This window comes from Massilia sp. X63 (assembly GCF_041023745.1).
GTDB lineage: Bacteria > Pseudomonadota > Gammaproteobacteria > Burkholderiales > Burkholderiaceae_D > Telluria.
The window spans coordinates 1-56,412 of sequence record NZ_JBFTEF010000012.1; the positions used below are offsets into that span (position 1 = coordinate 1).

The following is a 56,412-nucleotide window of genomic DNA, read 5'->3' on the forward strand; positions in this document are numbered from 1 at the left end:
CACTTCCGCCCCGAGTTCATCAACCGGATCGACGAGATCGTGGTATTCCATGCGCTCGACGAGAAGAACATCGGCGCGATCGCCAAGATCCAGCTGCACAACCTGGAGCAACGCCTGGCCAAGATGGACATGACGCTCGATATCGACGACGAAGCGCTGCAGAAGATCGCGGAAGCGGGCTACGACCCGGTGTACGGCGCCCGTCCGCTCAAGCGCGCGATCCAGCAGCAGATCGAGAACCCGCTGTCGAAGGCGATCCTGGCCGGCAAGTTCGGGCCGAAAGACACCATCCCGGTGCGGGTGCGCGGCGGCCAGCTGGTGTTCGGCGAGCAGGTCGAGCTGGCCAAGTAAGGCCGGCCGCAGCCCTCAAGCAAAACGGCGCGTTCCCGCAAGGGCACGCGCCGTTGTCCCATTCATGCGGGAGTCAGGCCTGCTTGCGCTTGCTGCGCGCCATGAAGCCCACCAGCCCCAGGCCGCCGAGCATCATCGCGTAGGTCTGCGGTTCCGGCACCGGCGCGATGGTCTGCGACAGCAGGCTGCCGACCTTGCGATCGCCCTCGCCGAAGAAGTTCACCTTGACGTGCGGCGCATCGAGCGACGGGGCACCGCCGCTGAACGCGAACTGGAACACCATGTTGTCCGCCAGCGCCACCCGGTCGCCCGAGAAGCACAGGCCGGTGCCCACGTGCGCGCCGCCGGAACAGCCGTTCGCGTTCAGTTCGTTCGAGGACAGCGCCCAGTTGGCTGCGCCGGCCGGGCGCCGACACCAGCGTCACGTCGGAGAAGCTGCCCAGGTCCTTGAGCCGGAGGGCGCCGATGCTGCTTGCGTCGAGCCAGTCGCCGCTGCGGCCGGCGGCGTCGATTTCCAGGGTCAGCAGCTTGCCGGACCAGGACGAGGTGCAGGTGACGCCCTGGTCGGTGAGGGAACCGGCCTGGGCCGAGAGGGCGACGCCTGCGGTGAGCGCCAGGGCGGCCGTTGCTTTACAGAGTAAGGTCTTCAATTCAATCTCCTCGATGGCATTGAACGACCGGGCCTTCGCGTCGGCGAACGGCCCGGACTTGCGTGCGGATGGGCACGCAAATCCAGACTATTCCGCCCGTAAAGACCTTTCTGTTAGGCGACTAACCAGCGGCTGAGTTAGTTTTTTGGCATGGAAATGCCTTCGAGGAGGCCTACTTGCGGCGGCGGCGCGCCACGCCCAGCATCACCAGGCCGGCCGTCATCAGGCCCAGGGTGCGCGGCTCCGGCACCTCGGACGCATCCTCGTCGTCTTCGGTGGCGACCGGCAGCTGGCCGTTCGCTGCAGGGGGCTCGCTGGCCGGCGGGTTCAGCACCGGCGCCGCGGGGATCAGCTCCGGTGCGGTGCCGGTGTTGCCGGACGGGCTGCCGGCCGGCGCGCTGGCGCCCTGGGCCGGGAAGTCGAGCGACAGCAGGCTGCCGGTCTTGTTGCCGGCGGCGTCGACGAAGTGCACCTTCAGGTGCGGCGCCGACAGGGCTGGGGTGCCGGTGAAGTCGAAGGTAAACAGCATGTTGTCGCCGAGCGCGATGGCGTCGCCGGCGTAGCACAGGCGGGTCATGCTGGGCGCGGTGCCGGCCTTGGCGCGCGGGGCGGCGCAACCGCGTGCGTTCAGCTCGCTTGGCGCCAGCGACCAGGCCGTACCGGCCGAGGAGCGCATCGTCACGCCAGAAAAGCTGCCGATGGTCTTGAGCGACAGCGCATCGATGGCACTTGCGCCGGCCCAGCCGCCGCTGCGGTTTGCCGCATCGATCTCGAGCGTCAGGCTGTTGCCGAACCAGGTCGAGGTAAACACGACGCCATCTTGTGTGATGACACCGGCAGAAGCATTACTTGCGGCAACAATGAAGAGGCAACTGACAGCATGACGAACGAGGGAGCGCATGGTGATTTCGTTAAATAGTTAATGTTTTGACGAATTTGACGATTGCATCATGTCAGTACATGTTCGCTAAGTCAACTTATTAGCTGACTAATTTGATGATGTGGTGCATCTGAGCAACGCCCAGGTATGCACGCATTTTTTACATCGTGAAATTATGCTTTCGCCTGGCGAAATTTGCAGCAAATCTGCGCCGGGCCGGGATTCCCATTCTGAGAAATTTTATGCCACATCATGGAATTCGTATCGTAAGTTATTCATTTTAAAGGCATAAAAAATCTTTTCATGTCTTATATAAGAGTTGTTGTGCTGCGCACAAACTGATCTATGATTTACCCAACGAATTCGCAGTCTTCCAAATGGCTTTTCAATCAGGAGAAACAGCATGGCTACTCGTGAACAGCAGATCAGTGAACTCCAGCAAGACTGGGAAACCAACCCGCGCTGGAAAGGCGTGACGCGCAACTACACGGCGGCCGACGTCGTGCGCCTGCGCGGCTCGGTCCAGATCGAGCACACGCTGGCCAAGCGCGGCGCCGAGAAGCTGTGGGACCTGGTCAACAACGAGCCCTACGTCAACGCCCTCGGCGCCCTGACCGGCAACCAGGCCATGCAGCAGGTGAAGGCCGGACTGAAAGCCATCTACCTGTCGGGCTGGCAGGTGGCGGGCGACGCCAACGTCGCCGGCGAGATGTATCCGGACCAGTCGCTGTACCCGGCCAACTCGGTGCCGCAGGTGGTGCGCCGCATTAACAATACCTTCCAGCGCGCCGACCAGATCCAGTGGTCCGAAGGCAAGGACGACATCGACTATTTCGCCCCGATCGTGGCCGATGCCGAAGCCGGCTTCGGCGGCGTGCTGAATGCCTTCGAGCTGATGAAGGCGATGATCGATGCCGGCGCCGCCGGCGTGCACTTCGAAGACCAGCTGGCTTCGGTGAAGAAATGCGGCCACATGGGCGGCAAGGTGCTGGTGCCCACCCGCGAAGCCGTCGAGAAGCTCAACGCCGCGCGCCTGGCCGCCGACGTGATGGGCACCCCGACCCTGGTGATCGCCCGCACCGATGCTGAAGCGGCCGACCTGCTCACCTCGGACGTCGACCCCAACGACCAGCCGTTCTGCACCGGCGAGCGCACCGTGGAAGGCTTCTTCCGCGTCAAGCCGGGCGTCGAGCAGGCCATCTCGCGCGGCCTGGCCTACGCCCCCTTCGCCGACCTGGTGTGGTGCGAGACCGGCAAGCCGGATCTGGAGTTCGCCAAGCGCTTTGCCGAAGCGATCCACGCCAAGTTCCCGGGCAAGATGCTGGCCTATAACTGCTCGCCTTCGTTTAACTGGAAGAAGAACCTGGACGACGCCACCATCGCCAAGTTCCAGAAGGAGCTGGGCGCGATGGGCTACAAGTTCCAGTTCATCACCCTGGCCGGCTTCCACGCGCTGAACTACAGCATGTTCAACCTGGCCCACGGCTATGCGCGCCGCGGCATGTCGGCCTTCGTGGAGATGCAGGAAGCGGAATTCGCCGCCGCCGACAAGGGCTTCACCGCGGTGAAGCACCAGCGTGAAGTCGGCACCGGCTACTTCGACGCCGTGACCCAGACCATCCAGCAGAACCAGAGCTCGACCACCGCGCTGCACGGCTCGACCGAGGACGAGCAGTTCTTCGACGAGAAAAAGGTCGCCTGATTTTTCGATTACCTCTCTGTACGACTTGCCGCAGCGCCCGCGAGGGCCTGCGGCTTTTTTCTTGGCGCTGTCATCGTTCACTATGGATGAGCTCAATCGCGATGCGTAGCAATTGCGCGGCAGACGTAATCCGGTTCCCATCGAGCGCCCAGTGCCAGCCCAGGTAGTTGGACAGGTAGCGCGAGGCCACGCCGCGAAAGCGGCTCAGCCATTGGCGAAAGCGGCTGTGGTAGGCGTTCACATTCTGGACGTGGATCGCGCCGGCGGCGCTTCGGCGTACCCGTACCCCGGCGCGCAGGTCGATCGCCTGGTGCGCAATGCCGTGCTGGCGGGCGAAGGCCCGGTAAGCGGCATGCCCGTCGCTGACCAGGAGCACTTGCCGGTCGAGCCTGGGCAGCAGGTGGCGCGCCAGGTGCGCCGCCGTCAGCGCGCCGCGTCCGACCACGGCATCGATGGTCTGCCCGCCGCGGTCGCGCGCCACGAGGATGCAGTCGAGCTCGCGCGAGATCCCGCGCCGGCCGGCGCGTCCGCCGCGCTTGCGCGCCGGGCGGTCCAGCTTTTTCGCGCCTTTTTGCGACTCCAGCAGGAACATCTCGTCCGCCTCGGCAATGCCATTGAGCTGTTGCGGACGGTCATGCTTGGCGCGCTCGAGAAAGCGGTGGCGCCAGCGAAAGGCGGTGTTGCGGTGCACGCCGACCTGGCTGGCTGCTGCCCGCACCGACGTCGAGGCCAGGACTGTGCCCAGGTACGCCAGCCACTTGTCGCGCTGTCGCAGGCGCGCCAGCGGTGTGCCGCTCAGGTCGTTGTAGGTGCGCCTGCATGCGCGGCAGCGGTAGCGTGGCAGGCCATTGGCCTGGCCGTGCCGGTGGTACCGTTCGCAGGCGCAAGCGGGACAGCGCCGCTGCGCCGCGCCAAGCTGGCCGATCAGCGCCACCACCTGCGCCAGGCCGGCTGCCGGATGCAGGGCGGCCAGCGTGTGCAGGCGCTGCGGCAGGTTCAGGGCCGGCAGTCTGGCAAACCACTTCTTGAACTGAGGCGCACGCATACTCGTTTCCCGGTGGTGGAGACCGGTGTTCGACCATGAAACAGCTCAGCAGTTCAAACCTCATCCATAGCGAAGGATGACAGCGCTTTTTTCTTTTCGTTTTCTTTTCAGCCTCCGGCTAACGGCCGCGCCGCGTTGTAGTGGATAATGGCGCCCATTACGCCGTTACAAGCACGGCATTGACACTCTTCTCAGGAATTCCAGCTTATGTTGAGCTACCGCCACGCCTTCCACGCGGGTAACCACGCCGATGTCCTCAAACACTTTGTACAAGTGCAGCTGCACCTGTACATGAACCAGAAGGACGCCGCCTATACCTATATCGATACGCACTCGGGCGCCGGCGTGTATGCGCTCGACAGTTTCCAGGCGACCAAGACCGGGGAATACGATACCGGCATCGGCCCGCTGTGGAACGCAACGAATGTCCCGGCGGCGCTGCAGCCCTACCTGGACCTGGTCAAGCGAATGAACCCGAGCGGCAAGATGCGCTACTACCCGGGCTCGCCCTACGTGGCCGACCAGATGTCGCGCCCCGAGGACCGCCTGCGCCTGTTCGAGCTGCATCCGGCCGACGTCAAGATCCTGCACGAGAATGTCCGCAAGGCCGAGGCGCACAAGGCCGAGCAGGGCGAGCGCGCGCGCGGCAAGCGCGTCATCATCGAGCATGGCGACGGCTTCCAGAGCCTGAAGAAACTGCTGCCGCCGCCGTCGCGCCGCGCGCTGGTGCTGGTCGACCCGCCCTATGAGGTGAAGGACGACTACAAGAAGGTGCGCGACGCCCTGGAAGAAGCGCTGGGCCGCTTCCCGAGCGGCATGTACGCGGTCTGGTACCCGGTGCTGCAACGCATGGAGTCGCGCCAGTTCCCCGACAAGCTCAAGCGGCTGCCGGCCAAGGAATGGCTGAACGTCACGCTCACCGTGTCGACCCCGGGGCCGGACGGCATCGGCCTGCACAGCAGCGGCATGTTCATCCTGAATCCGCCGTACACGCTGGAGCCGATGCTGCGCGAGACCATGCCCTGGCTGGTGCAGGTGCTGGGCAAGGACAGCGGCGCCCGCTTCACCATCGAAACCGGCACCCAGCTCACCGGCGCCGCCTCGGCGCGCCTGGCCGGCGAGGGGCCGCGTACGCCGGTCGGCAACGCGCGCCGCGCCAGCCCGCTGTCGGGCAAGGGCAGCCTGCGCCTGCCGGGCCAGAGCATGGTGCGCGAAGGCGACGAGGAGGCGCGCGGCGCCAAGCCGGCGGCAAGCGCCCCGGCGGCCGGCAAGACCGGTGCGCGCCGCGTCTGGCGTCCCGACGGGAATGCCCAGGGCAAGCCGCAGGGCGAGCCGAAGGCAGGCGCTGCAGGCGACGGGCGCGGTCCGGGCAAGCGTCCGGCCACGGCCGGCCCGCGTCAGGCGGCGCCGCGCACTGCCGGCCCGGGTGCGGGCGGGCCACGTTCGGCCGGGCCGCGCTCGGCCGGGCCGCGCTCGGCCGGGCCGAGGTCCGGCGGCCCACGCTCGAGCTCGGGCGGCAAGGGCGGCGGCAATCGCTGATCCGGCGGTTCGATATAAAAATGCTAATAATGTCGAATTTGTAGTATAGTCTCCGAGGCAGGCGTTCGCGCGCCTGCCCGGCTGGCTTATCCGAGCCGCAACAGTTTCCAGGAGTTTTCTTGATGCATGCCGAAGCAACGGCAGCGGCATCCGTGCCGTCCAACGATTTTTTCCTCGCGCGTCAGCCTATCCTCGGCCGTGACCAGCACCTCGTGGCATTCGAGTTGCTGTTCCGGGCCGCCGGCGAAGACGACGATGCGAAGCTGACCGACAATGCCGCCGCAACCGCCGCGGTGATTTCGCACGCGTCGCAGCTGGGCATGGAACAGGTGGTCGGCGAACAGCTGGCCTTCGTGAATGTCGACGAAGTAGTCCTGATGAGCGACTTCGTACGTTTCCTGCCTCCGCATAAAGTTATCCTCGAAATCCTGGAAACCGTCAAGCCGACCCGGCAGTTGGTGGCGCGGGTCGCCGAGCTGAAAGAGCTCGGCTTCAAGTTCGCGGTCGACGACGTCACCGAGCATTCGCCCGAGCTCGACCGGCTGGTCGGCCTGGTCGACGTCATCAAGGTCGACGTCAAGTTGGCCCCGCGCGACGAGTTGCGGGGCCTGGTGGCCTCGCTGAAGGCCACCGGCAAGAAGTTGCTGGCCGAGAAGGTCGAGACGCTCGACGAGTTCAGGCTGTGCATGGACCTCGGCTTCGAATACTTCCAGGGCTATTACTTCGCCCGTCCGGTGATTTTGTCGGGCAAGAAGATCACCCCCTCCGAGATGGCGATCCTGCGCCTGTTGGAGCTGGTGGGTTCGGATGCCGATGCGCAAATGATCGAAACCGCGGTCAAGCGCGACGCGCTGATCAGCCTGAACCTGCTACGCCTGGTCAATAGCCGCGCGGCGCCGGGGCCGCAGATCGAATCGCTGTCGCAGGCGCTGAGCCAGCTGGGACGGCGCCAGCTGCAGCGCTGGCTGCAGATCCTGCTGTACACGACCGCCGGCGGAGTGGAGCTGGCCTCGCCGCTGCTGCAACTGGCCACCACCCGCGGCAAGCTGCTCGAGCTGATGACCCAGGCCAGCCATCCGGGCGACCCGGCCCGGGCCGACCGCGCGTTCACGGTGGGCATCATGTCCCTGGCCGATGCGCTGTTCTCGATTCCGATGAAAGACATTCTCGACAATGTCGAAGTGGCGGACGACGTGCGCGCCGCGCTGCTCGACCGCGAAGGCGAGTTCGGCACCATGCTGCGGATCGCCGAGCTGCTCGAGGCGGCCGAGGGCGGCTGCAAGCTGTACAACGCGCTGCGCAAGCTGGGCCTGAGCGTGGCGCAGATCCGCGAGATCGAGCTGCAGGCCTTCGACTGGGTGCGCGAGCTGACCCACGAAGTGCACTGATGTACCGATGTGGCCGGCTTGCCGGCCACACCAGGGGCTTACTGCGCCAGGAACAGGAACACGGTCGGCTTTTTGTGAAAATCCGGCGCCTTGCCGGCCGCCAGCGCCGCCTTCCATTTTGCCGCCGTCATCGTCCTGACCGACTCGCTGGCCAGCGACAGGTCGGTGGCCACGCACACCAGGGTTCCCGGCTGGCAGGCGGCGACCAGCGCTTCCAGCATCTGGCCGTTGCGGTAGGGCGTTTCGATCAGCAACTGGGTCTGCTTCTCGCTGCGCGAACGCCCCTCCAGTTGCTGGATGCGCTTGCTGCGCTGGACCGCGTCGGTCGGCAGGTAGCCGTTGAAGGCGAAACTCTGGCCGTTCAGGCCGCTCGCCATCACCGCCAGCAGCAGCGAGGACGGTCCCACCAGCGGACGCACGGCAATCCCGTGCTGGTGGGCCAGGCGCACCAGGTCGGCGCCCGGATCGGCCACCGCCGGCACCCCGGCTTCCGACACCAGTCCGGCATCGCGTCCGGCCAGCAGCGGCGCCAGCAGTTGCGCGAGGGCGGCCGGCGGCGTGTTCACGTTCAGCTCGGCGATCTCGATTTCCTGCAGCGGCCTGGCCAGCGGGTGGTCGATGGCGACCAGTTTCAAAAAGGCGCGCGCGGTCTTGGCGTTCTCGGCGACGAAATAGTCGAGCTTCGCGGTCAGCGCCTGCACCTGCGTCGGCAGCAGGGCGGACAGGGCGCCGGGAGCGGCGTCGACGGGACCAAGGGTGTTCGGGATCAGGTAAAGGGTGCCAGGCATCGTGTTGTTGAATATAAGGTGTTACAGGCCGAAGAAGGGCAGGCCGGCGCGGCGCAGCATGCCAGTCAGGGCGATCAGGGGCAGGCCGGTGAGGGCGGTCGGGTCGCTCGATTCGATCCGCTCGAGCAGGGCGATGCCCAGGCCTTCGTTCTTGGCGCTGCCGGCGCAGTCGTAGGGCTGCTCGATGCGCAGGTAGGCATCCAGTTCGGCGTCCGGCAGGTCGCGGAAGTCGACGAAGACCTGCACGTTTTCCACTTGCGCCGCCAGCGCGGCATCGGCCACCCGGCCGTCCCACAGGCACAGGGCCGTATGGAAGACGACGCGGCGCCCGCGCATCAGCTGCAGCTGGGCCAGCGCACGCGCATGGTCGCCCGGCTTGCCGATCTGCATGCCGTCGAGGGTCGCGACCTGGTCCGAGCCGATCACCAGCGCACCCGGCGCCTGGGCGCCCACCGCGGCCGCCTTCTCGCGCGCTAGGCGCAGGGCGGTGTCCTGCGGCGCTTCGCCCGGCTGCGGGGTCTCGTCGATGCTGGGGGCGATCGCTTCGAAGGGGAGTTGCAGGCGCGACAGCAGCTCGCGCCGGTAAGCGGAACTGGATGCGAGAATGAGGCGCGGAAGCGCAGAACTTGGTATCATTACGGTCTGGCGAATAAGTAAAACTATAAGCAAAGCTAATAGATCATATATCTCCGACAAGAGAACGTGATAAATCCGCCCGATACATGCGGCGCATGGAACACGTACAACGCAGGCCGGTCAAAATCGACGTAAGTCTTTGACTCTGCGGGGAGAAGCCTGCTATTATCGCAGGTTTTCCGGGGAAGTTTTCCAAATGAGCGCTTTTGTCATTGACGCCTTCGAGTTTTGCCGGAATAGCGGACACCGCGAGGGCGTGACCCCTGTGGCCGAGATGCCCCGTCTGGCAGCCGATTGCGCCGACAATTCGGGCGAGATCCGTTGGTCGATCGACGGCAGCCTGACCAAGCAGGGCTACCCGGCGATGACCCTGACGGTCGCCGGTCCCGTGAAGCTGGCCTGCCAGCGTTGCCTGGCGCCGTTCGAATACGAGATCGATTCGTCCACCATGCTGGTGCTCGGCAAGGACGACGAGGACGCCGACGGCATCGAGGAAGTCCTCGACGACGAGAGCATCGATGTGATCGTCGGCAGCCGCGAGTGCGATATCCGCCAGCTGCTGGAAGACGAAGCCTTGCTGGCACTGCCGCAGGCACCGAAACACGAGGTATGTCCGGACACCCAGCTCCTGGACGCCCTCAAGACCGAGAAGGTCTCGCCGTTCGCGGCCCTGAAAAATCTCAAGTCCGAATAAGCATTGAAGAATTAGTAGTACCGCAGTACCGAGCAGTACGACTGAAAGAACGTGTCAAACGCGTGCAGTAGTCGAGTATGGCAGTAGGCAGTTGATGTAGCAGCGTTAAAACATGTCGGCGATGGATGAATAAGAAATTGCCGCTGGGATACTCGATCTGCAAGTATTTGCAAATCGAATGTGTTAGAATTTTAGAACTTATGTATTAGGAGTCATCATGGCAGTTCAGCAGAATAAGAAGTCCCCGTCGAAGCGCGGCATGCACCGTTCGCACGATTTCCTGACCGCACCGAACCTGGCAGTCGAGCCGACCACCGGCGAAACCCACCTGCGTCACCACATCAGCCCGAACGGTTTCTACCGTGGTCGTAAAGTCCTGAAGACCAAGAACGACGAGTAATCGACGTCTTGTACTTTAGTACCATGAAAGCGGTGCGACGTATGTTATCTGCGTGGCGCCGCTTTTTCTTTATCCTCGGCTGCAACAACCTTGCACTCCGTCATTTTGAATTGCGCGGACAGCGGCTGGCCACGAGCCACGCCCGATCCCGTCTTGCCGCCCGCACTGCCGCTCGTCTTGCCTGAGCCGGCATCCCCAGACAAATGACAATCACAATTTCCATTGACTGCATGGGCGGCGACCACGGCCCCTCAGTTACCATTCCGGCAGCCATTTCGTTTCTAAAAAAACAAGCTGACGTAGACCTCATCCTGGTGGGCCTTGAAGACGTCCTGCGTGCCGAGCTGAAAAAGCACCACGCCGAAGCGAATCCGCGCATCACGCTCAAGAACGCCACCGAAGTCGTCACCATGGACGACCCGCTCGAAATCGCCCTGCGCAAGAAGAAGGACTCGTCCATGCGCGTGGCGGTCGAGCTGGTCAAGGACGGCACGGCCAACGCCAGCGTCTCGGCCGGCAATACCGGCGCCCTGATGGCCATTTCGCGCTACGTACTCAAGACCATGGCCGGCGTCGACCGTCCCGCGATCTGCTCGATCATGCCGAACCAGAAGGGCGGACCGACCTACATGCTCGACCTCGGCGCCAACGTCGACTGCGAGCCGCATCACCTGCACCAGTTCGCCATCATGGGCTCGGTGCTGTGCTCGGCCATGGAAAAGGTGCCGCGCCCGACCATCGGCCTGCTGAACGTCGGCACCGAGGACATCAAGGGCAATGAAGTGGTCAAGGCCACCGGCCAGTTGCTCAAGGCCGACCACGAGCGCGGCAAGCTGAATTTCTTCGGCAACGTCGAAGGCAACGACATCTTCAAGGGCACGGTGGACGTGGTCGTGTGCGACGGTTTCGTCGGCAACGTCACGCTCAAGGCCGTCGAAGGCCTGTCGCGCTTCGTCAAGTCGGTGTTCAAGGAAAGTTTCCTGTCGATGGCCGGCGCGCTGCTGGCCCGCAAGTCGCTCAAGAAGCTGAATCCGGAGCGCTACAACGGCGCCAGCCTGCTCGGCCTGAAAGGCCTGGTCTTCAAGAGCCACGGCGGCGCCAATGCCTTCGCCTTCGAATGGGCGCTCAAGCGCGCCTACGACGCCGCCAAATACGATGTACAAGAGCAGCTGTCGGCCCTGATCGCCGAACTGATGCCGCCCCCGCCCGACGCCCAGCGCCAGGCTTGAACCGAACCAGCAGGATGGTGAAGAGATGACTGTTTACAGCAAGATCACCGGTACCGGCAGCTACCTGCCGGCCAAGCGCGTCACCAACGAAGCGCTCGCGGCCCAGTTGGCCGAGCGCGGCATCGAGACGTCCGACGAATGGATCGTCACCCGCAGCGGCATTTCGAGCCGCCATTATGCGGCGGCCGACGAGAATGCCTCCGACCTGGCCGTTAACGCGGCGCGCAAGGCCCTGGAAGCGGCCGGCCGGCTGCCTGCCGACATCGACCTGGTGATCGTCGCCAGCTCGACCCCGGACTTCCACGGCAGCTTCCCGAGCACCGCCTGCATCGTGCAGCAGAAGCTCGGCATGAACAACGGCAGCGCCGCCTTCGACGTGCAGGCGGTGTGCAGCGGCTTCGTGTACGCGGTCTCGACCGCCGACGCCTTCATCCGCGCCGGCGTCTACAAGCGCGTGCTGGTAATCGGCGCGGAAGTGTTCTCGCGCATCCTCGATTTCACCGACCGCACCACCTGCGTGCTGTTCGGCGACGGCGCCGGCGCCGTGGTGCTGGAAGCGTCGGAAGAGCCGGGCATCCTGGCCACCAAGCTGCACGCCGACGGCAGCCAGTCGCACATCCTGTCGATCCCGGGCAACCTGGCCGGCGGCGCGGTGGCCGGCAGCGGCTTCCTGTACATGGATGGCCCGGCGGTCTTCAAGCTGGCCGTCACCGTGCTGGAAGAAGTCGCCAAGGAAGCGCTCGAGCACGCCAGGATGCAGCCATCCGACATCGACTGGCTGATCCCGCACCAGGCCAACCTGCGCATCATGAAGGGCACCGCCAAGAAGCTCGACCTGCCGCTGGAAAAGATGGTCGTCACCGTCGACCAGCACGGCAACACCTCGGCCGCCTCGATCCCGCTGGCGCTCGATTGCGCGGTGCGCGACGGCCGCATCAAGCCGGGCCAGAACGTGCTGATGGAAGGCGTCGGCGGCGGCTTCACCTGGGGCGCGGTGCTCGCCCGCATGTAATAGCACAGGCATCGCATTTGTAGGGTGGGCGGCTATGCCGCCCACGCGGTGATAGGTAACAGCAAGATCATCGCGCCCGACATTTCAGCTCGTAACAATCACCGCGTGGGCGGAAGATCCGCCCACCCTACGGAGAACAATAAAATGACGAAATTCGCATTCCTGTTTACGGGCCAGGGCGCCCAGGCCGTCGGCATGCTGAACGGTTTCGCCGGCAACCCGGTGGTCGAGCAGACCGTCGCCGAGGCATCCGAGGCCCTCGGCTTCGACATCGGCAAGCTGATCGCCGAAGGCCCGAAGGAAGACCTCGACCTCACCACCAACACCCAGCCCGTGATGCTGACCGCCGCGGTCGCCGTGTACCGCGCCTGGATCGCCGCCGGCGGCCCGGTGCCGAGCGTGGTGGCCGGCCACAGCCTGGGCGAGTATTCGGCCCTGGTCGCCGCGGGCGTGATCCCGTTCAAGGACGCGGTGCCGCTGGTGCGCTTCCGCGCCCAATCGATGCAGGAAGCGGTGCCGGTGGGGCAGGGCGGCATGGCCGTCGTGCTGGGCCTGCAGGCCGACGAGGTGCGCGCAGTCTGCCTCGAGGCTGCCCAGGGCGAGGTGGTGGAAGCGGTCAACTTCAACGAGCCGACCCAGATCGTGATCGCCGGCCACGCCGCCGCGATCGACCGCGCCTGCGAGATCGCCAAGGCCAAGGGCGCCAAGCGCGCCATGAAGCTGGCGGTGTCGGCGCCGTTCCACTCGTCGCTGCTCAAGCCGGCCGCGGACCGCCTGCGCGACTACATGGAAAACATCGTTTTCTCGGCGCCCCTGATCGACTTGATCAACAACGTGGACGTGGCTATCCTGCACGATCCGGCTGCGATCAAGGACGCGCTGGCACGCCAGGCCGCCGGCCCGGTGCGCTGGGTCGAGACCATGCAGAAGATGGCTGCCGACGGCATCACCCAGGTGATCGAATGCGCGCCGAGCAAGACCCTGATCGGCATGGCCAAGCGCATCGATCCGGTGCTGGTGGGCGAAGCCCTGGTCGACCAGGCCGCGCTGGAGCGCGTGCTGGCCTCGATGCAGTCGGCCTGAAGCAGTCGGCCGAATACGAACAGAAACGAAAAAGGAATAGCATGAATCTGGAGAACCAAGTCGCTCTCGTCACCGGCGCATCGCGCGGTATCGGCAAGGCCATCGCGCTGGAACTGGCGCGCCAGGGCGCGAAAGTGGTCGGCACCGCCACCAGCGGCGCCGGCGCGGAGGCGATCGGCGCCTACCTGGCCGAATTCGGCGGCAAGGGCGTGGTCCTGAACGTCACCGATGCGGCCAACTGCGCCGCCGTGGTCGACGACGTGCAGAAGAGCTTCGGCAGCCTGTCGATCCTGGTCAACAATGCCGGCATCACCCAGGACAACCTGGCCATGCGCATGAAGGACGAGGAGTGGGACAGCGTGATTTCCACCAACCTGACCGCCGTCGGCCGCCTGTCGCGCCTGGTACTGCGCGGCATGATGAAAGCCAAGCACGGCCGCATCATCAACATCACCTCGGTGGTGGGCGCCTCGGGCAACCCGGGCCAGATGAACTACGCCGCCGCCAAGGCCGGCGTGGCCGGCATGACCCGCGCGCTGGCGCGCGAGATCGGCAGCCGCAACATCACCGTCAACTGCGTGGCGCCGGGCTTCATCGACACCGACATGACCAAGGCGCTGGGCGACGATCAGCACGCCGCGCTGCTGGGCCAGATCCCGCTGGGCCGCCTGGGCCAGCCGGAAGACATCGCCCACGCCGTCGCCTTCCTGGCGGGCCCGACGGCGGCCTATATCACGGGCACCGAGCTGCACGTGAATGGCGGCATGTACATGAATTGAAGAGTATAAAGGAGGCGAACTGCCCGGCTTGCGCAATGCTTGCGATAAGAAATCCGGAGCATTCGCCTCTTTTAGCAGTAATTTCGGTGGAAATAGCAGGAGCTGCCGAAAGTAGTTTTTCACCGCGCAAACCTGATAAAATGCGCGCACTTTCCGCAACACATACCTTAATGGAGCCATAACATGTCGGATATCGAACAACGCGTTAAAAAAATCGTCGCTGAGCAACTGGGCGTTGCAGAAGCAGACATCAAGATCGAATCCTCGTTCGTTGACGACCTCGGCGCTGACTCGCTGGACACCGTGGAACTGGTGATGGCACTGGAAGACGAGTTCGAAATGGAAATCCCTGACGAGCAGGCTGAGAAGATCACCACCGTCAAGCAAGCCATCGACTACGCCACCGCGCACGTCAAGGCCTAAGCTGTCGCTGTCGCTTTAAAAGTTTCTGGGAGAATCGCTTGAGCCGTTCACGCAACCGCCGTGTCGTCGTTACCGGCCTGGGCTGCATTTCACCAATCGGCAACACCATTGCCGAGGCGTGGGACGCGGCGCTGGCCGGTAAGTCGGGCATTGCCAACATCACCAAGTTCGACGCGACGCCGTTCACGACGCATTTCGCCGGAGAAGTGAAGAACTTCAAGGTGGAAGACTACCTGCCGGGCAAGGAAGGCCGTAACATGGATAGCTTTATCCATTACGGCATGGCCGCCGGCATCCAGGCCCTGCAGGATTCGGGCATTGTCGTGACCGAGGAAAACGCGGACCGCATCGGTGTGACCATCGGTTCGGGCATCGGCGGCCTGCCGATGATCGAAGCCACCAAGGAAGAGTACATGAATCGCGGCCCGCGCCGCATCTCGCCCTTCTTCGTGCCGGCTTCGATCATCAACATGATCTCGGGCGATCTCTCGATCAAATTCGGCCTGCGCGGCCCGAACCTGGCGATCGTCACCGCCTGCACCACCGGCCTGCACTGCATCGGCGCCGCCGCTCGCCTGATCGAGTACGGCGATGCCGACGTGATGGTCGCCGGCGGCGCGGAATCGACCGTGTCGCCGCTGGGCCTGGGCGGTTTCGCCTCGGCACGCGCGCTGTCCACCCGCAACGACGATCCGGCCACCGCCTCGCGTCCGTGGGACAAGGACCGCGACGGCTTCGTGCTGGGCGAGGGCGCCGGCGTGATGGTGCTCGAAGAGTACGAACACGCGGTCGCACGCGGCGCCAGGATCTACGCCGAAGTCATCGGCTTCGGCATGAGCGCGGACGCCAACCACATCACCTCGCCGGTCGAGGATGGTAGCGGCGCGGCGCGCTGCATGGTGGCGGCGCTGAAGAATGCGGGCCTGAACGCCGGCGAAGTCCAGTACGTGAATGCGCACGGCACCTCGACGCCGCTGGGCGACGTGGCGGAAGTGCGCGGCATCAAGCGCGTCTTCGGCGACCACGCCAAGTCCGGCCTGGTCGTGAACTCGACCAAGTCGATGACCGGTCACCTGCTGGGTGGCGCGGGCGGCCTGGAATCGGTGTTCACCGTGCTGGCGATCCACAACCAGGTGTCGCCGCCGACCATCAACATCTTCAACCAGGATCCGGAATGCGACCTGGACTTCGTGGCCAACACGGCACGGGACATGAAGATCGATTACGCGGTCAAGAACTCCTTCGGCTTCGGCGGTACCAACGGTACCCTCGTCTTCGCAAAAGTCTGACGCAGATCCCTGCTGCGGACCTGAACCAGACCACGCCCATTCCGGTCTAACCGGAATGGGCGCCTGACAGCCTGGGCCGTTCGGTCCAGCGCAACAGCAATACCCCCCGTATCTCCTTCCGCGCGGCTCCGGCCTGCGGGCGCCCCTCTTTTTCCACTCCGACCATGTCGATCGCGCTGACCGTCGTCATTGCGCCGTCGCGCCGCCTGCGCTGCCTGCTCGCCGGCTTCGGCGTTTCCCTGCTTGCGGCCGCCGGCGCCGCGGGCCTGCCTGCGTTCGTGGCCGATCCCGCCGTCGCAAGCTTCGCCGGCGGGCCCGCCGTGGCGGGCGCGCTGCTGTTCGCAGGCGCATGCGTGCTGCATGCCGCGCTGGTTCCTGCAACGGTGCATCGCATTGATATTTCTGGAGTCGGCCAGCTACGCCTGACGGTACAACAGGGGGAGCGGATGGACGCATGCGAGGCCCTGCCGGCGCGGCTTTTGCCGGGCTCGACGCTGTGGCCGCGGCTGATGCTGCTGCGCCTGGAAACGGCGCGCGGCCCGGCCGCGGACGAGGCGCCGAAGCGGCGCCTCGTCCGGTTTTGCGCGCGCATGCGTGTCCGCCGCGACGTCGTCTGCCGCAGCGTCGCCGTCCTGCCCGACAGTCTGCCGCCGGAGGCCTTGCGTGCCCTGGCGGTGGCGCTCGGCGGGGCCGGCGGGGCCGGCGGGGCCGGCGGCGCGACATCGACGACGCACAAAATACGTTGAACTTATTGCAGCGGGCCAACTCTTAAGCAGGAGGGCCGGTGCAGCCGATGGGGCATGGTCCGTGACGACAGAACGCGAAGGAGATCAGGTATTGGTGGAGCGCGTCCAGGCCGGCGACCGGGGCGCGTTCGACCTGCTCGTGGCCAAATACCAGCGCCGCCTGATGCGCCTGGTGTCGCGCCTCGTGCACGATCCGGCCGAAGCCGAAGACGTGGTGCAGGAGACCTTCATCAAGGCCTACCGCGCCCTGCGGCATTTCCGCGGCGATTCCGCCTTTTACACCTGGCTGTACCGCATCGGAATCAACACGGCTAAGAATTATCTGGTAACACAGGGCCGCCGCGCACCGACCTCGACCGAGGCCGATGCCGAGCGGGCAGAAGGATTCGACGACGCGGACAGCTTGCGCGACATAAACACACCCGAATCGGTGTTGGCGAGCAAGCAGATTGCGCACACGGTGAATGCGGCGATGGAAGCGCTGCCGCTGGAATTGCGAACGGCAATTGTTCTGCGAGAAATAGAAGGACTGAGCTACGAAGAAATCTCCGAGGTGATGGCGTGTCCGATAGGAACCGTACGCAGCCGGATTTTCCGCGCACGCGAAGTCATTGCCGAGAAATTGCGCCCATTGCTCGATTTCCCGGTTGACAAACGTCGGTAGGTGGCAGGATCGTACATAGGCAGGACAAATTGAACAGACCGACGGCGACGAGTTACCAGATGGACACGAATAAGAAGATACGCGAATACATATCGGCCTTCGCGGATGGCGAACTGCCCGACGCCGACCTCGAACTCGCGCTGGCAGCCCTGCGCGAGCCGGACGGACGGCAGGCATGGGATCTCTACCACCGGATCGGCGACGCGCTGCGCAGCGAGCCTGGGCAGGCCGAGCTCTCGCCCGGCTTCGCGGCGCGGCTGTCCGACCGGCTCGACGCCGAGCCACTGCCCCTGCGGCGCCATGTGGCGCGGGCGCCTTCTACGGCCGACGCGCTGGCAGCCATCGCGCCCACGGTCGTCGCGGGCGCCGACGCGCTGAACGGCAGCAAGCGGACAGGGCAGGCAGTGGCGCCGCATGACGGACCTGCCCCGGAAGCCGCGCCGGCCGTCGTCAAGCGCGTCTAGGCCGGCGCCGGTACTCCCGGGCGCAGCGCCGAGGGCCGCCATCGTTCGCTTTTCCAATGACGTGATATGCCCTGCATATCGACCTGCCTCATCTGATTCGTCCTGCATATCAGTCTCGCAGCGGGCCTATGCGACATCCGATTTTCCACCCTGCATCGAGCCGCTGTATCCTGTTGGCGGCGCGCGACAAAGCGCGTATTTTGGCTTACCATAAAGTCAATCTCAGCCTTCCGATCCCATGCCCATGACCTGCCAATTTCCCCGCGCATTGTCCCGTCGCTCCATCGGCCTGATCCTGTCGGCCCTGCTGGCCGCTGGCAGCGCCTTCCTCCCGTCTAGCGCCCTGGCGGCCGCGCCCGTCCAGACCCCGGTCGTAACCGGCCTGCCCGATTTTTCCGACCTGATCGACAAGGTCGGCCCGGCCGTGGTCAACATCCGCACCACCGAGCGCGTCACGCGCGGCCAGGGCGTGCCGGGCGACGAGGAGATGCAGGAATTCCTGCGCCGCTTCTTCGGCGGCCAGATCCCGCGCGGCGGCCGCGGCCAGGGTCGGCCGGGCGGGCAGGGCGGCGCGGAAGAGCAGGTCACGCGCGGCGTCGGTTCTGGCTTCATCATCTCGGCGGACGGCTTCGTCCTGACCAATGCCCACGTGGTCGAAGGCGCCGACGAAGTCACCGTCACGCTCACCGACCGCCGCGAGTTCAAGGCCAAGGTGCTGGGCGCCGACCGCCGCTCCGACGTTGCCCTGCTCAAGCTGTCGGCCAGCAACCTGCCTTACCTGCGCACTGGCGACTCGAGCAAGATCCGGGTCGGCGAATGGGTGGTGGCGATCGGCTCGCCCTTCAACCTCGACAACACCGTCACCGCCGGCATCATCTCGGCCAAGTCGCGCGACACCGGCGAATACCTGCCCCTGATCCAGTCCGACGTCGCGGTCAACCCGGGCAACTCGGGCGGTCCGCTGATCAACATGCGCGGCGAAGTCATCGGCATCAACTCGCAGATCGCCACCCTGTCCGGCGCCTACAACGGCATCTCCTTCGCGGTGCCGATCGACGAGGTGATGCGCGTGGCCGATCAGCTCAAGACCACCGGCAAGGTCACGCGCGGCCGCCTGGGCGTGCAGATCGCCGAAGTCACGCGCGACGTCGCCGAATCGCTGGGCCTGGGCAAGGCGCGCGGGGCCGAAGTCTCGATGGTCGAGGCCGGCGGTCCGGCCGAGAAGGGCGGCATCAAGGTCGGCGACATCATCCTGAAATTCAACGGCCAGCCGATCGAGACCACCCGCGACCTGCCGCGCCTGGTCGGCGCCGCCAAGGTCGGCAGCCGCGCCACCGTCACAGTCTGGCGCCGCGGCACCCAGCTCGACGTGCCGGTCACCATCGTCGAGCTGAAGGAAGAAAAAGCCGCGGCGGCCCGCCCGACGCCGAAGAAACCGACCCCGGGCGCCGCGCCGAACGCGCTGGGCCTGGTGGTGTCCGACATCACGCCGGCCCAGCGCGGCGAACTGGGCGTCGACAGCGGCGTGCTGGTCGAGGATGCCGACGGCAGCGCGGCCACGGCCGGCATCCGTCCGGGCGACGTGATCTCGCAGGTCGGCAATACCCCGGTGAGCAGCGCGGCCCAGTTCAATGCACTGGTCGCCAAGCTCGATCCGAAGAAGGCGGTGGCCCTGCTGGTGCGGCGCGAAGACGTGAGCCAGTACGTCGTCGTCAAGCCACGCCAATGAGCACGCCAATGAGCACGCCAATGAGCGCGCCAACGAGCACGCCAATGAGCCGGGTGATCCCGTTCACGCTCTACTCGCGCAGCTACTGCCACCTGTGCGAGGACATGCTGCAGGCCCTGCTGGCCTTGCAGCAGCCCGGCGAGCGCTTCGAGGTCGCGGTGGTCGACGTCGATGCCGAGCCAAGCCTGGTGGCGCGTTTCGACGAGCTGGTGCCGGTGCTGTTCGGCGATCCGGCCGGGGCCGAGCTGTGCCATTACTTCCTCGATCCGGGCGCCGCGCGCGGCTGGGCCGATGCCTTCGTCGTCGATGCTGCGTAGGGCGTCCGGCCCCGCCGGGCACGCTGCGCAAGCCCATATTTACCCGCGCTTAAGCTAAAACCCGGCTTTCTCCCCCTCGGCCAGCCCAAAACCGGGCTTTCCGGCGCGGAATCCGGTAAAATGCCGGGGTCGGAAAAGCGTCCGTCCCCTGCATACCTGAAGATGCCGCTTTCCATTCGCTTGATCGAGCGCTTCGGCCGGGGACCGGCATGCCCCCACGGAGCGCTTTTTTGCATGAGCACTGCGTTTTGCACCCTGTTGCCGTAGCCTGCCGCGCTGTCCGCGGCCTTTTTGGTTTTGAGCTTTGTTAATGAACAACATACGTAACTTCTCCATCATCGCCCACATCGACCACGGCAAATCGACGCTTGCCGACCGCATCATCCAGTTGTGCGGCGGCCTGTCGGAGCGCGAGATGGACGCGCAGGTGCTCGACTCGATGGACCTGGAGCGCGAGCGCGGCATCACCATCAAGGCCCAGACCGCGGCGCTGCAGTACAAGGCGCGCGACGGCCAGGTCTACAACCTGAACCTGATCGACACCCCGGGCCACGTCGACTTTTCCTACGAAGTCTCGCGTTCGCTGTCGGCCTGCGAAGGCGCGCTGCTGGTGGTCGACGCCAGCCAGGGCGTGGAAGCGCAAACGGTCGCCAACTGCTACACCGCGCTCGACCTGGGCGTGGAAGTGGTGCCGATCCTGAACAAGATCGACCTGCCGCACGCCGACCCGGACAACGCCAAGAAGGAAATCGAGGACGTGATCGGCATCGACGCCTCGGACGCGACGGTCTGCTCGGCCAAGACCGGCCTGGGCGTGGAAGACGTGCTGGAAACCCTGATCGCGAAAGTCCCGCCGCCCAAGGGCGACAAGGACGCGCCGCTGCAGGCCCTGATCGTCGACTCCTGGTACGACCCCTATGTGGGCGTCGTGATGCTGGTGCGCGTGGTCAACGGCACCCTGCGTCCGAAAGAAAAGATCCTGCTGATGGCGACCGGTTCGGTGAACCTGGTCGAAAGCATCGGTGTGTTCACGCCGCGTTCGGTCTCGCTGCCGGAACTGTCGGCAGGGCAGGTGGGCTTCATCATCGCCGGCATCAAGGAACTGACCGCCGCCAAGGTGGGCGACACCGTCACCCTGGCCGCCAAGCCGGCGCCGGAACCGCTGCCGGGCTTCAAGGAAGTCCAGCCGCAGGTGTTCGCCGGCCTGTTCCCGGTGGAAGCGAACCAGTACGACGCGCTGCGCGACTCGCTGGAAAAGCTGAAGCTGAACGACGCTGCCCTGATGTACGAGCCGGAAGTCTCGCAGGCGCTGGGCTTCGGCTTCCGCTGCGGCTTCCTGGGCCTGCTGCACATGGAAATCGTGCAGGAACGCCTCGAGCGCGAGTTCGACATGGACCTGATCACCACCGCGCCGACCGTGGTGTACGAGGTCGAGATGCGCGACGGCAGCATGATCCGCGTCGACAACCCGTCGAAGATGCCGGAACCGTCCAAGATCAACGAAGTGCGCGAACCGATCGTTGACGTCAACCTGTACATGCCGCAGGAGTATGTCGGCGCCGTGATGACCCTGTGTAACGGCAAGCGCGGCGTGCAGATGGACATGGCCTACCACGGCCGCCAGGTCAAGCTGCACTACGAGATCCCGATGGCGGAAATCGTGCTGGACTTCTTCGACCGCCTGAAGTCGACCTCGCGCGGCTACGCCTCGATGGACTACGAGTTCAAGGAATACCGCGCCGCCGACGTGGTCAAGGTCGACATGCTGATCAACAGCGAGAAGGTCGACGCGCTGGCGATCATCGTGCACCGCGCCAACGCGCCCTACCGCGGACGCCAGGTGGCGGCCAAGATGCGCGAACTGATCCCGCGCCAGATGTTCGACGTCGCCATCCAGGCCGCGATCGGCGCCACCATCATCTCGCGCGAGAACGTCAAGGCGCTGCGCAAGAACGTGCTGGCCAAGTGCTACGGCGGCGACATCTCGCGTAAGAAGAAGCTGCTGGAGAAACAAAAGGCCGGCAAGAAGCGCATGAAGCAGGTCGGTTCGGTGGAGATCCCGCAGGAAGCCTTCCTGGCCATCCTCCAGGTGGAAGAAAAATAAATGGATATGCAACCGATTCTGAGCAACTTTGCCCTGATCCTGTTTGTCCTGATGGTGGTCACCGGCGTGATCTGGTGCCTCGACGTGTTCGTGTTCGCCAAGCAGCGCCGCCGCGCCGCCGATGCCGCCCTGGCCGAGTACGATACGCGCACCAGCAAGCTGACCGCGGACGGGATCAAGGTCGACAGCGGCGACAGGCGCGCCGCCATCGAGCAGGCGCACCTGCGCCAGCCGACCTGGATCGAGTACTCGGGCAGCTTCTTCCCGGTGATCGCGCTGGTGTTCATCCTGCGCTCCTTCCTGTGGGAGCCGTTCAAGATCCCGTCCTCGTCGATGGTGCCGACCCTGCTGGTGGGCGACTTCATCCTGGTGAACAAGTACGCCTATGGCGTGCGCCTGCCGATCGTCAACAAGAAGGTGATCGAGGTCGCCGACCCGCAGCGCGGCGACGTGATGGTGTTTAAGTATCCGAAGGACATGAGCCAGGATTACATCAAGCGCGTCATCGGCGTCCCGGGCGACAAGATCACCTACGATAACAAGCGCCTGACCGTGAACGGCCAGCCGGTCCAGTACACCCCGCTGGACGACTACCTGGACGACCAGCACCCGGTCTACCACAAGCAGTTCATCGAGAACCTGCCCGGCAAGGACAGCGCGGTCGCACACCGCATCCTGAACACCGACGGCAAGCGTACCTTCGATATCGGCGCCGTGGAGAATTTCCCGCATCGTGAAGCCTGCGACTATTCGTACGACAAATTTACCTGTATCGTACCTCCAGGCAACTATTTCATGATGGGCGATAACCGCGACAACAGTGCCGACAGCCGCTATTGGGGCTTCGTACCGGACAAGAACATTGTTGGCAAGGCGATCGTCGTCTGGATGAACTTCGGCAATCCGAAGCGGATTGGCGGCATCCAGTAAACTGGAGATCCACATGCAGAAGCACACCTTCGCCCGTCAGTCCGGCATCTCGCTGACCGGCCTGATCCTGGTACTCGTCGTGCTCGGCGTCGCCGCCGTGTTCGCGCTCAAGCTGGTGCCGACCTACACCGAATACAGCGCGATCAAGGATGCAATCGTGCGCGCCAAGGAAGCTGGCGGCACGCCGCGCGAAATACAGGTAGCCTTCGACAAGAACGCCGGCATCAACAACGTCACCGCGATCCGCGGCCGCGACCTGACCATTACCCGTGAAGACGGCGAAACCCAGGTCAGCTTTGCCTATGAGAAGCGGGTGCCGCTGATGGGCAATGTCAGCCTGCTGATCGACTACGCGGGCACCACCGATCCGAGCGGCGTGGTGGCGGCCAAGGATGCCGGCCCTAGCCAGTAAGAAACACCGTCCGCTACGTGGGTAGCGGATGCACACAGACAGCACAATGAATCTACAGTTATTGCAAACACGCTTGGCTTACACGTTCCGGGACACCGGCCTGCTCCAGCAAGCCCTGACCCACCGTAGCCATAGCGCGCTGCATAACGAACGCCTGGAATTCCTGGGCGACTCGATCCTGAACTGCGTCGTGGCCTCGATCCTGTACGAGCGCTTCACCGGCCTGGACGAAGGCGACCTGTCGCGCGTGCGCGCCAACCTGGTCAAGCAGCAGACCCTGTTCGAGATCGCCCAGAGGCTCGAGCTGTCGCAGTTCCTGCGCCTGGGGGAGGGCGAACTGAAATCGGGGGGCTTCCGCCGTCCCTCGATCCTGGCCGATACCCTCGAGGCCCTGCTGGGCGCGATCTTCCTCGACAGCGGCTTCGACAGCGCGCGCGACGCGATCCGCGCCTTCTACATCCCGCTGCTCGATACGGTCGACCCGGCCACCCTGGGCAAGGATGCCAAGACCCTGTTGCAGGAATTTTTGCAGAGTAAGAAAATTTCGCTGCCGACCTATAACGTGGTGGCGACCCACGGCGCCGCCCACAGCCAGGAATTCGAGGTCGAGTGCCTGGTGCCCAAGCTGAACGTGCAGGTGTTCGGCCGCGGCGGCAGCCGCCGCGCCGGCGAACAGGCCGCCGCCCGGCTGGCGCTGGAGGCGGCCCAGCAGGCGCTGACCAAGACCCCGGCCGCCCGCAAGAGCAAACCGCGCGCCGCCCAGCTCAAGCTGGCGGGCATCGCCACCATCCAGTCGGATGGGGCCAACCAAGGCGGCCCGGCGCAACCGGAACAGACAGGAAGCAAATCAGCATGAGCACCACCAGCAACAACGACAGCCACGACAGCCACGACAACACCGAGATCGGCAATGCCGGCAGCGCGGACGGTTTCCGCTGCGGCTACATCGCCATCGTCGGCCGCCCGAACGTCGGCAAATCGACCCTGATGAACGTGCTGATCGGCGCGAAAGTGTCGATCACCTCGCGCAAGGCCCAGACCACGCGCCACCGCATCACCGGCATCCAGACCCGCGTTGATGCCCAGTTCATCTACGTCGACACGCCGGGCTTCCAGACCCGCCATGCGAACGCCCTCAACAAGACGCTGAACAAGACCGTCTCGAACACGCTCACCTCCTCGGACGTGATCCTGTTCCTGGTCGAAGCCGGCACCTTCGGCCCGGCCGACCAGCAGGTGCTCGACCTGCTGCCGAAGAACGTTCCGGTGGTGCTGGTCATCAATAAATCGGACCGGATCAAGGACAAGGCGGTCCTGATGCCCTTCGCCCAGAAGATTGCCGCGCTGCGCGACTTTACCGCCATCGTGCCGGTCTCGGCCAAGATGCGCTTCCAGGTCGACGCCCTGGAAAACGAGATCAAGCGCCACCTGCCGGAAAACCCGCCGATCTTCGGACCGGACGACATCACCGACCGCAGCGAGAAGTTCCTGGCCGCCGAGATCGTGCGCGAAAAAGTGTTCCGCCTGCTGGGCGACGAGCTGCCCTACACCAGCACGGTGATCATCGAGCAGTTCCAGCAGGAAGGTAATCTGCGCCGCATCTTCTGCGCCATCCTGGTCGAGCGCGACACCCATAAATCGATGATCATCGGTAACAAGGGTGCGCGCCTGAAAGAGATTTCGACCCAGTCGCGCCTGGACATGGAAAAGCTGTTCGGCGGCCCGGTGTACCTGGAGATCTGGGTCAAGGTCAAGTCCGGCTGGGCCGACAACGAAGCAGGCCTGCGCGCCTACGGCTACGAATAAACCGCCGGAGGCCGTCCCCAGCCGCATGCCCGATCAAGAACAACAAGACGACCTCATCGATACTCCGGAGACCCGGCCTGGCGCCGCGGCTCCGGCGGCGGCGAAGCGTAGCCGGCCGCGGGCAGGCGATACCCGCGTGAGCGGCCAGCCCGGCTTCGTCCTGCATAGCTATCCCTACAAGGAAACCAGCCTGATCGTGGACATGTTCACGCGCGACTTCGGCCGCGTGGGCGTGGTCGCGAAAGGCGCCAAGCGCCCGCTGTCGAAGCTGCGCGGGGTGCTGCAGACCTTCCAGCCGCTGTCGGTCTCGTTCAGCGGCAAATCCGAACTGCGCACCCTGATCGATGCCGAATGGGTGGGCGGCATGCTGCCGCTGGAAAAGACTGCGCTGCTGTGCGGCTTCTACCTGAACGAGCTGCTGGTCAAGCTGATCGCGCGCGACGACAAGCATCCGGCCCTGTTCGACCACTACGTCTCCACCCTCAACCAGCTGGCCCATGGCGAACCGCCGCCGATCGTCTTGCGAAAGTTCGAACGGGCCTTACTTAAGGAAACAGGGGTGGCCGCCGACCTGGGGCGCAGCACCGTTACGCGCGCCCCGGTGGACCCGGCCGGCGACTACGTGGTGGACCCGGAAAAGGGGCCGCGCGAAGCGCTGCCGAGCGACGCCTGGCCGGTGGTGAGCGGCAAGACCCTGCTCGACATGGAGCGCGAGGCCTACGGCGACCCGGTGACGCAGGCGCAGAGCAAGCAGCTGATGCGCTTCCTGCTGGCGCACCACCTGGGCGGCGCGCCGCTCAACACGCGCCAGATTTTGATCGACCTGATGCAGTTATAGATTTTACGAGAGAGTACAGATGAGCTTCCTGCAACCGGCCGGTTCGGTGATCGACCTCGGCGTCAACATCGACCACATCGCCACCGTGCGCAACGCCCGCGGCACCAGCTACCCGGACCCGATCCGCGGCGCGCTGCTGGCCGAGCAGGCCGGCGCCGACCTGATCACCCTGCACCTGCGCGAAGACCGCCGCCACATCAAGGATGCCGACGTGCTGGCGCTGCGCCCGCAACTGGCCACCCGCATGAACCTGGAAGCCGCCGTCACGCGCGAGATGATCGACTTCGCCTGCCGGGTCAAGCCGCAGGACGTCTGCCTGGTGCCGGAGCGGCGCGAGGAAGTCACCACCGAAGGCGGCCTCGACGTGATCCGCTACTACAAGGAAGTGGAAGCGGCGGTGCAGCAGCTCAAGGGCGAAGGCATCCGCGTCTCGCTGTTCATCGACGCCGACGAAGCCCAGATCGAGGCCGCCGCCGCCGTCGGCGCGACCGTGATCGAGCTGCACACCGGGCGCTATGCCGAAGCCGAAGGCGAGGAAGCGCTGCGCGAGATCGAGCGCATCAAGCTCGGCGTGCATGCCGGCGCCAGGCGCGGCCTGCGCGTGAACGCCGGCCACGGCCTGCACTACACCAACGTGCAGCCGATCGCGGCAATCGCCGACATCCACGAGCTGAACATCGGCCACGCGATCGTCGCCCACGCCCTGTTCGTGGGCTGGGAGAACGCGGTGCGCGAAATGAAAGCGATCATGGTGGCGGCGCGCCTCGGTACCCGCTACGGGACTTGAAAAAGGGGAGGGCGGCATGATCTACGGCATCGGCACCGACATCGTCCAGATCTCCCGTGTCGAGGCGGCCCTGCTGCGCAGCGGCCCGCGCTTCGCCGAGAAGATCCTCGGCCCGCAGGAGCTGGCAAAATACCATGCGCGCAGCGCCAAGAACGCGACGCGCGGCCTGCGCTTCCTGGCCACCCGTTTTTCGGCCAAGGAAGCGTTCTCGAAGGCGATCGGGCTGGGCATGCGCATGCCCATGACCTGGCGCTCGATGCAGCTGCTGAACGCTCCGAGCGGCAAGCCGGAGATCGTCTGCAGCGGCGCCCTCCAACAATTCATGCAAGAGCACCGGCTCAGCGCCCAGGTGACGATCAGCGACGAAGCCGACTACGGGGTCGCCTTCGTCATCGTCACCCAGGCGCCGGGCGACACATTGGCAGAGTGATGTCCGAAGCAAAACCCGAAGACCAGCAGGAACCGAAGCAGGATCGCCAGGCGCCCGCGCACGTCGCCGAAGCCCGGGGCGCCTATGCGGCCACCCCCGCGGGCGTGGGCGCGGCCATGCCGGCCCCGGCGCCGGTGTCCGTCCCCGCGGACAAGCCGGCGCGCACCCGCAAGCCCAAGGCCGCCGCCGGGGCCGATGCCTCAGCGGCGCCGCGCCCGCGTCCGGACGGCTGGCAGGCCGTCAAGGAAGAACTCAAGGCGACCCTGCAGGACGACGCGCGCGAGCCGGTCAAGCCCAGCGAGGCGGCGCGCGAGCAGGTCCTGGCCACCGTCGCCAAGCTGCCGGCGCTGCCGGGCGTGTACCGCTATTTCGACGCCAACGGCAACGTGCTCTACGTCGGCAAGGCGCGCAACCTCAAGAACCGGGTGTCGAGCTACTTCCAGAAGACCCTGTCGAGCCCGCGCATCGCGATGATGGTGGGGCAGATCGCCCGGCTGGAAACCACGGTGACCAACAGCGAGGCGGAAGCGCTGATCCTGGAAAACAACCTGATCAAGTCGCTCAAGCCGCGCTACAACATCCTGTTCCGCGACGATAAAAGCTACCCCTACATCAAGATCTCCGGCGGGGAAGCGCCGCGCCTGGGCTATTACCGCGGCGCGCTCGACAAGAAGAACCAGTACTTCGGTCCCTTCCCGTCGGCCTGGGCGGCCAAGGAATCGATCCAGCTGCTGCAGAAGGTGTTCATGCTGCGCACCTGCGAGGACAGCGTGTATGCGAACCGTACGCGCCCCTGCCTGCTGCACCAGATCGGCCGCTGCAGCGCGCCCTGCGTCGACCTGGTGGCGCCGGAGGACTACCAGCGCGACGTCGACAACGCCGCGCGCTTCCTGCGCGGACGCCAGAGCGAGGTGCTTGCCGACCTCGAGCAGAAGATGCAGGCCTATGCGATGGAGCTGAAGTTCGAGCAGGCCGCCAGCGTGCGCAACCAGATCCAGGCCCTGTCGAAAGTGCTGCACGCGCAGAGCATGGAGACCGTGGGCGACGCCGACGTCGACGTGATCGCCGTGGTGGTGCAGGGCGGGCGCGCCTGCGTCAACCTGGCGATGGTGCGCGGCGGGCGCCACCTGGGCGACCGCGCCTACTTCCCGACCCATGTCGGCGAGTCGCTGGGCGAATGCCCGATCGAGGTCGAGGTGCTGTGCGCCTTCCTGGCCCAGCACTACGCGGGCCAGTTCATCCCCGGCACGCTGATCCTGAACATCGAGTTCGACCAGCCGGAGCTGATGGTGGCGCTGGCCGAGCAGTGCGGCCACCGCATCAACCTGATCTTCCAGCCGCAGGGACAGCGCCGCCAATGGCTGGAACTGGCCTGCAAGAACGCCGAGATCTCGCTGGCGCGCCTGCTGTCGGAGCAGGGCTCGCAGCAGGCGCGCACGCGCGCGCTGGCCGAGGTGCTGAACCTGGACGCCGAGACGCTCGACGAGCTGCGCATCGAGTGCTTCGACATCAGCCACACGGCGGGCGAGGCGACCCAGGCCTCGTGCGTGGTGTTCCACCACCACCAGATGCAGAACGGCGAGTACCGCCGCTTCAACATCAACGGCATCACGCCGGGCGACGACTACGCCGCCATGCGCCAGGTGCTGCAGCGGCGCTACGAGAAGGTGGCGGGCGGCGAGGGCGTCATGCCCGACATCGTGCTGGTCGACGGCGGCAAGGGCCAGGTCGAGATGGCGCGCCAGGTGTTCGAAGAACTGGGCCTGGACGTTGCGATGATCGTCGGCGTGGCCAAGGGGGAGGGGCGCCGCGTCGGCCTCGAGACCTTGATCTTCGCCGACGGACGCGCGCCCCAGGAACTGGGCAAGGAGTCGGCGGCCCTGATGCTGGTAGCCATGATCCGCGACGAGGCGCACCGCTTCGCCATCACCGGCATGCGCGCCAAGCGCGCCAAGGCCCGCCAGGCTTCGCGCCTGGAAGAGATCGAGGGCATCGGCGCCAAGCGCCGCCAGCGCCTGCTGGCCCGCTTCGGCGGCCTGCGCGGCGTGATCGACGCCAGCGTGGAAGACCTGATGACGGTGGAGGGTATCTCGAGCACGCTGGCGGAAGAGATCTATCGCCAGCTGCACTGAGCAGCGAACCGGGGCGCATGCCCCGGTTCTGTTTTGGGCGGCGCATACAGACGAGTTGCCTAGTCCAATTTGCAATACCCATGTAGACTGTCGGCGCAAACTTCATTCCCGTCATCAGTGCTTTCTCCATGCCCTTTAACATCCCGATTCTCCTCACCTGGCTACGCGTCGCGCTGATCCCCCTGGTTGTAGGCGTCTTCTACCTTCCGACCCACTGGCTGCCGCTGGCCGACCGCAACCTGGCGGCGACCCTGGTCTTCATCGTCGCCGCCGTGACCGACTGGTTCGACGGTTTCCTGGCGCGCCGCTGGAACCAGACTTCGGCCTTCGGCGCCTTCCTCGATCCGGTCGCCGACAAGCTGATGGTGGCCGGCGCGCTGCTGGTGCTGGTGCAGCTGGACCGCGTGAACGCCATCATCGCCTTCATCATCATCGGCCGCGAGATCACCATTTCGGCGCTGCGCGAATGGATGGCCCAGATCGGCGCCACCAAGTCGGTGGCGGTCAGTTCGCTCGGCAAGATCAAGACCGCGGCCCAGATGACCGCGATCCCGATGCTGCTGTTCCATGACGTGATCCTCGGCATCGACACCCACTACTGGGGCGAGTACTTCCTGTGGGTGGCCGGCGTGCTGACGGTCTGGTCGATGTTCTACTACCTGCGCCGCGCCTGGCCGCTCATCAAGGAGAAGGCGGGAAGCTTGTAACCGCTTTGGCATGGAACTTGTAAGAAATGTTCAGTGTCATCCTTGACGTACGGAATAGAATCTCTATAATGCCTGCCTGTTGCGACAACAACGCAGCAGAATGAAGACAAAGCGGGAGTAGCTCAGTTGGTAGAGCGCAACCTTGCCAAGGTTGAGGTCGAGAGTTCGAGACTCTTCTCCCGCTCCAGGTTCTTCAAGGTGTCGAATCGAAACACGATTCAGCAATCTTGAAAAACTGTCAAAGTTCTGACATAATCGTTGTTCTGTACGCGGGAGTAGCTCAGTTGGTAGAGCGCAACCTTGCCAAGGTTGAGGTCGAGAGTTCGAGACTCTTCTCCCGCTCCAGTTTGCCTTGCGGCGGATTGGTCGACAGGCGGTGTAAGTAGTAAAACTCCATGCGGGAGTAGCTCAGTTGGTAGAGCGCAACCTTGCCAAGGTTGAGGTCGAGAGTTCGAGACTCTTCTCCCGCTCCAAAGGTTTTACGATCGTTGTACTCCATATGCGGGAGTAGCTCAGTTGGTAGAGCGCAACCTTGCCAAGGTTGAGGTCGAGAGTTCGAGACTCTTCTCCCGCTCCAAATTCAGAGAAGACATTCCTTCTCGGTTGATACGGCACATAACCGGCCGGGTCAGCTTTCCCAAGATTACCTCTGGCGAGGTAGCAAAGCGGTTATGCAGCGGCCTGCAAAGCCGTCTAGACGGGTTCGACTCCCGTCCTCGCCTCCAGAAATCCAAGACGTGGCCCGAATCGGGCTGGTTCACGAAAAGGTGAAGCCTCCCGGCACGGGAGGCGCACCTCGTAGTGAAATGGCCATCTGGCCGTCATCTCCAGATGCAGGCTTCGAGAGATCTTAGCCATGGCATCCATCAAACAGACCCCATCCGGTGCATTCCAGCTGTGCGTCAAGAACAAGCTTCTTCCGAAGACCTCGTGGGCGACGTTCGACGCGCGTGACGCCGCTGAACAGTAAGGTGCGCAGCTAGCGCGCTTGAAACCGCAATGCGCATGCGCGAGTGCTACACCTTGCACATCGACTCAATCAGCATCCAGAAGCGGACTATTCATCCGGAGAGTTCGACGAGCAGTGAGACACGGCAGGTACCACTCTCGTCCCTAGCGCGTGAACTACTCCACAGCTTTTTCCGCGAGCACCGATGCCAGATCGCCGCAGGTAATGGCTGGTTTTTCAGTCAGTGGGACGGCGACCTTGCTATTCCTGCCTTTGATTGCACGACGGTCGAGGTCTCGCGCCGCTTCCGCACTGCGTTCGATGTCCAGATCAGGGCCGTGTACAGAGCTTGCATTGTCCAGTTTTCGACTAGGCCAGCGTATAAGCATCTGCGCAAGGTCCGGGCCTGCACTTTTTGCTGCCTCATCGACTCGTTCGCGACACGATATGCAGACTTCCCGATGCCGTTGACTACGAGCCAGGGGGGATGGAGCGCAAGCAGAAGAATGCCGTAAGCGCCCGGTAGCGGCGCGCCGACCACCATAGTCTCCTATCACTCGATCAGGCTTCGCGTGCGCGAAGCTTCGACGTTGGCCTTGCACCGTGGACCAACGCCTCCGCCGAGCATCGGTAATCTTGATACCACGCATCGAAACGTCCGATTTGTAGGGGCTCGATGCGGTCGGTACATTACGACATCACCTATGCGGAATCCGCCATGGGGCCGGCCGCCCAACGCGATCGGTGCATCGCGAAGCGCAGCGCCGTCATATCGAATCGGTATGGGTAATCCAAATAACAAGGAGACAACAATGAAAACGTCAACCGAGGACTGGGGAGGTCGCGCTGCGCTGATGGTAGCGCATTGTGCAGGCATGGTGGACCTCGTTGCGCTGCCGGTGTGGGTCGGTGTACTCATCAGCGGTTATGGTCTGGATCCCCAGCGGGCAGGTGGGCTTGCGACCTTGTTCCTGATCGGTGCGGTATGTGCCAGCCTGTTTGTTGCACCGCGCTCGACCCGGCTGCCTGCCCGCGCCATCGCGGTAACGGGTTTCGCCATCGCTGCAGTCGCATTCGGTGCGGTGGGATTGGTCGACGCTTATGCACTGATGGCCGTCTTGCACCTCGTCGCCGGCGTGGCGGCCGCAAGCGCCTTGAGCGTGACCCATGCGACGATCGGCGGCAGCAGCAATCCACACCGTCTGTTCGCGATCGTCGGCTTCGCGTTGGGCATCCTCGGTATCCTGTTCATGGGCGGCGTACCCCAGATCGTCGCGGTCGCGGGCGCGCCTGCGCTGTTCTGGTGCTTTGCCGGCATCATGGCCTTCGCTGCCTGCGTTGCCGCTATCGGATTTCCAGAGTCCCGTTCGGCTCACGCCACCGCGCACCGGCCGGCGGGCCGCTTGCCACGTGCGGTCTGGCTCCTTGCCATCGGGGTGAGCTGTATGGCCCTGGTACAGGCGATGATGTTCGCTTTCGTCGAGCGCATCGGGGCCGACCGCAGTTTTGGCGCCACGGCCGTGGCGGGCGTGCTGATTGCGCTCGGCTTCGTCAACCTCATGCCGGCGCCGCTTGCCGCCTTGCTGCAGAAACGCCTCAATCCACGCACGGTGCTGGTGTGCGGCCCCATCGTGCAAGTGCTGCTGGCCTTGCTGATGACGCAGAGCCAGAGCTTCGTTCCTTACGCGGTAGGCGCAATGTTCTTCGCCGCCGTGATGATCTTCACCCATACCTTCGCCTTCGGCCTGCTTGCAAGGCTCGACCCAAGCGGCCGCGCGGTCGGAGCGACACCGGCCATGCTGATGATCGGCGCGGCGATCGGTCCGATCCTGGGCGGAACCGTGGTCAAGCTGGCGGGCTACCAGAGCCTGGGCTTTGCGACCCTCCTGATCGCTGCCTGCGCCGTGGCTTGTTTCATGCCGGGCCGGGCCGTCAAACCTGCGCTCTCGCAATCCTGAGCACGCGCTGACCCGAAGCCCTTCTGCCCTCGCCGATCATCCCGGCGGGCGCTTTTCACATCAGGGCGAGGAGGTATCGGCGGGGCCGATGGAAGCCATCGAAAGTCTCCAGTTCTCCTTCACCAGGCATCGCTATACCATCAAACCATAATAAATCGGCATCGTAATGCCAGTACAAGTTGGAGACCCTACCCATGCATTCCCGCGATTAACGCAGCATCCGCTTCATGCCCGTCTCATGTCGGGCGCTTCCAATCGAACCATCCCGCACAGGCGCGCCTCGGCAGCGCCAGGGGATGGCTTTGCCTAACTTATTTGCAGGGACGGTGGTATGAACCTGAATGTTTCAAGCCTGTACTCCAGGGCAGCACTGCTGGCGGCGCTGATGCCGGCCGCCGCTGCCGCTGCGCCCGAAGCGGCTGTACTGGCGCGGCCCGCGCTGAAAACCGAACGGATACACAGCCGCAGTTTCCTGGCGCTGGCCATGGCCGGCAAGCGCCTGGTCGCTGTGGGCGAGCGCGGCCTGGTCGCGCTGTCCGATGACGGTGGCGGCAGCTGGCGCCAGGCTAGCACGCCTGTCAGCACAACCCTGACCAGCGTCAGTTTCGTCGATGGCCGCCTGGGCTGGGCGGCAGGGCACGCGGGCACCATCCTGCATACCGCCGACGGCGGCGCGAGCTGGACCGTGCAGGCCGACGGGCGTCGCATCGCCCGGCTGGTGCAAGCCTCGGTGCCGACCCTGGACGCCGGCGCAGCGGCGGGCATGGCAGTCGTTGCCGCGCAGCTGCTTGCCGACGGTCCGGACAAGCCCTTTCTCGACATCCAGTTCAGCGACGCACGAAACGGCCTGGCGGTCGGGGCCTACGGGCTGGCGGTCAGGACCGCCGATGGTGGCCGTAGCTGGCAGTCCTTCATGCACCAGATCCCGAATCCGAAAGGCCTGCACCTGTATGCCGTGCGGATGACGGGGGATGCGGTCTGGCTGGCGGGCGAGCAGGGCTATGTTGCCCGTTCGGCCGGCGTCGGCCGCGACTTCCAGCGCATCGAGACGCCTTACCGCGGCAGCTATTTCGCACTGGCGGCAAACGGCAGCGGGGTCGTGCTGGCGGGGCTGAAGGGCAACGCCTTTCGTGTCAGCCAGGACGGCGCCGGCTTCACCCGCATCGAAGGCGCGCCGCCGGTGTCCTTCAGCGGCGTGACGAGGCTGAAGGACGGCAGATTCGCCTTCACCAACCAGGCCGGCCAGGTGCTGCTGTCGTCCCCTGACGGCGCACGCCTGAAGGCATTGCAGGCGCCGCCGCGCGCGCCGCTGAGTGCAGTCGTGGAGTCGGACGGCGGCCGCCTGGTGCTGGCCGGCGCAGGCGGCCTCGAGATCGTCGGACAGGATGTCACGCGCAACGGAGGCCGGCCATGAACGACGCCACCCCGGCTTCCCGCCACGACCCGATTCCCGACCTCGCGCACTTCGACCGCCAGTCCGGCTCCTGGGCGGAACGGCTGCTATTCAACCACCGCGCGGTGGTCGTGGCGCTGTGCGCGGCGCTGACGGCGCTGCTGGCCTGGACCGCGATGGGTCTGCGCTTGAACGCCAGCTTCGAGGACATGATTCCGAAAAGCCATCCCTACATCGCCAACTACCTGAAGAACAAGCAGGATCTGGCGGGCCTCGGCAACGCGGTGCGCATCGCGGTGGTGGCCAAGGGCGGCAGCATCTACGACCCGGCCTACCTGGAGACGCTCCAGCGCGTCAGTGACGAGGTGTTCCTGCTTCCCGGCGTCGACCGTGCGGCCATGAAGTCGCTGTGGACCCCATCCACCCGCTGGGTTGGAGTGACCGAGGACGGCATGGATGGCGGCCCGGTGATCCCGAACGACTACGACGGCTCGCCCGCCAGCATCGAGCAGGTGCGCATGAACGTGCAGCGCTCCGGACAGGTCGGCCAGCTGGTGGCGCGCGACGGCAAGTCCAGCATCATCTACGTGTCGCTGCTCGCCGCCGACCCGGAAACCGGCAAGGCACTGGACTATGCCGTCTTCTCCGAGCGGCTGGAGCAGATACGCGCGCGCCATGGGGCGCAAAACGTCGACATCCACATCGTCGGCTTCGCCAAGGTGGTCGGGGATTTGATCAAAGGCATTCGCCTGATCCTCCTGTTCTTTGCGGTGGCCATCCTGATCGCCACCGCCATGCTGTACTGGTACACCCGTTGCGTGCGCAGCACCCTGCTGGTGGTGCTGTGCTCCTGCGTGGCGGTGGTGTGGCAGCTCGGCCTGCTGCCCCTGCTCGGCTATTCGCTCGATCCCTACTCGGTGCTGGTACCTTTCCTCGTGTTCGCCATCGGCATGAGCCACGGCGCCCAGAAGATGAACGGCATCATGCAGGACGTCGCCCGCGGCGCGCACCGCATCATCGCGGCGCGCTTTACTTTCCGCCGCCTGTTCCTGGCCGGGCTGACGGCCCTCCTGTGCGACGCGGTCGGCTTCGCGGTGCTCATGATTATCGATATCAAGGTGATCCAGGACCTCGCCGTCGTAGCCAGCATCGGCGTGGGCGCACTGATCTTCACTAACCTGATCCTGTTGCCGATCCTCCTGTCCTACATTGGGGTGAGCGCAAAGGCGGCGCAGCGCAGCCTCGGCCAGGGCGGCGAGGCTGCCGGCACGCTGTGGCGGCTGCTCGGGAAGTTCACGCAACGTCGCTGGGCCGCGCCGACCGTCGTCCTGGCCTTGCTGATGGGAGTGGCCGGCTACGCCGCCAGCCTGCACCTGAAGATCGGCGACCTCGACCCGGGCGCACCGGAGCTGCGCGCCGACTCGCGCTACAACCGCGACAACGCCTACGTGGTCGGCCATTACGCAGCCAGCAGCGACGTGTTCGCCGTCATGGTGCGCACGCCCGAAGGCCAGTGCGCCGCCTACGACACCCTGATGCGGGTCGATGCGCTGGAGTGGCGTCTGGCGCAACTGCCGGGGGTCGACTCCACCAATTCGATGGCCTTGCTGAACCGCCGCGTGATCACCGGACTCAACGAAGGCAACTTGAAGTGGTATGAGCTGCTACAGAACCAGAGCTCGCTGAACATGGTCACGGCGGGCGCCCCGCGCGGCCTGTACAACGATTCCTGCAACCTGCTGACGCTGTACGTCTACCTGCGCGACCACAAGGCGGACACGCTCGCGCGGGTGGTGGAGGAGGTCGAGCGCTTCGCAGCCGCCAACAATACGGCTGAGGTGCAGTTCCAGCTGGCGGCAGGGAATGCCGGTATCGAGGCCGCCACCAATATCGTGGTGAAAGACGCCAGCCGGGCCATGCTGGTCTGGGTCTACGGCGCCGTCGTGCTGTTGTGCCTGGTCACGTTCCGCTCGTGGCGCGCGGTGTTGTGCGCCGTGCTTCCGCTGGTGCTCACCTCGATCCTGTGCGAAGCCTTGATGGTTGCCCTGGACATCGGCGTCAAGGTCGCCACGCTGCCCGTGATCGCCCTGGGCGTGGGCATCGGCATCGATTATGCCTTGTATGTGATGAGCATCATGCTGGCGCGCCTGCGCGCCGGCGACAGCCTCGACCAGGCCTACCGCGAAGCCCTGCACTTCACGGGAAAGGTGGTGCTGCTGACCGGTGTGACGCTCGCGGTCGGCGTGTTCACCTGGATCCTGTCACCCATCAAGTTTCAGGCCGATATGGGCCTCCTACTGGCGTTCATGTTCCTCTGGAACATGGTAGGCGCACTGGTGCTGTTGCCGGCGCTGGCCCGCTACCTCTTGCCGGAAGCGCAGCAGGCAAAGGGGGCAGCTGCCCCCGCGACGCCGGGCGAGGCGGTCGGCATCAGCGTCACGCCTGTACTCACCAGCCCCCAATAGCAGCACCCACACCCACCAATAACAAGGGAGACACCATGAACCAATCCAGGCCGACACCAGGCAAATCCGGACCGCCGCGGCGCTCAGCCATCGCAGGGGCGGTGCTTGCCGTCCTCGCCGGGGCAGCAGCGTCGGCGGCGCATGCAGCGCCGGTCGAGACCGACAATCCTGATCTCAGGATCCGCTTCGACAATACGGTCAAGTACAGCCAGGCCTACCGGCTGCGGGATGCATCGCCCGGCCTGGCCAGCTGTGCGATCTGCCTCAACCAGAACGACGGCGACAACAATTTCGGCAAGGGCATGGTGTCGAACCGCATCGATCTGCTCAGTGAGTTCGATGTCACCTACCAGAACGTCGGCCTGCGTATGAGCGGGGCAGCCTGGTACGACGCGAAGTACCGCTCGTCCAACGACAATAACACCTTCACTGCCAACCACCTGCCGCGAAATCAGTTTCCGGAGGTGACCCGCAAGCTGCTCGGGAAGAAGGCGGAGCTGCTGGATGCCTTCGTGTTCGGCAAAGCGAGCTTGGGCGACATGCAGGCCAGCTTCCGTCTCGGACGCCATACCCTGCTGTGGGGCGAGAGCCTGTTTTACGGCGCCAATGGCATCGCCGGCGGCCAGGCGCCGATCGATCTGGTCAAGCTGCTCAGCGTCCCGAATGCGCAGTTCAAGGAAACCGCCATGCCGACCGGGAAGCTGTCCGGGCAGGTGCAGGTGAACGAAGACCTGTCGCTGGGCGCCTATTACCAGTATGACTGGCGCAAGACACGGATGATGCCGGTGGGCGGCTACCTCTCTTCCTCCGACGCGATGGGCGATGGCGCCGAACGCATCATCGCCGGCAATCCGGCGCTACCGAATCCGCCGGCTTTCGCCGCGCTGCCAGAGCAGGAGCCGAAACAAGGGGGGCAGTACGGCCTGCAGCTACGCATGCGAGCACCGGCTGTCGATACCGATTTCGGCTTCTATGCCACCCGTTACCATGCGACCACGCCCTCGAACATCTACAACACCCTGACCGGTTTCCCGCCGGCGCCGCGGCCCTCGGCCTTCCAGTGGACCTACGCGGAAAACATCCGCGCCTACGGCGCCAGTTTCGCGAAGGCGATCGGCGAGGTGTCCCTGAGCGGTGAGGTGTCGGTGCGGCGCAATTCGCCCCTGTCCAGCTCTGGGCAATCCATCCTCAGCAGCATCGGCGTCAACGTCGGCCTGAACAACAACAGCAAGCCGGGATATGCGATCGGCGAAACCGCGCACGCGCAGCTGTCCTGGCTGGCCAGCCTGGGACCTTCCTTCATCTCGCGCGAAGCCTCCTTCCTGGGCGAGATCGCCTGGAACCGCATCACCTCGGTCACGCGCAATGCCGGCATGCTCAATCCGAACGCGGACCGCTCGGCGACCGCCTTGCGGATGGTGTTCTCGCCCACCTACCGGCAGCTGTTCCCTGGGGTCGACCTCAGCGTGCCGGTCGGGGTGAGCCACACGCGCGGCCGTTCGGGGGCGCTGGGACCTGGCTTCGGCGTGCATCGCGGCGGCGACGTGAACCTGGGCGTTTCCGCGATCTACCTGAACGGCTGGACCCTGGCCGCCAACTACACGCACTTCTATGGCCCGGAAGGTCCGACCCTGGACGGCGCCAACAATGCGCAGTTCAAGCAGGCATTGCGCGACCGCGACTACATCTCTCTTTCGATCCGTAACACATTCTGACCAGGAGCACACATGCACCACATCCACACGAAGACGTTCACGATGCGCCTGATGCCGGGGTTCTGCCTGGCGATGGCGTTCGGCGTTCATGGACTGGCCTATGCGGGCGTGACCGCGGAAGAGGCGGCCCAGTTGAAGACCACCCTGACGCCGATGGGGGCGGAACGGGCCGGGAACAAGGAAGGTACGATCCCGGCCTGGACCGGCGGCCATACCACCCCAGTCCCCGGCTTCAAGAACGGCGGGCGCCGCGGTGATCCCTTTGCCAGCGACAAGCCGCTGTTCCAGATTACGGCCAAGAATATGGAGCAGTATGCCGACAAGCTGACCGACGGCACCAAGGCGCTGCTGAAGAAGTTCCCGAACAGCTACCGGGTCGACGTCTACACTACCCGTCGCACTGCCGCCGCGCCGCAGTGGGTGTATGACAATACCTTCAAGAACGCCACCAACGCCAAACTCGACGGGGACACCGTGAGCGGCGCTTACGGCGGCATTCCTTTCCCGATTCCGAAAAGCGGCTGGGAGGTGATGTCCAACCACCTGCTGCACTGGCGCGGCGAGGCCTGGCAGCAGGACTTCCGACAGTTCCTCACCACCTCCGACGGAAAGCGCGTGCTGTCCAGCGAAGGGCAGGGTACCTACCAGATGCCATACTACTTCAAGGACGGCGCCGACAAGTTCAAGAACAATAATTACTGGATGCTGCGCCTGGTGACTGCGGCACCCGCGATCCGTGCCGGTGAAGCGATCACCGGTTCGGAAAACCTGGATCCGGACAAGAGCCAGGCCTGGGTCTACCTGACCGGGCAGCGGCGCACCCGCAAGCTGCCGAACGCCTGCTGCGACACCCCGACACCTGCCTCGGCCGGGGTGATGAGCTTCGACGAGATCGACGTCTGGGGCGGGCGTGGCGATCGCTTCGACTGGAAGATCGTCGGCAAGAAGGAAATGTATATCCCCTATAACGCGAACGGCCTGTTTACGCCGAAGAGCGACGCCGAGATATTCGGTCCCAATCACCTGAACCCTGACCATGTGCGCTGGGAACTGCACCGCGTGTGGGTGGTCGAGGCTACGCTCAGGCAGGGCAAGCGCCACCAGGCGCCGCGCTCGCGCTACTACGTGGACGAGGACACCTGGGTGGCCGTGCTGGGTGACCGCTGGGACGCCAAGGGCCAGTTGTGGAAGACCTTGTGGTCGCATCCGGTCGTGATGCCGGACCTGCCGGCCACCACTCCGCCGCAGCAGTTCGGCTTCAATGACCTGATCAGCGGCGCCTGGTACATGAGCGGGGTGGTGAACGAGAAGAACATCCATTACCGCATCATCGGCCGCCAGCCGGAGGCGAGCTTTACCGGCGACGCGCTGGCAGGAGAGGGCGTGCGCTAGCGCCGGTCGTTCAGGCCTGGCCTGCACCCGGCAAGGCCAGCGGCGCCCGGCTTTGCGCATTGTTTTCGCGTACCAGCTTGGTCAGCAGCGCCATGAAGCGACGCTGCTCGGCCGGGCTCAAGGGCGCAAGAAGGCGCTCGCGTAGCCGCAGGGCGCCGGCTTCCATGGCTTCCAGCAGCCGTGTGCCGCACGGCGTGATGGTCAGCGCACGCTGGCGCCGGTTATGCGGAATCACGCGCCGCTCCAGCAAACCCTTTTCTTCGAGCCGTGCGCACACGGTAGCGCCGGTCGAGGTATCGATCGCGGCCAGGCCGGCCAGCGACACCTGGTCGATCCCCGGATGCAGCGCCAGCTGGCCGAGGATCGCATACTGCACCGGCGTCAGCTCGTCGCCCAGTTCATCGTAGAAGAGCGAGACCGAAATCTGCTGGGCGCGGCGCAGCAGGTGGCCCGGGTGTTCGTGAAGGTCGAGCATCGCGCGGTGCTGAAGGTCGTGTGTCGGATCGGTCGGCATGATTGGAAAGCGTGATAGGTCGTATCGTCGAAAACGATGAGCGCGAAGTTTACTTCGCCGCTCAAAGCAAGGATACTTTTCAAACATTCAGTGTACTGAATATTTGCCCGATCACAAAGAAACAAGGGAGGAGACAAGCATGTTCCCGAAAAACGCATGGTACGTCGCATGCACCCCGGACGAAATCGCGGGCAAGCCGCTGGGCCGGCAGATCTGCGGCGAGAAGATCGTGTTCTACCGCGGCCAGGGCGGCAAGGTGGCTGCAGTCGAGGATTTCTGTCCGCACCGGGGCGCGCCGCTTTCGCTCGGATTCGTCCGCGACGGCAACCTGGTCTGCGGCTACCATGGCCTCGCGATGGGATGCGAAGGCAAGACGATCAGCATGCCGGGCCAGCGCGTCCGCGGTTTCCCCTGCATCCGCAGCTATCCGGTCGAAGAACGTTATGGCTTCATCTGGGTCTGGACCGGCGACGAGAAGCTGGCCGATCCTGCTGCGATCCACCATCTCGAATGGGCCGACAACCCGGAATGGGCCTATGGTGGCGGGCTGTACCACATCAACTGCGATTACCGCCTCATGGTCGATAACCTGATGGACCTCACCCATGAAACCTATGTCCATGCATCGAGCATCGGACAAAAGGAGATCGACGAGTCGCCGGTCACGACCAGGGTCGAAGGCGAGCAGGTGGTGACCAGCCGCTTCATGGAAAATATCGGCGCACCGCCGTTCTGGCGCGGCGCCTTGAGAGCCAACGGGCTGGCGGACGACGTGCCGGTGGACCGCTGGCAAATTTGCCGTTTCAATGCCCCGAGCCACGTGATGATCGAGGTCGGGGTGGCCCATGCCGGCAAGGGCGGCTACGACGCAGACCCGGCGCACAAGGTGTCGAGTATCGTGGTGGACTTCATCACGCCCGAGACCGAGACTTCGCACTGGTATTTCTGGGGCATGGCGCGCAAATTCAGGCCCGATGATGCGGAGCTGACCAAGATGATCCGCGAAGGACAAGGCAGGATATTCGGCGAAGACCGCGCAATGCTCGAGCTCCAGCAACAGAACATCCTGCGTCATCCCGAGCGCAAGCTCCTGATGCTGAACATCGACGCCGGCGGCGTGCAATCGCGCCGGATCATCGACCGGTGGCTGGCGCTGGAAGGCGCCGTCGGGGAGTCGGCATGAGCACATGCATGAGCACCTTCGAGGTCCGGGTCGCGGCCAAGGTATGCGAGGCCGAAGGCATCTGCAGCTACGAACTGGTGCGCCTCGACGGTGGGGCGCTGCCGCCGTTCGAAGCGGGCGCCCACATCGACGTGCATATCGGCGACAGCTACGTGCGCCAGTATTCGCTGTGCAATGCACCGCATGAGACGCGGCGCTACCTGATCGGCGTCCTGCGCGACGCCGGCTCGCGCGGCGGCTCCCTGGCGATGCACGACGCGGTGCATGCCGGTTCGGTGCTGACGATCGGCGCACCCAGGAACCATTTCCCCCTGGTGGATGCCGTGCACACGCTCTTGATCGCCGGCGGGATCGGTGTCACGCCGATCCTGGCGATGGCCGAGGCGCTGGCGTCGAAGGGAGCCGCGTTCGAGATGCACTACTGCGCACGTTCGCCGCAGCACGCGGCATTCCGCGACCGCATCGCCGCATCGGGCTTCTGCCAACAGGTGCATTTTCATTATGACAATGGTAGCGCGGCGCAGAAGCTCGACCTGCCCACCCTGCTGGCTGCGCCGCTGGACCAGCATTTGTATGTGTGCGGGCCGGCAGGCTTCATCGACTACGTGCTGGCATCGGCACGCGCGCATGGCTGGCCCGACGCGCAACTGCACGTCGAATATTTTGCGGGCGCGATCGTCGACACCGCCGGCGACCAGCCCTTCGACGTGAAGCTCGCCTCGACCGGACAGCTGCTGACGGTACCGGCAGGGCGCTCGGTCATCCAGGTGCTGGCGGAGCAGGGCATCGAGGTGCCGTATTCATGTGAAGAAGGTGTTTGCGGGACCTGCCTGACCCGCGTGCTGGACGGCGTGCCGGACCATCGCGACCTGTACCTGACCGACGAGGAACATGCCGCGAACGACCAGTTCACGCCTTGCTGTTCGCGCGCCAGGACCAAGCTGCTCGTTCTGGACCTCTAGCGATGAAGACAGTGATTCTATTGTGCGGCCTGCTTTGCGACGAGGTGGTGTGGGAATACCAGGCGCAGGCACTACGCGCTGAATACGATGTCCGGATCCTGAAATTCGTGGAGCAGGATTCGATGGAAGCGATGGCCGCGCATGTCCTGCGCCATGCGCCGGAGCGGTTTGCGCTGGCGGGGCATTCGATGGGAGGGCGGGTCGCACTCGAGCTCATGCGCCGGGCGGGGCCGCGCGTGGAGCGCCTGGCGCTGCTGGACACCGGATTCGAAGGGCCTGCGGCGGATGAAGCATCCCGGCGCGCCGTGCTCGTTGAGCAAGCCCAGCGAGAGGGGATCGACGCCGTCGCGGCAGCCTGGGGCCTGCCGATGCTGGCGCCAGGCCATCGCAGCAATCCGGCCCTGGTTCGGGCCATGTTCGACATGGTGGGGCGCATGTCGGGTGGCATCTACGCCGCGCAGACCCGTGCCTTGCTGGGCCGGCCGGATGCGACCGAGGTGTTGACGAACATCGCCTGCCCGACGCTGGTCCTGTGTGGGATGGAAGATGGCTGGAGTCCGCCGGAGCGGCATCGGCGCATGGCGGAACTGATTCCACGCGCCAGTCTGCGCCTGATCGACGACTGCGGCCACATGTCGATGATGGAGCAGCCCGTTGCGGTGCTGGCCGCGCTGCGCGACTGGCTGGCCCTGGAGGATGCCCATGCATGACGAAGAAGCGGTCCGGCGCGTCTGCGCCGAACTCATATTGCGCTATGCCTACCTGAATGACGAGCGCCGCCATGAGGACCTGGCGGCGCTGTTCACCGAGGACGGATGCTTGTACCGGCCATCCGCGCCCGGACAAGCCATCCAGGGGCGTGAAGCGATCCTGGCGGCGTTTCGCAAGCGGCCGGCCGACACCATCACGTTTCATGTCTGCAGCGACATCCTCATCGAGGTCCAGGACAGCGGGCGGGCACAGGGCAGGTCAAGAATACTCCTGCTGTCCGCGCCCCGGCCAGCGGACGACGCAAGGCCGCAGCCCGGCGTGCCGGTGCCGGGCGTCTTCATCGACCGCTTTGCATTAACGGAAGACGGGTGGAAATTCGCCGAAAGGCGTGGCTCGTTCTGGATATAGCTTACAACCAAAATTACCAAGCAGGAGACATCATGGCAACCATCATCGGTGGTATCGGGACATCCCATGTCCCCACCATTGGCCTGGCCTACGACAAGAAGCGGCAGAACGACCCGGCCTGGGCGCCTCTGTTCGAAGGCTACAAACCAGTGGCGAAATGGCTGGAAGAGAAGAAGCCCGATGTGCTGGTCTTCTTCTACAACGACCATGCCAACAGCTTCTTCTTCGACTGCTATCCCACCTTCTCCATCGGCGTGTCGCCGGAATTCGACATGGCCGACGAGGGCGCCGGCCGCCGGCCGCTGCCCAACATCAAAGGCCACGCGAAGCTGGCCGAACACGTCGTTAATCGCCTGGTCAACGAAGAGTTCGACATGGCCGTGTTCCAGGACCGGCCGCTCGACCATGGCTGCAATTCGCCGCTGGCCTTGCTCTGGCCACATGCGCCGGCCTGGCCGGGCGCGATCCTGCCGATTGCGATCAACGTGCTCCAGCATCCCTTGCCGACGGCGGCGCGCTGCTACAAGCTGGGGCAGGCAGTGCGGCGCGCCATTGAATCCTACCCGGAAGACCTGAAGGTGGTGGTGGTCGGCACCGGCGGGCTGTCGCACCAGATCCACGGCGAACGCACCGGCTTCAACGACACCGACTGGGATGAGGAATTCTTGCGGCTGTTCGTCGAGCATCCGGACTACCTGAACGGGCTCACGCATGCGGACCTGATCCGTCTCGGCGGCGCCGAGAGCGCGGAAGTGATCATGTGGATGGCCATGCGCGGCGCCCTGGCCGGCAAGATCCGCTGCCTGCACCAGAACCATTACCTTGCCACGACGACCAACATGGCGGTGGCATTGTACGAGCCTGAGGCCGGCCAGCCACAGGAGCCGCCGCTGGCGCACTCCAACACCCAGCTGCTCGGGGTGGACGAGATCCCGGGCACCTATGCCTTCGACATCGGGCACAGTGTCAAGGCGCTGGGCTTGAACCGCTTCTTCTGGCGGCACCGGGAGCCGGCCTTCCGTGAACTGGTCCGCCGCGACCTCGAGGCGGCGTTCGACGAATCGGGGCTTGGCGAGGAGGAAAAGGCGCTGGTACGCAGCAGGGACTGGCTCGGCCTGATCAGGTACGGCGTATCCTTCTTCGTGCTCGAGAAATTTGCACGCGTGCAGAGGATGTCGAACCTGGAGGTCTACGCGAGCATGCGCGGCGAGAGCCTGGATGCGTTTCTCCGTACGCGGAGAGTGCCGGAATCGGCCTGAGCGGCCGATTGCGATGGGCCGAGGCCCCGGTCGATCCGGGCCTCGGCCAGGCCGTTCAACGGTCGTGGACCTCTGCGACGCAGGGGTTGCGCTGCTCGCCAAGTCCGGTGATCGACGCTTCCATCACGTCGCCGTCGCGCAGGAAACGCCCGAAGTGGATGCCGTTCCCGGCCGGCGAACCGGTGCAAATGACGTCGCCGGGCCACAGTTGCACACGGCTCGAGATGTATTCGATCTGGCGCGCGATATCGAAGATCATGTCGGAGGTGCTTTCGTCCTGCATCACCTCGCCGTTCAGCTTGAGGACGATCTGGAGCTGCTGCGGGTCGGCCACGAAAGCCGCCGGCACCAGGTAGGGGCCGAGCGGGAGGAAGGTCGGGGAGCTCTTGCTCGACACCCAGTCCGTGCCCATGGCCTTCGGTTCCTTGCACCAGATCAGGTCGCGGCTGGTGATGTCGTTGGCGATCGTATATCCCGCGATATAGCCTGCAGCGTCTTCACGTCGCACATGCCGCGCGGGCTTGCCGATCACGATCGCCAGTTCCAGTTCCCAGTCGGGCTGGCTGGCCAGCGCGGGCAGGATAACCGGGTCGTACGGTCCGGTCACCGCGGAGAGGAGCTTGCTGAAGACGTAGGGCGAGCCCGAGGTGGCGCGTTCGCGCATCATGTTTTCGGCATAGGCACGTAGTTCCGCAGGCGTCATCTCCGCGGTGCCGGGATGGGCGCCCGGCCCCATGCTGACCAGGATGTCCACGACGTGCTTGAAGTAGTTTGCGCCGGTACAGAAGATCTGGCGTGGCAGTTCGACCGGGGCGTGCACCTTGAGGCTGGAGACCGGTACCCAATCGAGCGCGCCGGCCTGGTCGCCCAGCGCGAGCGCCTCGGACAGGACGGCGAAGTTGGCTTGCCAGTTCTGCAGCAGGGCGAATACCGATTCGCTGCCGCTCAGTTGCAGTCCCTTGGCCTCGGCCAGCTTTCGCAATGCGTGCAGGGCGATGACACGGTCACCCTGCACGAGGCCGGCGAAGGCCGGAGCACCGGCGGTCGAAAAGCTGCCGAGCTTGAAGCCGGTCCGGGTATGCGTATCTGTCATACAGTCCTATCCTTTGTTGGTTGGCGCGAGCCGCCAGTATATGGATGGCGCTGCCGGTTGACGAATGGCGAATTCCGCTAGCTGCCTTCTGAAAAACCGATAGCTCCGGGCTGCGCCATCCATCGGTCCAGCCGATGGGAGCGATCGGAAAAACGCATGCCAGCAAGGCGCATGGCCTCGGTAGAATCGGCTGGATTCGCGCGCCCCCCGGGCGGGCGGTCCGCCGACTCACGACCAGGAGACCCCATGCTGTTTCATCAATGTACGCCGACATGCCCAAGCGATTGCCCGGACCATTCCCCGGTCCGGGTCCAGGACGCGGCGCGCAGGAAAACACGGACGTTCACCGTCGACCTGCATTGCCATGCGCTGTTCCCGGAGGTCGAAAAGCTGGTGGCCGGGCTGCCGCAGAAGCTGGCGGAGCCCGAGCTGATGCTGCGCGCGCTGGGCGCCCCGACCGTGGAATACAACAACAGGGTGATGCTGCCGCAGGCCGGGCCGAAGCTGACCAGGCTGGACGAGCGCCTGCGCGACATGGATGCCATGGGCGTCGACATGCAGCTGGTGAGCCCTACCTCCACCCAGCACTACTACTGGGCCGAGCCGGACCTGGCCGCCGAGGTGGTTCGCATCCAGAACGAGGGAATCGCTGAACTGTGCGCGACCCATCCGGATCGCTTCCTCGGGCTGGGCACGCTGGCGCTGCAGCATCCCGCTCTGGCGCTCGAACAGCTCGAGCACGCCGTGCGCAAGCTGGGCCTGCGCGGCATGGAGATCTCGACGATGGTCGCCGGCAAGGAGCTGGCCGACCCGATGTTCGAGCGCTTCTGGGCCAAGGTGGAAGAACTGGGATGCATCGTGTTCATCCACCCGTTCGGCACCACGCTGGGCACGCGCCTCGACCAGCACTACTTGTCCAACGTGATCGGGCAGCCGCTCGAGACGACGATCGCACTGTCCCACCTGATCTTCGGCGGCGTGCTGGACCGCTATCCTGGCGTGAAGATCCTTGCGGCGCATGGGGGGGGCTACCTGCCTTCGTACATCGGGCGCTCCAACCACGCATGGCATGCCCGGCAGGACGCGCGCGGCTGCGCCAGGCCGCCCGGCGACTACCTGCGCCAGATCTGGTTCGACAACCTCGTGTACGAACCCGAAGCGCTGCGTCACCTGATCCAGGAAGCCGGCATCGACCAGATCGTGACCGGGTCGGACTATCCCTTCGACATGGGGCAGTACGGCTTCTCGGACCTGCTGGATTCGGTGCCGCGCCTGTCGCAGGAAGACCATGAACGCATCGCCTACCGCAACGCCGAGCGCCTGCTCGGCCAGGGCTTGCGGCCCGCGGACTGGACGCCGCCGGCCCAGTCCTGAATTCCCACCGGCACCGCTGCAGGGCGGTGCCGGCGCCACTGGTGCAATGCCGCGATCCAGGTCGGACAAGCATTCAGTGGACCGATAGGTCGTATCGGAATAATCCATTTTACGGATGGCGTGCGCCTCCCTACAGTGGGCGAGACATCACTTCGTTGCGAGCGCTCCCAAACACATATGTTCAAATATTTTCCTACCAACTACGTCTGGAACCTGTCGGTCGACCTGGCCATCGAAATGGGTGCGCGCATCGGCGAGATCGAGGAGATGTGCGCTCCGCTGCAGGAAGCGGCGAAGCAGCCGGATGCCGCCGGTACCAAGGCCTTCCGCGAGACCTGGGCGAAGATGGCCGACAAGCTCTGCGGCCTGGCCGAAGAGGACGAAGCGCGCGGCCGTTTGATCTCGGCCGGCGACAAGTACGGCCGCGCGGCCACCTACTACCTGACCGCCGAGCGCCTGCAAGCGCATGGCGCGTCCGGCCGCAGGGAACTGTACAAGCGTTTTCTGGACGTGTTCGCACGCGGCCTGAAGCTCTCCGGCGAGAACTGCGTGCGTGTCGAAATTCCCTACGGCGACGCGCATATCTCGGGCCTGTACGTGCGCGCCGAAGGCGGCAGTGACGGCACGACCGGCACTGCGGCGCCGGCGCCGATCCTGGTGCAAGTCAACGGCCTCGATTCGACCAAGGAAATGAAGTACCGCGTCGGCCTGCCGCAATGGTTGGCCAAGCGCGGCGTGTCGTCGCTCGTCATCGACCAGCCGGGCACCGGCGAAGCGCTGCGCCTGCATGGCATGCACGCGGTCTTTGACAGCGAGCGCTGGGCCAGCAAGGTGGTCGACTGGCTCGAGACCCGCGCCGACGTCGACCCGAAGCGCATCGGCCTCGAGGGCGTATCGCTGGGCGGCTACTACTGCCCACGCGCGGTGGCCTTCGAGCCGCGCTTTGCTTGTGGCGTGGTGTGGGGCGCCAACCACGACTGGCGCGACGTCCAGAAGAAGCGCCTGGCGAAGGAAGGCAGCTTCCCGGTGCCGCATTACTGGGAACACGTGCGCTGGGTGTGGGGCGCGAAGGACCATAACGACTTCATGCGCATCGCCGAGAGCGTCCACCTCGACGGCATCCTGGACCGCATCAAGGTGCCCTTCCTGGTGACCCATGGGCAGAAGGACTCGCAGATTCCCCTGCACTGGGCCGAGCGCACCTACGAGCAGCTTGTGAATAGCCCGAAGCGCGAGCTGAAGGTATTCACCGAACGCGAAGGCGGCGTGCAGCATTCCAGTTTCGACAATTCCGCCAACGCGGGCGCCTACATCGCCGACTGGGTCGCCGAGACCCTGGGCGGACGCACGGCAATTTGACTACAAAGAAAGAGCAAGCACCATGAATATCATCGGACCCGACGAACTGCTGTTCGGCGTCGACAACCTCGAAGCCTGTTCCCAATACCTGACCGACTACGGCCTGAATCCGGTCGGAGCGGGGCGCTTCGAAGCACTGGATGGCACCGCCATCGTCATCGCCCACAAGGACGACCCCGCGCTGCCGCCGTCGATGGGCACCGCCAGCATGCTGCGCAAGACGGTCTACGGCGTGGCGGACCAGCAGACGCTGGGCGCCATCGCCGAGGAACTGGGCCGCGACCGCGATGTCAAGTGCCTCCCCGACGGCTCGATCGAAGCGGTCGACGACATGGGCTTCGTGCTCGGCTTCCAGGTGACCATGCGCCGTCCTCTCGGCCTGCCGGCCGAGGCGATCAATGCACCGGGCGCGTACGGGCGCCCGGCCAACGTGGTGGGCGTCGACGAAAACGCTTCCGCGAAGCCGCGCACGCTGTCGCACGTGGTGTACTTCGTGCCCGATACAGCCAGGGCCGAAGCCTTCTACGTGGAGCGCCTCGGCTTTCGCTGCACCGACCGCCTGGTCGGTGCAGGACCCTTCCTGCAGCCGGCCGGCACCGCGGACCACCACACCCTGTTCATGATCCAGACCCCGCCGTTCATGAAGGGCTGCGAGCACTTCACCTTCCACATGGGCGGGCCGACCGAGGTGATGCAGGCCGGCACGCGCTTCGTGGAGAAAGGCTACCAGTCGTTCTGGGGGCCGGGGCGCCACAAGATGGGGTCGAATTGGTTCTGGTACTTCAACAGCCCGCTGGGCTGTCATGTCGAGTACGACGCCGACATGGATATCCACGACGAAGCGTGGGTGGCGCGCGCGATCCCGATGGACGCCGATGCCTCGCAGCTGTTCCTGTTCGAGCGGCGCGACAAGTGGGCACCGGGCGGCCCACCGCCCGGGCCGGTGGGCGCCGCCGAGCGCCACTAGGAGTTGGGCGTGAGTGAACAGGTATTCCTGTGCCGCGAGGATGCGCTGGCGGAAGGCCAGTCGCGCGGCTTCGATCCATGGGGCGAGGGGCACGATACGGTACTGCTGGTGCGCCACGCGGGCAAGGTGTTCGGCTGGCGCGATGCTTGCCCGCACCATGGCGGCACCCCGATGGCCTGGCGCAAGGACGCCTACCTGAACGGAGACCGGACGCGCATCGTGTGCGCCGCGCACGGCGCGCAGTTCGATATCGCGAGCGGGCTGTGCACGCTGGGACCCTGCCTGGGCCAGTCGCTGCAGAGCGTCGACATCGTCATTACATCAGAACGAGAAATCTATATCTGCCAGGAAGGCGGAGGGGACACGGAACATGACAAGCAGCGCCAGTAAAGTACTCATCATCGGAGGCGGTTTCTCCGGCATGGCAGCGGCGATCGAATTTCGCCGCGAGGGCGTCGAGGTCGACCTGGTCGAAATCGACCCCGGCTGGCGCTCGTATGGCGCCGGTATCAGCCTGGGCGGCGCCACCTTGCGCGCCCTGCGCCGCCTGGGCGTGCTCGACGCCTTCCTGGCGCAGGGCGCGGCGTCGGACGGCGTCGACATCTTCATTCCGACCGGCGTCAAGGTGGCCAGCCTGCCGACGCCGCGCATCGCCGGGCCGGACGTCCCGGGCAATGCCGGGATCATGCGTCCTGTGCTGGCGCGCATCCTCGCCGAGGCGACCCGGGCGGCTGGCGCCACAGTGCGCCTGGGCTGCACGTTTACCCACATCGAGCAGGACGAGGACGGCGTCGATGTCAGCTTCAGCGATGGCAGCCGCGGGCGCTACGATCTGGTGATCGGCGCCGACGGCCTGTATTCCAAGGTGCGCGAAACCCTGTTTCCGGATGCGCCCTGTCCGCAGTACAGCGGCCAGGGCGTATGGCGCGCGGTGCTGCCTCGCCCCGTGGAGGTGACCGGGACCATGATGTGGCTGGGGCCGAAGATCAAGACCGGCCTCAATCCGGTGTCGCGTGACGAGATGTATCTGTTCGTGACCGAGGACCGCGCCGAGAATTCGCATATTCCTCCGGGCGCCTTCCTGCCCATGCTGAAAGCGCTGCTGGCGCAGTTTCCGGCGCCGCTGATGCAGCAGGTGGCGCAGCAGCTCGACGAGCGCTCGCAGATCATCTACCGCCCGCTGGAGAGCCTGCTGGTGCCGCAACCATGGTATCGCGGCCGCGTGGTGCTGATTGGCGATACGGTGCACGCGACGACGCCGCACATGGCGTCGGGAGCCTGCATCGGCATCGAGGACGCGATCGTGCTGGCCGAGGAGGTGGGCAAAGGCGGCGCGGTGCTTGATGCCTTGGCGCGCTACCAGGAACGGCGTTGGGAGCGCTGCCGCATGGTGGTGCAGAACTCCGGCCGGTTGGGCGAGATCGAGATCGCCGGCGGCGACAAGGAAGAACACAAGAGAATCATGGGCGAGACCCTGATGGCGCTCGCCGCCCCCATCTAAGGAACAACAAATGACCCGCCAATTCATCGATCTGTCGATCTACCTCGAGAACGAAGTGCTGTCCGATCCGCCGCCACTGGCGCCGAAGATCACCTACCAGAAGCACCAGGAGACGCTGCCGGAATTCATGGCCATGATCCCGGGAACGACGCCCGAGGACTACCCGGACGGCGAGGCCGCCGCTGCCGAATGGGTGACCATGACGACCCATAGCGGCACTCACCTCGATGCGCCTTACCACTTCCATTCGACCATGGATGCGAAGACCGGCGAAAAAAGGGCGTCGATCACGATCGACGAGGTACCGCTGGAATGGTGTTTCCAGCCGGGCGTCAAGCTCGACTTTCGCCATTTCCCGGATGGTTACGTGGCCACGGCGCAGGACGTCGAATCCGAACTGAAGCGTATCGGCCATGAACTGCAGCCGCTCGACATCGTCGTGGTCAACACCCGCGCCGGCAGCCGCTACGGCCACAACGACTTCGTGCAGGCCGGCTGCGGCATGGGCTACGAGGCGACCATGTACTTGCTCGAGCGCGGCGTGCGCCTGACCGGCACCGACGCGTGGAGCTGGGATGCGCCGTTCTCGTACACGGCGAAAAAAATTGCCGAGACCGGCGACAAGTCCCTGATCTGGGAAGGCCACAAGGCCGGACGCGACATCGGCTACTGCCACCTCGAGAAGCTGCACAACCTGGAGGCCCTGCCGGCGCATGGCTTCTTCATCAGCTGCTTCCCGCACAAAGTACGCCGCGGTTCGGCCGGCTGGACGCGCGCGGTGGCGATCGTCGACGACGCGCTGCAAGCACTGCCGCGCAATTAAGGAGGCAACATGAAACTGGCGACTTACCGCAATGGCGAAGCCGATGGCTGCCTGATGGTCGTATCGACCGACCTGTCGCAGGCCGTCGAAGCCTCGGGCCTCGCGCCGAACCTGCTGCAGGCGCTCCAGCGCTGGGACGAGGTTGCCCCCGAACTGCAGCGCCTGTCGGATGCGCTCAATGCGGGACTCAAACCGCTCGCCCGTCCGTTCGATGCGGCACGCTGCATGGCGCCGCTTCCCCGCAGCTTCCAATGGTGCGATGCTTCCGCCTTCCTGAACCACGGCCATCTGATGGAGCGCGCCTTCAACACCGCGCCGATTCCGGATTTCGACAAGATTCCCGTGATGTACCAGGGCGCCTCGGACGATTTCCTCGGGCCTTGCGAAGCGGTCCCGATGCCGGACGAAGCGCTGGGCATCGACTTCGAGGGCGAGTTCGGCGTCATTACCGGTCCGGTCGCCATGGGCGCCACGCCCGAGGCGGCGCAGCAGGCCATCCGCCTGGTGGTGCAGCTCAACGACTGGAGCCTGCGCACGCTCGGGCCGCGCGAAATGAAGACCGGTTTCGGCTTCCTGCAGGCCAAGCCATCGACCAGTTTCGCCCCGGTCGCGGTGACGCCCGACGAGCTGGGCGAACACTGGGTTGACGGGCGCGTGCACCTGGACCTGGAAGTGGTCTGGAACGAAGAGCGCTTCGGCAGTCCGAACGGAGGCGAGATGCACTTCAGCTTCGGCGAACTGCTGGCCCACGCGGCGCGCACGCGCAAGCTGAGCGCCGGCACCATCATTGGCACCGGCACCGTGTCGAATGCCGGTGGCGAGCGGGGTTCAGCCTGCATCGCGGAGCGGCGCGTGATCGAGATCATCGCCCAGGGCGCGGCCGCCACCCCCTACATGCGTTACGGAGACCGCGTCCGCATGGCCGCGCGGCTGCCGTCCGGCGAGGCGCCGTTCGGCGCGATCGACCAGCGGGTAGTCGCATGTTGAGCCGCCGCCCGAACAATTCACGCAAGGAGACCCCATGTCCAGACTCTCGCGCCGCACACTGCTGAAGGGACTCGCTCCCGTGCTCGCCGGCTCGGTGCTGCCGGCCCGGGGGGAACAGCAAGCGGCCCGTCCGCCAAACATCGTCTGGCTGGTCAGCGAGGACAACTGCCCCATGATCGGCGCCTACGGCGACCGGCTGGCGCGCACGCCGGTCATCGATGCGCTGGCGACGCAGGGCATCCTCTACCGGAACGTGTACGCCACCTCGCCGGTATGCGCACCCTCGCGCTTCGGCATCATCACCGGTGTGCGGGCGGAGAGCGCCGCGCCCGCCAATCACATGCGCGCCGTCGCGCAGTTGCCGGCCACCTTGCGCGCATTCACCGAATACCTGCGTAAACGCGGCTACTACTGCTCGAACAACAACAAGACCGACTACAACTGCGACATCGCACTTGCCGATGCATGGGACGACAGCAGCAAGAGCGCCCACTGGCGCAATCGCGAGCCGGGCCAGCCGTTCTTTGCGGTCTTCAATGACGAGACGACCCATGAAAGCGGTTTGTTCCGGCCCGACCTGATGAAGCAGCCGGCACCAACCGGCGCCGTGACGCCGGAGCAGGTCAGGGTGCCCGGCTACCTTCCAGACACCCCGCTGGTGCGCCGCGACATCGCGCTGTACTACAACCTGATGGAGAAGATGGATGCCCAGCTCGGTGCACGCCTGGCCGAACTGGAGGCGGATGGGCTGGCGCAGGACACCATCGTTTTCTACTACTCCGACAATGGCGGTGCACTGCCGCGCAGCAAGCGCTACTGCTATGACGAAGGATTGCGCTGCGCGCTTGTCGTGCGGGTTCCCGAGCGCTTCAAGGCCATGGCGCCGGCAGCGCCCGGGTCGACGGTCGACGCGCCGGTGACTTTCATCGACCTGGCGCCGACCGTGCTGTCGCTGGCCGGCGTCGAGCGCCCCGCCTACATGCAGGGCGCGCCTTTCCTGGGACCGGCGACCGGGGCTCCGCACCGCCTGGCGTTCGGCGGACGCGACCGCATGGATGAGCGCTACGACATGATTCGTACCGTCAGCGACGGGCGCTGGCGCTACATTCGCAACTACATGCCGCACCGCCCATGGGGCCAGCATGTCGGCTTCGCCTGGCTGGCCAAGGGCTACCAGGACTGGGAGCGGGAATTCCGGGCCGGCCGCCTGAATGCCGACCAGGCCCGCTTCTTCGGCAGGAAACCCCACGAGGAGCTGTACGACCTGCAGGCGGACCCGGACCAGCTGCGCAACCTCGCCGGCAGGCCCGCGTCGCGGGAGCGCCTGCGCAAGCTGCGCGCCGCGCTCGACGAGCACATGCTGGCCATCAACGACAACGGCTTCATTCCCGAAGGGTCGCCCCTCGAAGGCTATGTCGCCAGCCGGGCGCCCGGCGCCTATCCCTTGCGTGAAGCGATGGCGCTGGCCGCCAGGGCGGCGCGAGGACGGCCGTCCGATCTCGCCACGTTCAGGGCGGCCCTGGACGAGCGCAACGAAGTGCTGCGCTTCTGGGGCGCCCAGGGGCTGCTCGTCCTGGGACGGGACGCACGGGCGGCGCTGCCGTCCCTGGTCAAGGCGATGGAGCGCGACCCCTCACCGCAGGTGCGGGTGGCCGCCGCGGAAGCCGTGGCCATGCTTTCCGATCCGGGCCGCGCGCTTGCCGTGCTGTCCGGACTGCTCGACGCGGATAATCCACCGCCGGTGCGCCTGCAGGCAATCAATGCGCTGACCTTCCTCGGGGCGAAGGCGCGCCCCGTGCTTCCCTTGGTCACCGCCGCCACCCAGGACAGCGACAAATATGTGAACAATGCCGCCCGCTACCTGGCCCTGGTGCTCGAGCGCAGCTACGAGCCGGGCAAGGTCACGATCGACCTTGCCGCCATGGCGCGCGGCTACCAATGAGCATTCCCGGTCGTGGCGACATGGTGAGCCTGCCTGGAGGCGACTTTGCCATGGGCTGCGACGGCGTCTATCCGGAAGAGGCGCCGGTGCGGCGGGTGCGCGTCGGTCCCTTCCGGATCGACCGCGGTCTGGTAAGCAACCGGCAGTTCGCGCAGTTCGTCGCCGCAACCGGTTACCGTACTGTGGCGGAGCTGGCGCCGGACCCGGCCGTCTATCCCGGGCTGCCCGTCCACCTGGCGCTGCCCGGCTCGATGGTGTTCATCTATCCGGCGCTGCGCCGGGAAGGCGCATCCGGTCCGCCCTGGCAATGGATCGCGGGCGCCGACTGGCGTCATCCTTTCGGTCCGGACAGCGGTATCGCGGGCCTCGAAGACCATCCCGTGGTGCATGTGACTGCGCGTGACGCCGAGGCCTACGCACGATGGGCGGGAAAGGCCTTGCCCACCGAAGCCGAATGGGAGTTCGCCTGCCGCGGCGGGCTCGATCGCAAGCGCTATGCATGGGGTGACAGCTTCCAGCCCGGCGGACGGTTCATGGCGAACACCTGGCAAGGGGATTTCCCCGACCAGCAGTTGGCCCTGCATGGCTTCGCCGGCACCTCGCCGGTCGGCAGCTTCCCCCCGAACGGGTATGGACTGCTCGACATGATCGGCAATGTCTGGGAGTGGACCGCGGACTGGTTCGCCATGCCGGGCGCAGGCAGCAAATCATGCTGCATTCCCAGCAATCCGACCGGGGGCAGCGAAGCGGGCAGCATCGATCCACAGGCGTCGCTGGCCAGGCTGCCGAGGCGCGTGATCAAGGGGGGCTCGCACCTGTGCGCCCCGAATTATTGCCAGCGCTATCGGCCAGCGGCGCGTGCGGCGCAGGCGATCGATTCGGGGACCAGCCATATCGGCTTCCGCTGCATCGTCCGGCCCTGAGCCCCGCGCAAGCACGGGGCGGACGTGCGCCTTCCCGCGGCCTATCCGCTGCTCCGATTCCACGCATTCAATTTTCCGATTGGACAATTTACAGCGTCAGCGCATAGGATCACTGCATCTGGAAATGGTACCGCTACCGTAGCAAGGGGGCGGCGGCGGTCCGAAGAACCAATAAATACAGGCAGGAGGATACCTGCCCCGAGGAGATCATATGGAAGCTTGTCGTCTGCGCCGGCGCGCTGTCGCGCGTGCACTGGCCCTGGTTGCATTGCCGGCCCTGGCCGGCTGCGCCGCTCCCGGCGCAAAACACGAGGCAGGGCCGGAGTCGGTACCCGGCGTCCTTTACGGAAGCGGACAGCCGGCCATCGGCGTGCGCAGCAAAGCGGTCCTGAAAGTGGACGGCGCCGCGTTCCGCGACGCCAACGGCGATGGCCGGCTCGATCCCTACGAGGACTGGCGCCTGAGCCCCGAGCGGCGGGTCGCGGACCTGCTGCCGCGCATGACGCGCGAGCAGAAGGCCGGGATGATGCTGATCGATACCCTGAACGCGGGCTGCGCGGGCAGCCTGGCGGACTCCAAG

General features: G+C 65.2%; 54 protein-coding genes, 5 tRNA genes and 2 pseudogenes (1 of these 61 only partly in view). 54 read left to right on the forward strand and 7 right to left on the reverse strand.

Annotated features, from left to right (window positions below):
* Positions 1-351 (forward strand): annotated as a pseudogene (locus AB3347_RS20070) (type VI secretion system ATPase TssH); the annotation flags it as partial.
* A 73-nt stretch (positions 352-424) separates the two neighbouring features.
* Here AB3347_RS20070 and AB3347_RS20075 read toward each other — a convergent pair.
* Positions 425-685, reverse strand: coding sequence for a PEPxxWA-CTERM sorting domain-containing protein (locus AB3347_RS20075; protein ID WP_369093490.1), 261 nt, complete (start codon positions 683-685; stop codon positions 425-427).
* A gap of 131 nt (positions 686-816) precedes the next feature.
* Here AB3347_RS20075 and AB3347_RS20080 point away from each other — a divergent pair, with 131 nt between their 5' ends.
* Positions 817-1,137, forward strand: a complete 321-nt coding sequence (locus tag AB3347_RS20080; protein ID WP_369093491.1) for a hypothetical protein — start codon at positions 817-819, stop codon at positions 1,135-1,137.
* Positions 1,138-1,173: 36 nt separating this feature from the next.
* On the opposite strand, the gene AB3347_RS20085 is transcribed toward AB3347_RS20080, so the two are convergent.
* On the reverse strand, positions 1,174-1,812 hold the full coding sequence (locus AB3347_RS20085) for a PEP-CTERM sorting domain-containing protein (RefSeq protein ID WP_369093492.1): 639 nt from the start codon (positions 1,810-1,812) through the stop codon (positions 1,174-1,176).
* A gap of 472 nt (positions 1,813-2,284) precedes the next feature.
* Between AB3347_RS20085 and aceA the strand changes: the two genes are divergently transcribed.
* Positions 2,285-3,583, forward strand: a complete 1,299-nt coding sequence (aceA, locus tag AB3347_RS20090; protein WP_369093493.1) for an isocitrate lyase — start codon at positions 2,285-2,287, stop codon at positions 3,581-3,583.
* A 70-nt stretch (positions 3,584-3,653) separates the two neighbouring features.
* On the opposite strand, the gene AB3347_RS20095 is transcribed toward aceA, so the two are convergent.
* Positions 3,654-4,628 (reverse strand): IS1595 family transposase, encoded by a 975-nt coding sequence (locus AB3347_RS20095; RefSeq protein ID WP_369093494.1) that lies wholly within the window; start codon positions 4,626-4,628, stop codon positions 3,654-3,656.
* Between the two features lie 291 nt (positions 4,629-4,919).
* On the opposite strand from AB3347_RS20095, the gene rlmJ reads away from it, so the two are divergent.
* Complete coding sequence (rlmJ, locus tag AB3347_RS20100; RefSeq protein ID WP_369093495.1) at positions 4,920-6,167, forward strand: 23S rRNA (adenine(2030)-N(6))-methyltransferase RlmJ; 1,248 nt, start codon at positions 4,920-4,922, stop codon at positions 6,165-6,167.
* A 122-nt stretch (positions 6,168-6,289) separates the two neighbouring features.
* On the forward strand, positions 6,290-7,555 hold the full coding sequence (locus AB3347_RS20105) for an EAL and HDOD domain-containing protein (RefSeq protein WP_369093496.1): 1,266 nt from the start codon (positions 6,290-6,292) through the stop codon (positions 7,553-7,555).
* A gap of 38 nt (positions 7,556-7,593) precedes the next feature.
* On the opposite strand, the gene AB3347_RS20110 is transcribed toward AB3347_RS20105, so the two are convergent.
* Both AB3347_RS20110 and AB3347_RS20115 read right to left on the reverse strand, forming a co-directional pair.
* Positions 7,594-8,343 carry an SAM-dependent methyltransferase gene (locus tag AB3347_RS20110; RefSeq protein ID WP_369093497.1) on the reverse strand — a complete coding sequence of 250 codons (750 nt, stop codon included), beginning with the start codon at positions 8,341-8,343 and terminating at the stop codon, positions 7,594-7,596.
* A gap of 21 nt (positions 8,344-8,364) precedes the next feature.
* The gene (locus AB3347_RS20115; RefSeq protein WP_369093498.1) at positions 8,365-8,979 is read right to left on the reverse strand and encodes a Maf-like protein; all 615 of its coding nucleotides are present in this window, start codon (positions 8,977-8,979) and stop codon (positions 8,365-8,367) included.
* Positions 8,980-9,175: 196 nt separating this feature from the next.
* On the opposite strand from AB3347_RS20115, the gene AB3347_RS20120 reads away from it, so the two are divergent.
* The 34 genes and pseudogenes from AB3347_RS20120 to AB3347_RS20285 all read left to right on the forward strand — a co-directional run bounded on the left by AB3347_RS20120 (position 9,176) and on the right by AB3347_RS20285 (position 39,826).
* The gene (locus AB3347_RS20120; RefSeq protein WP_369093499.1) at positions 9,176-9,673 is read left to right on the forward strand and encodes a DUF177 domain-containing protein; all 498 of its coding nucleotides are present in this window, start codon (positions 9,176-9,178) and stop codon (positions 9,671-9,673) included.
* 217 nt (positions 9,674-9,890) lie between these two features.
* Positions 9,891-10,073, forward strand: coding sequence for a 50S ribosomal protein L32 (rpmF, locus tag AB3347_RS20125; RefSeq protein WP_005666806.1), 183 nt, complete (start codon positions 9,891-9,893; stop codon positions 10,071-10,073).
* Between the two features lie 203 nt (positions 10,074-10,276).
* Complete coding sequence (plsX, locus tag AB3347_RS20130; protein WP_369093500.1) at positions 10,277-11,302, forward strand: phosphate acyltransferase PlsX; 1,026 nt, start codon at positions 10,277-10,279, stop codon at positions 11,300-11,302.
* Positions 11,303-11,327: 25 nt separating this feature from the next.
* Complete coding sequence (locus AB3347_RS20135) at positions 11,328-12,314, forward strand: beta-ketoacyl-ACP synthase III (protein WP_369093501.1); 987 nt, start codon at positions 11,328-11,330, stop codon at positions 12,312-12,314.
* A 144-nt stretch (positions 12,315-12,458) separates the two neighbouring features.
* Positions 12,459-13,397 (forward strand): ACP S-malonyltransferase, encoded by a 939-nt coding sequence (gene fabD, locus AB3347_RS20140; protein WP_369093502.1) that lies wholly within the window; start codon positions 12,459-12,461, stop codon positions 13,395-13,397.
* Between the two features lie 41 nt (positions 13,398-13,438).
* Positions 13,439-14,176: a 3-oxoacyl-ACP reductase FabG gene (fabG, locus tag AB3347_RS20145; protein WP_369093503.1), complete on the forward strand. Its 738-nt coding sequence runs from the start codon at positions 13,439-13,441 to the stop codon at positions 14,174-14,176.
* A gap of 183 nt (positions 14,177-14,359) precedes the next feature.
* Entirely contained in the window at positions 14,360-14,599 is a 240-nt protein-coding gene (gene acpP / locus AB3347_RS20150) for an acyl carrier protein (RefSeq protein ID WP_020653257.1), read from the forward strand.
* 38 nt (positions 14,600-14,637) lie between these two features.
* Entirely contained in the window at positions 14,638-15,888 is a 1,251-nt protein-coding gene (gene fabF / locus AB3347_RS20155) for a beta-ketoacyl-ACP synthase II (protein ID WP_369093504.1), read from the forward strand.
* Positions 15,889-16,052: 164 nt separating this feature from the next.
* Positions 16,053-16,634, forward strand: a complete 582-nt coding sequence (locus AB3347_RS20160; protein ID WP_369093505.1) for a hypothetical protein — start codon at positions 16,053-16,055, stop codon at positions 16,632-16,634.
* Positions 16,635-16,695: 61 nt separating this feature from the next.
* On the forward strand, positions 16,696-17,298 hold the full coding sequence (rpoE, locus tag AB3347_RS20165) for an RNA polymerase sigma factor RpoE (RefSeq protein ID WP_369093506.1): 603 nt from the start codon (positions 16,696-16,698) through the stop codon (positions 17,296-17,298).
* Positions 17,299-17,357: 59 nt separating this feature from the next.
* Positions 17,358-17,762: a sigma-E factor negative regulatory protein gene (locus AB3347_RS20170; protein WP_369093507.1), complete on the forward strand. Its 405-nt coding sequence runs from the start codon at positions 17,358-17,360 to the stop codon at positions 17,760-17,762.
* 268 nt (positions 17,763-18,030) lie between these two features.
* Positions 18,031-19,491 (forward strand): DegQ family serine endoprotease, encoded by a 1,461-nt coding sequence (locus tag AB3347_RS20175; protein ID WP_369093508.1) that lies wholly within the window; start codon positions 18,031-18,033, stop codon positions 19,489-19,491.
* Positions 19,492-19,511: 20 nt separating this feature from the next.
* Complete coding sequence (locus AB3347_RS20180) at positions 19,512-19,808, forward strand: glutaredoxin family protein (protein WP_369093509.1); 297 nt, start codon at positions 19,512-19,514, stop codon at positions 19,806-19,808.
* Positions 19,809-20,118: 310 nt separating this feature from the next.
* Positions 20,119-21,912 carry a translation elongation factor 4 gene (gene lepA, locus AB3347_RS20185; RefSeq protein WP_369093510.1) on the forward strand — a complete coding sequence of 598 codons (1,794 nt, stop codon included), beginning with the start codon at positions 20,119-20,121 and terminating at the stop codon, positions 21,910-21,912.
* The gene (lepB, locus tag AB3347_RS20190; protein ID WP_369093511.1) at positions 21,913-22,842 is read left to right on the forward strand and encodes a signal peptidase I; all 930 of its coding nucleotides are present in this window, start codon (positions 21,913-21,915) and stop codon (positions 22,840-22,842) included.
* Positions 22,843-22,855: 13 nt separating this feature from the next.
* Positions 22,856-23,254, forward strand: a complete 399-nt coding sequence (locus AB3347_RS20195) for a DUF4845 domain-containing protein (protein ID WP_369093512.1) — start codon at positions 22,856-22,858, stop codon at positions 23,252-23,254.
* Positions 23,255-23,327: 73 nt separating this feature from the next.
* The gene (gene rnc / locus AB3347_RS20200; protein WP_369093513.1) at positions 23,328-24,110 is read left to right on the forward strand and encodes a ribonuclease III; all 783 of its coding nucleotides are present in this window, start codon (positions 23,328-23,330) and stop codon (positions 24,108-24,110) included.
* Complete coding sequence (gene era, locus AB3347_RS20205) at positions 24,107-25,060, forward strand: GTPase Era (RefSeq protein ID WP_369093514.1); 954 nt, start codon at positions 24,107-24,109, stop codon at positions 25,058-25,060. The genes rnc and era overlap by 4 nt, the downstream gene beginning before the upstream one ends.
* A gap of 25 nt (positions 25,061-25,085) precedes the next feature.
* Positions 25,086-25,898 carry a DNA repair protein RecO gene (gene recO, locus AB3347_RS20210; RefSeq protein WP_369093515.1) on the forward strand — a complete coding sequence of 271 codons (813 nt, stop codon included), beginning with the start codon at positions 25,086-25,088 and terminating at the stop codon, positions 25,896-25,898.
* A gap of 19 nt (positions 25,899-25,917) precedes the next feature.
* Positions 25,918-26,685, forward strand: coding sequence for a pyridoxine 5'-phosphate synthase (locus AB3347_RS20215; protein WP_369093516.1), 768 nt, complete (start codon positions 25,918-25,920; stop codon positions 26,683-26,685).
* Between the two features lie 16 nt (positions 26,686-26,701).
* Positions 26,702-27,115 (forward strand): holo-ACP synthase, encoded by a 414-nt coding sequence (acpS, locus tag AB3347_RS20220; protein WP_369093517.1) that lies wholly within the window; start codon positions 26,702-26,704, stop codon positions 27,113-27,115.
* Positions 27,115-29,247 (forward strand): excinuclease ABC subunit UvrC, encoded by a 2,133-nt coding sequence (uvrC, locus tag AB3347_RS20225; protein WP_369093518.1) that lies wholly within the window; start codon positions 27,115-27,117, stop codon positions 29,245-29,247. The genes acpS and uvrC overlap by 1 nt, the downstream gene beginning before the upstream one ends.
* Before the next feature lie 128 nt (positions 29,248-29,375).
* Positions 29,376-29,954, forward strand: coding sequence for a CDP-diacylglycerol--glycerol-3-phosphate 3-phosphatidyltransferase (gene pgsA, locus AB3347_RS20230; protein WP_369093519.1), 579 nt, complete (start codon positions 29,376-29,378; stop codon positions 29,952-29,954).
* Positions 29,955-30,065: 111 nt separating this feature from the next.
* Positions 30,066-30,141, forward strand: a tRNA-Gly gene (locus tag AB3347_RS20235).
* A gap of 82 nt (positions 30,142-30,223) precedes the next feature.
* Positions 30,224-30,299: transfer RNA gene (locus AB3347_RS20240), tRNA-Gly, on the forward strand.
* 52 nt (positions 30,300-30,351) lie between these two features.
* Positions 30,352-30,427, forward strand: a tRNA-Gly gene (locus AB3347_RS20245).
* 28 nt (positions 30,428-30,455) lie between these two features.
* Positions 30,456-30,531 (forward strand) — tRNA-Gly (locus AB3347_RS20250).
* Between the two features lie 74 nt (positions 30,532-30,605).
* A tRNA-Cys gene (locus tag AB3347_RS20255) sits at positions 30,606-30,679 on the forward strand.
* A gap of 271 nt (positions 30,680-30,950) precedes the next feature.
* A pseudogene (locus AB3347_RS20260) lies at positions 30,951-31,418 on the forward strand (hypothetical protein); the annotation flags it as partial.
* Positions 31,419-31,715: 297 nt separating this feature from the next.
* Positions 31,716-32,861 carry an MFS transporter gene (locus tag AB3347_RS20265; protein ID WP_369093520.1) on the forward strand — a complete coding sequence of 382 codons (1,146 nt, stop codon included), beginning with the start codon at positions 31,716-31,718 and terminating at the stop codon, positions 32,859-32,861.
* 331 nt (positions 32,862-33,192) lie between these two features.
* Entirely contained in the window at positions 33,193-34,275 is a 1,083-nt protein-coding gene (locus AB3347_RS20270) for a YCF48-related protein (RefSeq protein ID WP_369093521.1), read from the forward strand.
* The gene (locus AB3347_RS20275) at positions 34,272-36,719 is read left to right on the forward strand and encodes an RND family transporter (protein WP_369093522.1); all 2,448 of its coding nucleotides are present in this window, start codon (positions 34,272-34,274) and stop codon (positions 36,717-36,719) included. The genes AB3347_RS20270 and AB3347_RS20275 overlap by 4 nt, the downstream gene beginning before the upstream one ends.
* Before the next feature lie 35 nt (positions 36,720-36,754).
* Positions 36,755-38,434 (forward strand): DUF1302 domain-containing protein, encoded by a 1,680-nt coding sequence (locus tag AB3347_RS20280; RefSeq protein WP_369093523.1) that lies wholly within the window; start codon positions 36,755-36,757, stop codon positions 38,432-38,434.
* A gap of 12 nt (positions 38,435-38,446) precedes the next feature.
* Positions 38,447-39,826: a DUF1329 domain-containing protein gene (locus AB3347_RS20285; protein ID WP_369093524.1), complete on the forward strand. Its 1,380-nt coding sequence runs from the start codon at positions 38,447-38,449 to the stop codon at positions 39,824-39,826.
* 10 nt (positions 39,827-39,836) lie between these two features.
* On the opposite strand, the gene AB3347_RS20290 is transcribed toward AB3347_RS20285, so the two are convergent.
* On the reverse strand, positions 39,837-40,301 hold the full coding sequence (locus tag AB3347_RS20290; protein WP_369093525.1) for a MarR family winged helix-turn-helix transcriptional regulator: 465 nt from the start codon (positions 40,299-40,301) through the stop codon (positions 39,837-39,839).
* A gap of 178 nt (positions 40,302-40,479) precedes the next feature.
* Here AB3347_RS20290 and AB3347_RS20295 point away from each other — a divergent pair, with 178 nt between their 5' ends.
* The 5 genes from AB3347_RS20295 to AB3347_RS20315 are packed head-to-tail and all read left to right on the forward strand — an operon-like array spanning position 40,480 to position 44,863.
* Positions 40,480-41,523, forward strand: coding sequence for a Rieske 2Fe-2S domain-containing protein (locus tag AB3347_RS20295; RefSeq protein ID WP_369093526.1), 1,044 nt, complete (start codon positions 40,480-40,482; stop codon positions 41,521-41,523).
* Positions 41,524-41,531: 8 nt separating this feature from the next.
* Positions 41,532-42,485: a 2Fe-2S iron-sulfur cluster-binding protein gene (locus tag AB3347_RS20300; protein ID WP_369093527.1), complete on the forward strand. Its 954-nt coding sequence runs from the start codon at positions 41,532-41,534 to the stop codon at positions 42,483-42,485.
* Between the two features lie 2 nt (positions 42,486-42,487).
* Positions 42,488-43,195 carry an alpha/beta fold hydrolase gene (locus tag AB3347_RS20305; protein WP_369093528.1) on the forward strand — a complete coding sequence of 236 codons (708 nt, stop codon included), beginning with the start codon at positions 42,488-42,490 and terminating at the stop codon, positions 43,193-43,195.
* Entirely contained in the window at positions 43,188-43,604 is a 417-nt protein-coding gene (locus AB3347_RS20310) for a nuclear transport factor 2 family protein (RefSeq protein ID WP_369093529.1), read from the forward strand. The genes AB3347_RS20305 and AB3347_RS20310 overlap by 8 nt, the downstream gene beginning before the upstream one ends.
* 32 nt (positions 43,605-43,636) lie before the next feature.
* Positions 43,637-44,863 (forward strand): gallate dioxygenase, encoded by a 1,227-nt coding sequence (locus AB3347_RS20315; RefSeq protein ID WP_369093530.1) that lies wholly within the window; start codon positions 43,637-43,639, stop codon positions 44,861-44,863.
* Between the two features lie 55 nt (positions 44,864-44,918).
* Here the strand turns inward: AB3347_RS20315 and AB3347_RS20320 are convergent, their stop codons facing one another.
* The gene (locus AB3347_RS20320; protein WP_369093531.1) at positions 44,919-45,956 is read right to left on the reverse strand and encodes a fumarylacetoacetate hydrolase family protein; all 1,038 of its coding nucleotides are present in this window, start codon (positions 45,954-45,956) and stop codon (positions 44,919-44,921) included.
* 246 nt (positions 45,957-46,202) lie between these two features.
* Between AB3347_RS20320 and AB3347_RS20325 the strand changes: the two genes are divergently transcribed.
* The 10 genes from AB3347_RS20325 to AB3347_RS20370 form a co-directional block, all read left to right on the forward strand.
* Complete coding sequence (locus AB3347_RS20325) at positions 46,203-47,330, forward strand: amidohydrolase family protein (RefSeq protein WP_369093532.1); 1,128 nt, start codon at positions 46,203-46,205, stop codon at positions 47,328-47,330.
* Between the two features lie 177 nt (positions 47,331-47,507).
* Positions 47,508-48,689, forward strand: coding sequence for an alpha/beta hydrolase family protein (locus AB3347_RS20330; RefSeq protein WP_369093533.1), 1,182 nt, complete (start codon positions 47,508-47,510; stop codon positions 48,687-48,689).
* Between the two features lie 22 nt (positions 48,690-48,711).
* Positions 48,712-49,656: a VOC family protein gene (locus AB3347_RS20335; protein ID WP_369093534.1), complete on the forward strand. Its 945-nt coding sequence runs from the start codon at positions 48,712-48,714 to the stop codon at positions 49,654-49,656.
* Between the two features lie 9 nt (positions 49,657-49,665).
* The gene (locus AB3347_RS20340) at positions 49,666-50,046 is read left to right on the forward strand and encodes a Rieske (2Fe-2S) protein (protein ID WP_369093535.1); all 381 of its coding nucleotides are present in this window, start codon (positions 49,666-49,668) and stop codon (positions 50,044-50,046) included.
* On the forward strand, positions 50,027-51,157 hold the full coding sequence (locus tag AB3347_RS20345) for an FAD-dependent oxidoreductase (RefSeq protein WP_369093536.1): 1,131 nt from the start codon (positions 50,027-50,029) through the stop codon (positions 51,155-51,157). Before AB3347_RS20340 ends, AB3347_RS20345 begins: the two co-directional genes overlap by 20 nt.
* A 10-nt stretch (positions 51,158-51,167) precedes the next feature.
* Positions 51,168-51,980, forward strand: coding sequence for a cyclase family protein (locus AB3347_RS20350; RefSeq protein WP_369093537.1), 813 nt, complete (start codon positions 51,168-51,170; stop codon positions 51,978-51,980).
* 9 nt (positions 51,981-51,989) lie between these two features.
* Entirely contained in the window at positions 51,990-52,967 is a 978-nt protein-coding gene (locus tag AB3347_RS20355) for a fumarylacetoacetate hydrolase family protein (RefSeq protein WP_369093538.1), read from the forward strand.
* A gap of 34 nt (positions 52,968-53,001) precedes the next feature.
* A complete protein-coding gene (locus tag AB3347_RS20360; RefSeq protein WP_369093539.1) occupies positions 53,002-54,909 on the forward strand; it encodes a sulfatase-like hydrolase/transferase in 1,908 nt (635 codons plus the stop codon).
* Positions 54,906-55,832, forward strand: coding sequence for a formylglycine-generating enzyme family protein (locus AB3347_RS20365; RefSeq protein ID WP_369093540.1), 927 nt, complete (start codon positions 54,906-54,908; stop codon positions 55,830-55,832). Before AB3347_RS20360 ends, AB3347_RS20365 begins: the two co-directional genes overlap by 4 nt.
* A 211-nt stretch (positions 55,833-56,043) precedes the next feature.
* Positions 56,044-56,412, forward strand: the beginning of a protein-coding gene (locus tag AB3347_RS20370) for a glycoside hydrolase family 3 N-terminal domain-containing protein (protein WP_369093541.1). It continues 1,881 nt past the right edge of the window; the window shows 369 of its 2,250 coding nt (coding positions 1-369); its start codon is at positions 56,044-56,046; its stop codon lies beyond the right edge, outside the window.

Excerpts from the sequence above, each read along its gene's own strand:
- AB3347_RS20080 (WP_369093491.1), top strand. The coding sequence starts at position 817 with ATGCTGCTTGCGTCGAGCCAGTCGCCGCTGCGGCCGGCGGCGTCGATT.
- aceA (WP_369093493.1), top strand. The coding sequence starts at position 2,285 with ATGGCTACTCGTGAACAGCAGATCAGTGAACTCCAGCAAGACTGGGAA.
- AB3347_RS20095 (WP_369093494.1), bottom strand. The coding sequence starts at position 4,628 with ATGCGTGCGCCTCAGTTCAAGAAGTGGTTTGCCAGACTGCCGGCCCTG.
- rlmJ (WP_369093495.1), top strand. The coding sequence starts at position 4,920 with ATGAACCAGAAGGACGCCGCCTATACCTATATCGATACGCACTCGGGC.
- AB3347_RS20105 (WP_369093496.1), top strand. The coding sequence starts at position 6,290 with ATGCATGCCGAAGCAACGGCAGCGGCATCCGTGCCGTCCAACGATTTT.
- AB3347_RS20110 (WP_369093497.1), bottom strand. The coding sequence starts at position 8,343 with ATGCCTGGCACCCTTTACCTGATCCCGAACACCCTTGGTCCCGTCGAC.
- AB3347_RS20115 (WP_369093498.1), bottom strand. The coding sequence starts at position 8,979 with ATGATACCAAGTTCTGCGCTTCCGCGCCTCATTCTCGCATCCAGTTCC.
- AB3347_RS20120 (WP_369093499.1), top strand. The coding sequence starts at position 9,176 with ATGAGCGCTTTTGTCATTGACGCCTTCGAGTTTTGCCGGAATAGCGGA.
- rpmF (WP_005666806.1), top strand. The coding sequence starts at position 9,891 with ATGGCAGTTCAGCAGAATAAGAAGTCCCCGTCGAAGCGCGGCATGCAC.
- plsX (WP_369093500.1), top strand. The coding sequence starts at position 10,277 with ATGACAATCACAATTTCCATTGACTGCATGGGCGGCGACCACGGCCCC.
- AB3347_RS20135 (WP_369093501.1), top strand. The coding sequence starts at position 11,328 with ATGACTGTTTACAGCAAGATCACCGGTACCGGCAGCTACCTGCCGGCC.
- fabD (WP_369093502.1), top strand. The coding sequence starts at position 12,459 with ATGACGAAATTCGCATTCCTGTTTACGGGCCAGGGCGCCCAGGCCGTC.
- fabG (WP_369093503.1), top strand. The coding sequence starts at position 13,439 with ATGAATCTGGAGAACCAAGTCGCTCTCGTCACCGGCGCATCGCGCGGT.
- acpP (WP_020653257.1), top strand. The coding sequence starts at position 14,360 with ATGTCGGATATCGAACAACGCGTTAAAAAAATCGTCGCTGAGCAACTG.
- AB3347_RS20160 (WP_369093505.1), top strand. The coding sequence starts at position 16,053 with ATGTCGATCGCGCTGACCGTCGTCATTGCGCCGTCGCGCCGCCTGCGC.
- AB3347_RS20170 (WP_369093507.1), top strand. The coding sequence starts at position 17,358 with ATGGACACGAATAAGAAGATACGCGAATACATATCGGCCTTCGCGGAT.
- AB3347_RS20180 (WP_369093509.1), top strand. The coding sequence starts at position 19,512 with ATGAGCGCGCCAACGAGCACGCCAATGAGCCGGGTGATCCCGTTCACG.
- lepA (WP_369093510.1), top strand. The coding sequence starts at position 20,119 with ATGAACAACATACGTAACTTCTCCATCATCGCCCACATCGACCACGGC.
- lepB (WP_369093511.1), top strand. The coding sequence starts at position 21,913 with ATGGATATGCAACCGATTCTGAGCAACTTTGCCCTGATCCTGTTTGTC.
- AB3347_RS20195 (WP_369093512.1), top strand. The coding sequence starts at position 22,856 with ATGCAGAAGCACACCTTCGCCCGTCAGTCCGGCATCTCGCTGACCGGC.
- era (WP_369093514.1), top strand. The coding sequence starts at position 24,107 with ATGAGCACCACCAGCAACAACGACAGCCACGACAGCCACGACAACACC.
- recO (WP_369093515.1), top strand. The coding sequence starts at position 25,086 with ATGCCCGATCAAGAACAACAAGACGACCTCATCGATACTCCGGAGACC.
- AB3347_RS20215 (WP_369093516.1), top strand. The coding sequence starts at position 25,918 with ATGAGCTTCCTGCAACCGGCCGGTTCGGTGATCGACCTCGGCGTCAAC.
- acpS (WP_369093517.1), top strand. The coding sequence starts at position 26,702 with ATGATCTACGGCATCGGCACCGACATCGTCCAGATCTCCCGTGTCGAG.
- uvrC (WP_369093518.1), top strand. The coding sequence starts at position 27,115 with ATGTCCGAAGCAAAACCCGAAGACCAGCAGGAACCGAAGCAGGATCGC.
- pgsA (WP_369093519.1), top strand. The coding sequence starts at position 29,376 with ATGCCCTTTAACATCCCGATTCTCCTCACCTGGCTACGCGTCGCGCTG.
- AB3347_RS20265 (WP_369093520.1), top strand. The coding sequence starts at position 31,716 with ATGAAAACGTCAACCGAGGACTGGGGAGGTCGCGCTGCGCTGATGGTA.
- AB3347_RS20270 (WP_369093521.1), top strand. The coding sequence starts at position 33,193 with ATGAACCTGAATGTTTCAAGCCTGTACTCCAGGGCAGCACTGCTGGCG.
- AB3347_RS20275 (WP_369093522.1), top strand. The coding sequence starts at position 34,272 with ATGAACGACGCCACCCCGGCTTCCCGCCACGACCCGATTCCCGACCTC.
- AB3347_RS20280 (WP_369093523.1), top strand. The coding sequence starts at position 36,755 with ATGAACCAATCCAGGCCGACACCAGGCAAATCCGGACCGCCGCGGCGC.
- AB3347_RS20285 (WP_369093524.1), top strand. The coding sequence starts at position 38,447 with ATGCACCACATCCACACGAAGACGTTCACGATGCGCCTGATGCCGGGG.
- AB3347_RS20290 (WP_369093525.1), bottom strand. The coding sequence starts at position 40,301 with ATGCTCGACCTTCACGAACACCCGGGCCACCTGCTGCGCCGCGCCCAG.
- AB3347_RS20295 (WP_369093526.1), top strand. The coding sequence starts at position 40,480 with ATGTTCCCGAAAAACGCATGGTACGTCGCATGCACCCCGGACGAAATC.
- AB3347_RS20300 (WP_369093527.1), top strand. The coding sequence starts at position 41,532 with ATGAGCACCTTCGAGGTCCGGGTCGCGGCCAAGGTATGCGAGGCCGAA.
- AB3347_RS20305 (WP_369093528.1), top strand. The coding sequence starts at position 42,488 with ATGAAGACAGTGATTCTATTGTGCGGCCTGCTTTGCGACGAGGTGGTG.
- AB3347_RS20310 (WP_369093529.1), top strand. The coding sequence starts at position 43,188 with ATGCATGACGAAGAAGCGGTCCGGCGCGTCTGCGCCGAACTCATATTG.
- AB3347_RS20315 (WP_369093530.1), top strand. The coding sequence starts at position 43,637 with ATGGCAACCATCATCGGTGGTATCGGGACATCCCATGTCCCCACCATT.
- AB3347_RS20320 (WP_369093531.1), bottom strand. The coding sequence starts at position 45,956 with ATGACAGATACGCATACCCGGACCGGCTTCAAGCTCGGCAGCTTTTCG.
- AB3347_RS20325 (WP_369093532.1), top strand. The coding sequence starts at position 46,203 with ATGCTGTTTCATCAATGTACGCCGACATGCCCAAGCGATTGCCCGGAC.
- AB3347_RS20330 (WP_369093533.1), top strand. The coding sequence starts at position 47,508 with ATGTTCAAATATTTTCCTACCAACTACGTCTGGAACCTGTCGGTCGAC.
- AB3347_RS20335 (WP_369093534.1), top strand. The coding sequence starts at position 48,712 with ATGAATATCATCGGACCCGACGAACTGCTGTTCGGCGTCGACAACCTC.
- AB3347_RS20345 (WP_369093536.1), top strand. The coding sequence starts at position 50,027 with ATGACAAGCAGCGCCAGTAAAGTACTCATCATCGGAGGCGGTTTCTCC.
- AB3347_RS20350 (WP_369093537.1), top strand. The coding sequence starts at position 51,168 with ATGACCCGCCAATTCATCGATCTGTCGATCTACCTCGAGAACGAAGTG.
- AB3347_RS20355 (WP_369093538.1), top strand. The coding sequence starts at position 51,990 with ATGAAACTGGCGACTTACCGCAATGGCGAAGCCGATGGCTGCCTGATG.
- AB3347_RS20360 (WP_369093539.1), top strand. The coding sequence starts at position 53,002 with ATGTCCAGACTCTCGCGCCGCACACTGCTGAAGGGACTCGCTCCCGTG.
- AB3347_RS20365 (WP_369093540.1), top strand. The coding sequence starts at position 54,906 with ATGAGCATTCCCGGTCGTGGCGACATGGTGAGCCTGCCTGGAGGCGAC.